The sequence below is a fragment of the Bradyrhizobium sp. CSS354 genome, assembly GCF_029051725.1.
GTDB lineage: Bacteria > Pseudomonadota > Alphaproteobacteria > Rhizobiales > Xanthobacteraceae > Bradyrhizobium.
The window spans coordinates 1-55,415 of the sequence record NZ_JAACFU010000008.1 but is presented as its reverse complement, the minus strand read 5'-3'; the positions used below and the strand labels follow the sequence as shown (position 1 = coordinate 55,415).

General features: G+C 64.7%; 53 protein-coding genes (1 of these 53 running past the window's edge). 29 read left to right on the top strand and 24 right to left on the bottom strand.

What is annotated here, in order from left to right; all coding sequences use genetic code 11:
- From glmS to GWG67_RS20510, 3 genes are all read left to right on the top strand, one after another.
- Positions 1–805, top strand: partial view of a glutamine--fructose-6-phosphate transaminase (isomerizing) gene (glmS, locus tag GWG67_RS20520; RefSeq protein ID WP_275171130.1) — the end only. Its footprint begins 1,022 nt before the window's first position; only the last 805 of its 1,827 coding nucleotides appear in the window; its start codon lies off the left edge, out of view; its stop codon occupies positions 803–805.
- Positions 806–893: 88 nt separating this feature from the next.
- Positions 894–1,664 carry a DUF502 domain-containing protein gene (locus GWG67_RS20515; protein ID WP_275171129.1) on the top strand — a complete coding sequence of 257 codons (771 nt, stop codon included), beginning with the start codon at positions 894–896 and terminating at the stop codon, positions 1,662–1,664.
- A 104-nt stretch (positions 1,665–1,768) separates the two neighbouring features.
- Entirely contained in the window at positions 1,769–2,626 is an 858-nt protein-coding gene (locus GWG67_RS20510; RefSeq protein ID WP_275171128.1) for an NAD(P)-dependent oxidoreductase, read from the top strand.
- Between the two features lie 28 nt (positions 2,627–2,654).
- On the opposite strand, the gene GWG67_RS20505 is transcribed toward GWG67_RS20510, so the two are convergent.
- Entirely contained in the window at positions 2,655–3,170 is a 516-nt protein-coding gene (locus GWG67_RS20505) for an AAA family ATPase (protein ID WP_275171127.1), read from the bottom strand.
- 247 nt (positions 3,171–3,417) lie between these two features.
- On the opposite strand from GWG67_RS20505, the gene panE reads away from it, so the two are divergent.
- Positions 3,418–4,347 carry a 2-dehydropantoate 2-reductase gene (gene panE, locus GWG67_RS20500; RefSeq protein WP_275171126.1) on the top strand — a complete coding sequence of 310 codons (930 nt, stop codon included), beginning with the start codon at positions 3,418–3,420 and terminating at the stop codon, positions 4,345–4,347.
- Here the strand turns inward: panE and recG are convergent.
- Positions 4,344–6,452 (bottom strand): ATP-dependent DNA helicase RecG, encoded by a 2,109-nt coding sequence (gene recG, locus GWG67_RS20495; protein ID WP_275171125.1) that lies wholly within the window; start codon positions 6,450–6,452, stop codon positions 4,344–4,346. The genes panE and recG overlap by 4 nt on opposite strands.
- 184 nt (positions 6,453–6,636) lie before the next feature.
- Here recG and GWG67_RS20490 point away from each other — a divergent pair, with 184 nt between their 5' ends.
- The gene (locus tag GWG67_RS20490; RefSeq protein WP_275171124.1) at positions 6,637–6,927 is read left to right on the top strand and encodes a succinate dehydrogenase assembly factor 2; all 291 of its coding nucleotides are present in this window, start codon (positions 6,637–6,639) and stop codon (positions 6,925–6,927) included.
- Positions 6,924–10,442: a transcription-repair coupling factor gene (gene mfd / locus GWG67_RS20485; protein WP_275171123.1), complete on the top strand. Its 3,519-nt coding sequence runs from the start codon at positions 6,924–6,926 to the stop codon at positions 10,440–10,442. Before GWG67_RS20490 ends, mfd begins: the two co-directional genes overlap by 4 nt.
- A 126-nt stretch (positions 10,443–10,568) precedes the next feature.
- Here mfd and GWG67_RS20480 read toward each other — a convergent pair whose 3' ends face one another.
- The 3 genes from GWG67_RS20480 to GWG67_RS20470 form a co-directional block, all read right to left on the bottom strand.
- The gene (locus GWG67_RS20480) at positions 10,569–11,795 is read right to left on the bottom strand and encodes a GGDEF domain-containing protein (protein ID WP_275171122.1); all 1,227 of its coding nucleotides are present in this window, start codon (positions 11,793–11,795) and stop codon (positions 10,569–10,571) included.
- An 85-nt stretch (positions 11,796–11,880) separates the two neighbouring features.
- Positions 11,881–13,383, bottom strand: a complete 1,503-nt coding sequence (locus GWG67_RS20475; protein WP_275171121.1) for a class I adenylate-forming enzyme family protein — start codon at positions 13,381–13,383, stop codon at positions 11,881–11,883.
- 4 nt (positions 13,384–13,387) lie between these two features.
- Positions 13,388–15,238: an extracellular solute-binding protein gene (locus tag GWG67_RS20470; protein WP_275171385.1), complete on the bottom strand. Its 1,851-nt coding sequence runs from the start codon at positions 15,236–15,238 to the stop codon at positions 13,388–13,390.
- Between the two features lie 262 nt (positions 15,239–15,500).
- Between GWG67_RS20470 and GWG67_RS20465 the strand changes: the two genes are divergently transcribed.
- Positions 15,501–16,310 (top strand): invasion associated locus B family protein, encoded by an 810-nt coding sequence (locus tag GWG67_RS20465; RefSeq protein ID WP_275171120.1) that lies wholly within the window; start codon positions 15,501–15,503, stop codon positions 16,308–16,310.
- A 77-nt stretch (positions 16,311–16,387) separates the two neighbouring features.
- On the opposite strand, the gene hspQ is transcribed toward GWG67_RS20465, so the two are convergent.
- Positions 16,388–16,720, bottom strand: a complete 333-nt coding sequence (hspQ, locus tag GWG67_RS20460; protein ID WP_027518019.1) for a heat shock protein HspQ — start codon at positions 16,718–16,720, stop codon at positions 16,388–16,390.
- A 106-nt stretch (positions 16,721–16,826) separates the two neighbouring features.
- Here hspQ and GWG67_RS20455 point away from each other — a divergent pair, with 106 nt between their 5' ends.
- Positions 16,827–17,780 (top strand): AEC family transporter, encoded by a 954-nt coding sequence (locus GWG67_RS20455; protein ID WP_275171119.1) that lies wholly within the window; start codon positions 16,827–16,829, stop codon positions 17,778–17,780.
- 6 nt (positions 17,781–17,786) lie between these two features.
- Here GWG67_RS20455 and GWG67_RS20450 read toward each other — a convergent pair whose 3' ends face one another.
- Entirely contained in the window at positions 17,787–18,971 is a 1,185-nt protein-coding gene (locus GWG67_RS20450; RefSeq protein ID WP_275171118.1) for a UbiH/UbiF family hydroxylase, read from the bottom strand.
- 87 nt (positions 18,972–19,058) lie between these two features.
- Between GWG67_RS20450 and pcsA the strand changes: the two genes are divergently transcribed.
- The 3 genes from pcsA (at position 19,059) to GWG67_RS20435 (ending at position 21,607) form a co-directional block, all read left to right on the top strand.
- Positions 19,059–19,826: a phosphatidylcholine synthase gene (gene pcsA / locus GWG67_RS20445; protein WP_275171117.1), complete on the top strand. Its 768-nt coding sequence runs from the start codon at positions 19,059–19,061 to the stop codon at positions 19,824–19,826.
- Positions 19,823–20,557 carry a TerC family protein gene (locus GWG67_RS20440; RefSeq protein ID WP_275171116.1) on the top strand — a complete coding sequence of 245 codons (735 nt, stop codon included), beginning with the start codon at positions 19,823–19,825 and terminating at the stop codon, positions 20,555–20,557. Before pcsA ends, GWG67_RS20440 begins: the two co-directional genes overlap by 4 nt.
- A gap of 75 nt (positions 20,558–20,632) precedes the next feature.
- Positions 20,633–21,607: a quinone oxidoreductase gene (locus GWG67_RS20435; RefSeq protein WP_247499072.1), complete on the top strand. Its 975-nt coding sequence runs from the start codon at positions 20,633–20,635 to the stop codon at positions 21,605–21,607.
- Positions 21,608–21,701: 94 nt separating this feature from the next.
- Here the strand turns inward: GWG67_RS20435 and GWG67_RS20430 are convergent, their stop codons facing one another.
- Entirely contained in the window at positions 21,702–22,898 is a 1,197-nt protein-coding gene (locus GWG67_RS20430; RefSeq protein WP_275171115.1) for an acetylornithine transaminase, read from the bottom strand.
- A 404-nt stretch (positions 22,899–23,302) separates the two neighbouring features.
- Here GWG67_RS20430 and GWG67_RS20425 point away from each other — a divergent pair, with 404 nt between their 5' ends.
- From GWG67_RS20425 to GWG67_RS20415, 3 genes are all read left to right on the top strand, one after another.
- Positions 23,303–24,250, top strand: coding sequence for a hypothetical protein (locus GWG67_RS20425; protein WP_275171384.1), 948 nt, complete (start codon positions 23,303–23,305; stop codon positions 24,248–24,250).
- 157 nt (positions 24,251–24,407) lie between these two features.
- Entirely contained in the window at positions 24,408–24,839 is a 432-nt protein-coding gene (locus tag GWG67_RS20420) for a MerR family transcriptional regulator (RefSeq protein WP_275171114.1), read from the top strand.
- Positions 24,772–25,215, top strand: a complete 444-nt coding sequence (locus tag GWG67_RS20415) for a carboxymuconolactone decarboxylase family protein (RefSeq protein WP_275171113.1) — start codon at positions 24,772–24,774, stop codon at positions 25,213–25,215. Before GWG67_RS20420 ends, GWG67_RS20415 begins: the two co-directional genes overlap by 68 nt.
- A 77-nt stretch (positions 25,216–25,292) precedes the next feature.
- Here the strand turns inward: GWG67_RS20415 and rimO are convergent, their stop codons facing one another.
- Positions 25,293–26,618 carry a 30S ribosomal protein S12 methylthiotransferase RimO gene (gene rimO, locus GWG67_RS20410; protein WP_275171112.1) on the bottom strand — a complete coding sequence of 442 codons (1,326 nt, stop codon included), beginning with the start codon at positions 26,616–26,618 and terminating at the stop codon, positions 25,293–25,295.
- Positions 26,619–26,729: 111 nt separating this feature from the next.
- Here rimO and GWG67_RS20405 point away from each other — a divergent pair, with 111 nt between their 5' ends.
- The 5 genes from GWG67_RS20405 (at position 26,730) to GWG67_RS20385 (ending at position 32,562) form a co-directional block, all read left to right on the top strand.
- The gene (locus GWG67_RS20405) at positions 26,730–27,320 is read left to right on the top strand and encodes an ANTAR domain-containing response regulator (RefSeq protein ID WP_106944809.1); all 591 of its coding nucleotides are present in this window, start codon (positions 26,730–26,732) and stop codon (positions 27,318–27,320) included.
- The gene (locus tag GWG67_RS20400; protein ID WP_275171111.1) at positions 27,317–28,480 is read left to right on the top strand and encodes a CmpA/NrtA family ABC transporter substrate-binding protein; all 1,164 of its coding nucleotides are present in this window, start codon (positions 27,317–27,319) and stop codon (positions 28,478–28,480) included. Before GWG67_RS20405 ends, GWG67_RS20400 begins: the two co-directional genes overlap by 4 nt.
- Before the next feature lie 331 nt (positions 28,481–28,811).
- Positions 28,812–30,593 (top strand): NirA family protein, encoded by a 1,782-nt coding sequence (locus tag GWG67_RS20395; protein ID WP_275171110.1) that lies wholly within the window; start codon positions 28,812–28,814, stop codon positions 30,591–30,593.
- A complete protein-coding gene (locus GWG67_RS20390) occupies positions 30,590–32,209 on the top strand; it encodes a sulfite reductase subunit alpha (protein WP_275171109.1) in 1,620 nt (539 codons plus the stop codon). The genes GWG67_RS20395 and GWG67_RS20390 overlap by 4 nt, the downstream gene beginning before the upstream one ends.
- 200 nt (positions 32,210–32,409) lie before the next feature.
- Entirely contained in the window at positions 32,410–32,562 is a 153-nt protein-coding gene (locus GWG67_RS20385) for a hypothetical protein (RefSeq protein ID WP_007590908.1), read from the top strand.
- Here the strand turns inward: GWG67_RS20385 and GWG67_RS20380 are convergent, their stop codons facing one another.
- Genes GWG67_RS20380 through pxpB form a run of 3 tightly spaced genes read right to left on the bottom strand, consistent with a single transcriptional unit; the run spans position 32,563 to position 35,131 of the window.
- Positions 32,563–33,333, bottom strand: coding sequence for a LamB/YcsF family protein (locus GWG67_RS20380; protein ID WP_275171108.1), 771 nt, complete (start codon positions 33,331–33,333; stop codon positions 32,563–32,565).
- A 32-nt stretch (positions 33,334–33,365) separates the two neighbouring features.
- On the bottom strand, positions 33,366–34,403 hold the full coding sequence (locus GWG67_RS20375; protein ID WP_275171107.1) for a biotin-dependent carboxyltransferase family protein: 1,038 nt from the start codon (positions 34,401–34,403) through the stop codon (positions 33,366–33,368).
- The gene (gene pxpB / locus GWG67_RS20370; RefSeq protein WP_275171106.1) at positions 34,400–35,131 is read right to left on the bottom strand and encodes a 5-oxoprolinase subunit PxpB; all 732 of its coding nucleotides are present in this window, start codon (positions 35,129–35,131) and stop codon (positions 34,400–34,402) included. The genes GWG67_RS20375 and pxpB overlap by 4 nt, the downstream gene beginning before the upstream one ends.
- A 247-nt stretch (positions 35,132–35,378) precedes the next feature.
- On the opposite strand from pxpB, the gene GWG67_RS20365 reads away from it, so the two are divergent.
- Positions 35,379–36,077 carry a ribonuclease activity regulator RraA gene (locus tag GWG67_RS20365; protein ID WP_007590912.1) on the top strand — a complete coding sequence of 233 codons (699 nt, stop codon included), beginning with the start codon at positions 35,379–35,381 and terminating at the stop codon, positions 36,075–36,077.
- 25 nt (positions 36,078–36,102) lie between these two features.
- Positions 36,103–36,507, top strand: coding sequence for a cupin domain-containing protein (locus GWG67_RS20360; RefSeq protein ID WP_106944817.1), 405 nt, complete (start codon positions 36,103–36,105; stop codon positions 36,505–36,507).
- Between the two features lie 144 nt (positions 36,508–36,651).
- Here GWG67_RS20360 and GWG67_RS20355 read toward each other — a convergent pair whose 3' ends face one another.
- The 3 genes from GWG67_RS20355 to GWG67_RS20345 form a co-directional block, all read right to left on the bottom strand.
- Positions 36,652–37,002, bottom strand: coding sequence for a hypothetical protein (locus GWG67_RS20355; protein WP_275171105.1), 351 nt, complete (start codon positions 37,000–37,002; stop codon positions 36,652–36,654).
- Positions 37,003–37,178: 176 nt separating this feature from the next.
- Positions 37,179–38,075, bottom strand: coding sequence for a DUF2147 domain-containing protein (locus GWG67_RS20350; protein ID WP_275171104.1), 897 nt, complete (start codon positions 38,073–38,075; stop codon positions 37,179–37,181).
- A 173-nt stretch (positions 38,076–38,248) separates the two neighbouring features.
- Positions 38,249–39,031: a transporter substrate-binding domain-containing protein gene (locus tag GWG67_RS20345; protein ID WP_275171103.1), complete on the bottom strand. Its 783-nt coding sequence runs from the start codon at positions 39,029–39,031 to the stop codon at positions 38,249–38,251.
- 138 nt (positions 39,032–39,169) lie between these two features.
- Here GWG67_RS20345 and GWG67_RS20340 point away from each other — a divergent pair, with 138 nt between their 5' ends.
- A complete protein-coding gene (locus GWG67_RS20340; RefSeq protein ID WP_275171383.1) occupies positions 39,170–39,667 on the top strand; it encodes a DUF1993 family protein in 498 nt (165 codons plus the stop codon).
- Positions 39,668–39,687: 20 nt separating this feature from the next.
- On the opposite strand, the gene GWG67_RS20335 is transcribed toward GWG67_RS20340, so the two are convergent.
- The 6 genes from GWG67_RS20335 to GWG67_RS20310 all read right to left on the bottom strand — a co-directional run bounded on the left by GWG67_RS20335 (position 39,688) and on the right by GWG67_RS20310 (position 45,825).
- On the bottom strand, positions 39,688–40,203 hold the full coding sequence (locus GWG67_RS20335) for a hypothetical protein (protein ID WP_275171102.1): 516 nt from the start codon (positions 40,201–40,203) through the stop codon (positions 39,688–39,690).
- Between the two features lie 167 nt (positions 40,204–40,370).
- A complete protein-coding gene (locus GWG67_RS20330) occupies positions 40,371–41,360 on the bottom strand; it encodes a hydroxyacid dehydrogenase (protein ID WP_275171101.1) in 990 nt (329 codons plus the stop codon).
- Positions 41,361–41,393: 33 nt separating this feature from the next.
- The gene (locus GWG67_RS20325) at positions 41,394–42,494 is read right to left on the bottom strand and encodes an ABC transporter ATP-binding protein (protein WP_275171100.1); all 1,101 of its coding nucleotides are present in this window, start codon (positions 42,492–42,494) and stop codon (positions 41,394–41,396) included.
- 6 nt (positions 42,495–42,500) lie between these two features.
- Positions 42,501–43,412, bottom strand: coding sequence for a carbohydrate ABC transporter permease (locus GWG67_RS20320; RefSeq protein ID WP_027517994.1), 912 nt, complete (start codon positions 43,410–43,412; stop codon positions 42,501–42,503).
- Entirely contained in the window at positions 43,412–44,350 is a 939-nt protein-coding gene (locus tag GWG67_RS20315; RefSeq protein ID WP_275171099.1) for a carbohydrate ABC transporter permease, read from the bottom strand. Before GWG67_RS20315 ends, GWG67_RS20320 begins: the two co-directional genes overlap by 1 nt.
- A 134-nt stretch (positions 44,351–44,484) precedes the next feature.
- On the bottom strand, positions 44,485–45,825 hold the full coding sequence (locus GWG67_RS20310) for an ABC transporter substrate-binding protein (RefSeq protein WP_275171098.1): 1,341 nt from the start codon (positions 45,823–45,825) through the stop codon (positions 44,485–44,487).
- Positions 45,826–46,306: 481 nt separating this feature from the next.
- On the opposite strand from GWG67_RS20310, the gene GWG67_RS20305 reads away from it, so the two are divergent.
- A complete protein-coding gene (locus tag GWG67_RS20305; protein ID WP_275171097.1) occupies positions 46,307–47,098 on the top strand; it encodes a Spy/CpxP family protein refolding chaperone in 792 nt (263 codons plus the stop codon).
- Positions 47,099–47,209: 111 nt separating this feature from the next.
- Positions 47,210–47,587 carry a response regulator gene (locus tag GWG67_RS20300; RefSeq protein ID WP_275171096.1) on the top strand — a complete coding sequence of 126 codons (378 nt, stop codon included), beginning with the start codon at positions 47,210–47,212 and terminating at the stop codon, positions 47,585–47,587.
- A 61-nt stretch (positions 47,588–47,648) separates the two neighbouring features.
- Here the strand turns inward: GWG67_RS20300 and GWG67_RS20295 are convergent, their stop codons facing one another.
- The 3 genes from GWG67_RS20295 to glk all read right to left on the bottom strand — a co-directional run bounded on the left by GWG67_RS20295 (position 47,649) and on the right by glk (position 49,267).
- Positions 47,649–47,804 (bottom strand): hypothetical protein, encoded by a 156-nt coding sequence (locus tag GWG67_RS20295; RefSeq protein WP_007590942.1) that lies wholly within the window; start codon positions 47,802–47,804, stop codon positions 47,649–47,651.
- Positions 47,805–47,947: 143 nt separating this feature from the next.
- Entirely contained in the window at positions 47,948–48,151 is a 204-nt protein-coding gene (locus GWG67_RS20290; protein WP_018457896.1) for a hypothetical protein, read from the bottom strand.
- 144 nt (positions 48,152–48,295) lie between these two features.
- Positions 48,296–49,267, bottom strand: coding sequence for a glucokinase (glk, locus tag GWG67_RS20285; protein ID WP_275171095.1), 972 nt, complete (start codon positions 49,265–49,267; stop codon positions 48,296–48,298).
- A 255-nt stretch (positions 49,268–49,522) separates the two neighbouring features.
- Between glk and pncA the strand changes: the two genes are divergently transcribed.
- From pncA to GWG67_RS20260, 5 genes are all read left to right on the top strand, one after another.
- Positions 49,523–50,161, top strand: a complete 639-nt coding sequence (pncA, locus tag GWG67_RS20280; protein WP_275171094.1) for a bifunctional nicotinamidase/pyrazinamidase — start codon at positions 49,523–49,525, stop codon at positions 50,159–50,161.
- 16 nt (positions 50,162–50,177) lie between these two features.
- Complete coding sequence (locus tag GWG67_RS20275; RefSeq protein WP_275171093.1) at positions 50,178–51,293, top strand: alpha/beta fold hydrolase; 1,116 nt, start codon at positions 50,178–50,180, stop codon at positions 51,291–51,293.
- 152 nt (positions 51,294–51,445) lie between these two features.
- Entirely contained in the window at positions 51,446–53,479 is a 2,034-nt protein-coding gene (locus GWG67_RS20270) for an NAD(+) synthase (protein WP_275171092.1), read from the top strand.
- A 14-nt stretch (positions 53,480–53,493) separates the two neighbouring features.
- Positions 53,494–53,880 carry a GrlR family regulatory protein gene (locus tag GWG67_RS20265; protein ID WP_275171091.1) on the top strand — a complete coding sequence of 129 codons (387 nt, stop codon included), beginning with the start codon at positions 53,494–53,496 and terminating at the stop codon, positions 53,878–53,880.
- A 107-nt stretch (positions 53,881–53,987) separates the two neighbouring features.
- A complete protein-coding gene (locus tag GWG67_RS20260; protein ID WP_275171090.1) occupies positions 53,988–55,265 on the top strand; it encodes a DUF1236 domain-containing protein in 1,278 nt (425 codons plus the stop codon).
- Positions 55,266–55,415: the final 150 nt, after the last annotated feature.

Here is a 55,415-nt window from a genome sequence, read left to right as displayed (position 1 = left end):
CGCCATCTTCATCTCGCAATCGGGCGAGACCGCCGACACCTTGGCTGCGCTGCGCTACGCCAAGGCCGAAGGCGTGCACACGGTGGCCGTCGTCAACGTGCCGACCTCGACGATCGCGCGCGAAAGCGAGACCGTGCTGCAAACGCTGGCCGGCCCGGAGATCGGCGTCGCCTCGACCAAGGCCTTCACCTGCCAGCTCATGGTGCTGGCAAATCTTGCGATCGCGGCCGGCAAGGCCCGCGGCGAACTGTCCGACGAGGACGAGACCAAGCTCGTCCACGGGCTCGTCGAGATCCCGCGTTTGATGTCGGATGCGCTCACCACCGAGGTCCAGATCGAGAAGCTCGCCCGCGAGATCGCCAAATCGCGTGACGTGCTCTATCTCGGCCGCGGCACCAGCTTCCCGCTCGCGCTCGAAGGCGCGTTGAAGCTGAAGGAGATCTCCTACATCCACGCCGAGGGCTATGCCGCCGGCGAGCTCAAGCACGGGCCGATCGCGCTGATCGACGAGACCATGCCGGTCGTCGTTATCGCGCCCTACGACCGTGTGTTCGAGAAGACCGTCTCCAACATGCAGGAGGTCGCCGCTCGCGGCGGCAAGATCATCCTGATGACCGATGCCAAAGGCGTGGCGGAGGCGACCGTCGAGTCCCTCGTCACCATCGTCATGCCTGATATGGCGGCAGCGTTCACGCCGATGGTCTATGCCGTCCCCGTTCAGCTGCTCGCCTATCATACGGCGGTGATCATGGGGACCGATGTCGACCAGCCGCGCAATCTCGCGAAATCCGTGACGGTGGAATAGGCAGAAGGGCCGGGCCGGAACGCTTCGTGGTCTTCCAAAACCTGCTAGAAGACCCTAGCTTGGACGAAGCGACCGACCTGGAACCCGAATGAACCCCCGTGACGACGCGCCTGCGCCTCTTGATCCCCTGCCGGAGCCGCATACCGGCCTGATGGGCCGCTTCCGCAATTATTTTCTCACCGGTCTCGTGGTGACGGGACCGGTCGCGGTCACCTTTTATCTGGTCTGGTGGTTCGTCACCTGGGTTGATGGCGTGGTGCGGCCGTTCGTGCCGCTGGCCTACCGACCCGAAACCTACATGCCGTACGTCATCCCCGGATGGGGACTGATCGTCGCATTCTTCACGCTGACTCTGGTCGGCTTCCTCGCGGCCAATCTCATCGGCCGAACGCTGGTCGATGTCGGCGAGACCTTCCTCGGCCGGATCCCGGCGGTGCGCGCCATCTACCGTGGCCTGAAGCAGGTGTTCGAGACGCTGTTCTCGGGCAAGGGCTCGAGCTTCCGCAAAGTCGGCCTGGTCGAGTTTCCCTCGCCGGGCATGTGGTCGATCGTGCTGATCTCGCAATCGCCGAACGAGGATGTCTCCCGCAGCCTGCCGGGTCAGGAGGAGCACGTCTCGGTGTTCCTGCCGTGCTCGCCGAACCCGACGACCGGCTTCTTCTTCTACGTGCCGAAGAGCAAGATCGTCGAGGTCGACATGAGCACCGAGGACGCCGCGACGTTGATCATGTCGGCCGGCGTGGTGCAGCCGGGCTCGGCGCCCGATTCGAAGAAGGCAGCGGCGCTGGCGGGCATGGCGAATGCCGCGCGTATTGCCAACGCCTCGGCGCTCCAGCCTCAGCCTGCGAAGGTGGAGTAGGGCCATTCCTCTGCGGGATGGCCGCCGATCACGCGGGCGTCCCGTCCTCTGCTAGTCTCCGGTTGAACCGAGCGCATTGCTCGGAATTCGATCTGGAGTGCACGATGTCCAAAACCATTGCGATCCTCGCGCCCGGTGCCATGGGCAGTGCGGTGGCCCAACGTCTCGGCGAGCACGGTGCGCGGGTGCTGACGTCGTTGAATGGGCGGAGCGAGGCGACGCGCAAACGCGCGGCGGATGCCGGCATGATCGGCGCCGAGGACGACGCGATCGCGGACGCCGACATCATCCTCTCGATCGTGCCGCCGGGCGAAGCCGTGGCGCTCGCCGAGCGGCTGGCGGGGCTGATCGTCCGGCGCGAGAAGAAGCCGGTCGTGGTCGATTGCAACGCCGTCAACGTCGATACCGTGATGAGGATCGAGGAGATCATCGGCTCGGCACAGGCGCCGTTCGTCGATGCCGGCATCATCGGGTTCCCGCCCCAGCCCGGCGGCAAGAGCCCGGCCTTCTACATGTCCGGCGAGCACGCCAAGGACGTCGCCGTGCTGAAGGATCTCGGGCTCGACGTGCGGATCGTCGAAGGGCCGGTCGGCGCCGCGTCCGCGCTAAAAATGTCCTACGCCGGTATCATCAAGGGCCTCGCCGGGATCGGCTCGGCGATGGTGGTCGCGGCAACGAAAGCGGGCGCGGCCGATGCGCTGCGCGACGAACTCGCACTCAGCCAGCCCGCGGTTCTGGCCCGGCTCGAAGTCGCGCTGCCGGACATGATCCCGAAAGCCTATCGCTGGGTGGCGGAGATGCGGGAGATTTCCGGCTTCCTCGGCCCCGATCATCCGGCCAGCCAAGTTTACGAAGGCTTCGCGCGCTGGTTCGAGCATCTCGCCGAGGACGCGAAAGGCGAGGCGGCGGATACCGACCTGATGAAGGCATTCGCCGCGCGTATCGCGCAGAAGAAATCCTGATCGTCCGGTCTCACGTCACGGCCGTCGATCATGTGCCGTGCACCGAATCCAGAAAACCCTGGATGTCCCGATCGCGTCTCAAGCGCACGACCGGGACGTCAGCACCGTACTGCACACGCTCGGCCTCGATCACAGGCGCGCGCTCGGTGTCGTAGCGCCACGCCTCGCGCATCAATTTCCAGTCGAACTGTTCGGGACACCCCTCCGGGAGGTCAGGCCGGGTCTTGTCGCGATCGAGGGCGGAGCGCAGGAGAATGCGCCACTGGCAGAGCCAGCGCGGGCGGTCGATGACGACCAGCGTATCGGCACGCGCGAGTGTGAGATCGAATGCGAGTCCCGAGAAGCTGCCGTCGACAACCCATTCGTCGCCCGCGATCGCATCGGTGACACGCGCCCGGAAGCTCGGTTTGTCGGATGGCTTCCATCCCGGCCGCCAGTAGAGCACGTCGAGATGCACCACGGGCAGCCCGAGCATTCGCCCGAGATTCCGGGAGAGGCTCGTCTTTCCGCTGCCCTGACAGCCAACGACGATGATCCGGCGCATGATGGGAAGATTTCACAAAGCCAGCCGCGACGAAAGGGGGAGTCTTAAGAGCCGGGCTTATCCGCATCGTCATTGCGAGCGAAGCGCAGCAATCCAGAGTCCCTCGGCGGAAAGATTCTGGATTGCTTCCGCCTTCGCTAAAGCTTCGGCGGACAAGTCGCTTCGCTCGCAATGACGGGGAGGAGACGACGCGTGGCCCATCTGTTATTGTTTCTGCGGAGGCAATTCCTCCGCAACGGGAGTTCGAATGAGAGTACTTGTGATCGGCGCGGGAGCGCTTGGAGGCTATTACGGATCGCGCCTGGTCCGAGCCGGCGGCGACGTGACCTTTCTGGTGCGGGCCGGGCGTGCGGAGCAATTGCGGCGGAATGGATTGCAGGTCGTGAGCCCGCACGGCGACTTTGCCGTACAGCCGAAGGTCATCCTGGCCAACGATCTCAAGGAAACGTTCGACGTCGTGCTCGTCGGGGTGAAATCCTACTCGCTCGACGATGCGATGGCTCAGTTTGCCCCGGCGGTTGGCGCCAACACGATGATTTTGCCGATCCTCAACGGGTTGAAACATGTCGACGCACTGACTGTGCGGTTCGGCGCCGCGCAGGTGCTCGGCGGGCTTGCGAACGTCAGTGCCGGGCTCGATGCGGATGGCCGTGTCGTTCAGTTCATGGCCAATCAGACCATCGTGTTCGGCGAGATCGAGGGTTCATTGAGCGAGCGTGTGCTGGCCCTGGAGACGCTGCTGCACGTGCCCGGTATCGACGTGCGCGCCAGCGAAGCGATCATGCAGGACATGTGGGAGAAATTCGTCCAGCTCTCGACGCTCGCCGGCATCACCTGCCTGATGCGTGCAAGCATCGGAGACATTCTGGCCGTGCCGAACGGCGAGCAATCCATCTTCCGACTGTTCGCCGAATGCTGCGCCGTCGCGACCGCCTCGGGTTTTGAGCCGCGAGCGCCTTTCATCGAGTTTGACCGAAAACTGTTCACGACTCCAGACTCTCCGCTCAAGGCCTCGATGCTGCGTGATATCGAGCGTGGCTCGATCACCGAGGCCGAGCATATCCTTGGCGATATGGCCAATCGCGCCCGTATGCTCGGCATCGACACGCCCCTGCTGGATCTCGCCCGGGCGCATGTGGCGGCCTACGAGATCGGGCGGCAGAGAGCGGTCAGCTAACCCGCCCCGATCAGCGGGATCGCTTCGTCCCGCTCATACAGATACAGCAGGCATCGCAGCGCCTCGCCGCGCTCGCCCTTGAGCTTCGGATCGTCCTTCAGGATGCGCAGCGCCTCGTCGCGGGCCTGGGTGATGAGCTGGCCGTGCACCTCCGAGCGGGCGATGCGGTAGCCGGGCAGGCCGCTCTGGCGCACGCCGAGCACATCGCCTTCGCCGCGCAGCTTCAGGTCTTCCTCGGCGATCCGAAAACCGTCGGTGGTCTCGCGGATCACCTTCAGCCGCGCCTTCGACATCTCGCCGAGCGGCTCGGAGTAGAGCAGCAGACAGGTCGAGGCCTCCGAGCCGCGCCCGATGCGGCCGCGCAATTGATGAAGCTGGGCGAGGCCAAAGCGTTCGGCGTTCTCGATCACCATGATGGTCGCCGCCGGCACGTCGACACCGACTTCGACCACGGTGGTCGCGACCAGCAGGCCGATCTCGTGGGCGGCGAACTGGCCCATGACGCGGTCCTTCTCGGTACCCTTCATCTGGCCGTGGACGAGGCCGACGCGGTCGCCGAAGCGCTTCTGCAGGCTTTCGAAGCGCTTGGTCGCATTGGTCAGGTGCTCGGTACCTTCGGCCTCGGATTCCTCGACCAGCGGGCAGATCCAGTAGACCAGCTTGCCAGATTCGACCGCGCGGCCGATGCTGTCGGTGACCTCGCCGAGACGGCTCATCGAGATGGTGCGGGTTTCGATCGGCTGGCGTCCGGCCGGCTTCTCCCTGAGCTCGCTGATGTCCATGTCGCCGAAATAGGTCAGCACCAGCGTGCGCGGGATCGGCGTTGCGCTCAGCACCAGCACGTCGACGGCCTCGCCCTTTGACGTCAGTGCCAGCCGCTCGCGCACGCCAAAACGATGCTGCTCGTCGACGACGGCGAGGGCGAGATCACTGAAGATCACGTCGTCCTGGATCAGCGCATGGGTGCCGACGAGCAGGTCGATCTCGCCGGCTTCGAGGTGTGCCAAGAGTTCCCGCCGCTCCTTGCCCTTTTCGCGGCCGGTGAGGATCGCGACCCGCATGCCCGCGCGCTCTGCGAGCGGCGCGATGGTCTTGATGTGCTGACGGGCCAAGATTTCGGTCGGCGCCATCAGGGCGGCCTGCTTGCCGACCTCGGTGACGGCAGCGGCGGCGAGCAGCGCGACCACGGTCTTGCCGGAGCCCACGTCGCCCTGGAGCAGACGCAACATGCGCACCGGCTGTTGCAGATCATTGGCAATGGCCGCCGCAGCATCGCGCTGGGAGATCGTGAGCGCGTAGGGCAGGGCGTCGATGATCTTGTTGCGGAGGTGCCCGTCGCCGGCGTTGCGCACACCGGCCGGGCGACGCAATTGGGCGCGGATCAAGGCAAGGGCCAGCTGGCCGGCGAGCAACTCGTCGAAGGCGAGCCGGGACCAGAACGGCTGGTCGGGCAGAATGTCGGTGAGCTCGACCGGCTGATGCACGCGGGTGAGCGCCTCGGCGATCGGCGGGAAGCCGCAGCGGCGCAGCACTTCCGGACTGATCCATTCCGGCAGCGCCGGCAGCTTTTGCAGCGCCTGCGCGACCGCGCGGCGCAGCGAGCCGAGTGCAAGGCCTTCGGTCAGGGGATAGACCGGATCGATGCCGGAGAGTTTTGAAATCGCCTCCTCGTCCAGCACCCGGTCGGGATGCACGATCTGTGGGATGCCGTCGTACATCTGGAGCGTGCCGGAGACGAAGCGCTTCTCGCCGATCGGCAGCAGCTTCTCGACATAGCCGGGCTTTGCGCGGAAGAACGTCAGCACGACGTCGCCGGTATCGTCGCTGGCGTAAACCAGATATGGCGCGCGCGCATTGCGTGGCGGGGGCGGGCGGTGGCGGTCGACGGTGACCTCCAGCGTCACCATGGTTCCCTGCACGGCATCGACGATCTGCGGCCGGGCGCGGCGGTCGATGACCTGGCTCGGCAGATGCAGCAACAGATCGACCAGCCGCGGCGTCTCATTGCGGCTGAGCAGATATTGCAGCAGCTTGTCCTGCTTCGGACCGACGCCGGAGAGGCTGGTCACGGGGGCAAACAGCGGATTGAGCAGGCTGGGGCGCATCAGGCGAACCTAGGATCGTTTTCGCTCGTCATGCCCGGCTTTATGCCCAGCATCCACGTGTTTTTTCGTGTCCCCGCGGCGGCAGCGGGCCATGACAAATCGAGGGCTGACAGGGCCCGCCCGAGTGGCTATATCACCCCGGCCCGGCACGTCCGGGCTTTTGGCGTTTGACTGGAATTGAGACATGACGGGAACGACACGATCGAGCAACGGGCTGGACGACCGCCGCAAGCGGCTTCTGTTCCGCTGCTGGCACCGCGGCACGCGCGAGATGGACCTGATCCTCGGCCGCTTCGCGGATGCCGAGATCGGCAATCTGTCCGATGACGAACTGACGCAGCTCGAGACCCTGCTCGAAGAGGCCGATCCCGACCTCTATGCCGCCATCACCGGCGACAAGGTGCTTCCCGCCGAAGTCATCGGCCCGCTGTTTGCGCGCATCAAGGCGTTTCCGATCGCGGACCGCGACGTATGAAGCAGGGGATGAAATCGCCGGCCGAGCTGCTCACGCCCGGCCGCGCGCTGACGCTTGCCAATGTCGCCGAGGGCGCCGAGGGCCTCGTCGTTTCCGATCTCGCGCGCGCCATCGCGGCGCGGCCGAAGAAGCCGGCTGTCAGCCTCGCGGTGATCTGCCGCGACGGGCCGCGGATGCAGCAGCTCGAACGTGCGCTGCAATTCTTCGCGCCCGATTTGCCCGTGCTGACTTTCCCCGCCTGGGACTGCCAGCCCTATGACCGCGTCTCGCCGCATGGTGGCGTTCTCGCCCAGCGCCTGACGACGCTGGCACGCCTGGCGTCACTGACCGGCAGCGACAAGCCCCTGATCGTGCTGACCACGGTGAACGCGGTCGTACAGCGCGTGCCGGCGCGCGAGCTCGTCGCGGCGCAGGCGCTGTCGGTCGCGCCGGGCAACGTCGTGCCGATGGACACCATCGTCGCCTGGCTCGAGCACAACGGCTACAACCGCTCCTCGACCGTGCGCGAGCCCGGCGAATACGCCGTGCGCGGCGGCATTCTGGACCTGTTTCCGGCCGGCCTGGAACAGCCGGTCCGCTTCGACTTCTTCGGCGACAGCCTGGAATCGATCCGCACATTCGATGCCGAGACTCAGCGCACGCTGCTCGATATGCGCGCGCTCGATCTCGTGCCGATCTCCGAATTCCAGCTCGTCACCGACACCATCCGCCGCTTCCGCATGGGCTATGTCGCCGAGTTCGGCGCGCCCGAGCGTGACGATGCGCTCTACGAGGCCGTCAGCGAGGGCCGCCGTCATCCCGGCATGGAACATTGGCTGCCGCTGTTCCAGGACCGGATGGACACGCTGTTCGACTATCTGCAAGGGGCAGCCGTCGCGATCGAGCCGCAGGCCGAGGATGCCATCCGCGAGCGCTTCAAGCAGATCCTCGATTATTATCAGGCGCGCCGCGACGCGATGGAGCATCCGGGCGGCGGCGCCATCTACAAGCCGCTGCCGCCTGACAGGCTCTATTTGACTGAGGAGGAATGGGGCAAGCGCGAGAGCGGGATGCCGCTGGTGCGGCTGACGCAGTTTTCGGTGCCTGCAGATGGTACCAGCGTGGTCGATGCCGGCGCACGCAAAGGCCGCGACTTCGCGCCGGAGCGCAACGATAGCAAGGTCAACGTCTTCGAAGCCGTCGTCGCACATGTGCATGGGCTGCTGACAAGCCGCAAGAAGGTGGTCATCGCGCTCTGGACGGAGGGCTCGCGCGACCGCATGACCTCGATGCTGCGCGATCACAAGCTCACCCCAGTGACCAGCGTCAACAGCTGGCGCACGGTGCAGGCCACCCCGCGCAACGAGACCATGCTGGCCGTGCTCGGCCTGGAAAGCGGTTTCGAGACCGACGAGATCGCTGTTATCAGCGAGCAGGACATCCTTGGCGATCGCCTGGTCCGGCCGCGCAAGGCGAACCGCAAGCTCGACAATTTCATCTCGGAGGTGACGAGCCTCGCCGCCGGCGACATCGTGGTCCACGTCGATCACGGTATCGGCCGCTTCATCGGCCTGCAGACGCTCGACGTCGCCGGCGCGCCCCATGACTGCCTCGAGCTGCATTATGCCGCCGAGACAAAACTGTTCCTGCCGGTCGAGAACATCGAGCTGCTGTCGCGCTATGGCTCCGACCAGACCACGGTCGAACTCGATCGTCTCGGTGGTTCGGGCTGGCAGACGCGCAAGGCCAAGCTCAAGAACCGCATCCGTGAGATCGCGGGCGAGCTGATCAAGATCGCTGCCGAGCGCCACCTGCACGAGGCGCCGAAGCTGCCGGTGCAGCCGGGCCTCTACGACGAGTTCTGCGCGCGCTTTCCTTATGACGAGACCGAGGACCAGCTTGGCGCGATCGAGTCCACGCTGAAGGATCTCGAGCTCGGCCGTCCCATGGACCGGCTGATCTGCGGCGACGTCGGCTTCGGCAAGACCGAGGTGGCCTTGCGCGCCGCCTTCGCCGTGGCGCTGGAAGGCAAGCAGGTCGCGGTCGTGGTGCCGACCACGCTGCTCGCCCGTCAGCACCACAAGACGTTCACCGACCGTTTCAAGGGTTTCCCGGTCCAGGTCGCGCAGGCCTCCCGCCTGGTCCCGGCCAAGCAGCTCAATCTGGTCAAGAAAGGGCTCACCGACGGCTCGGTCGACATCGTCGTCGGCACCCATGCGCTGCTCAGCAAGTCGATCAAGTTCAGGGATCTCGGCCTGCTGATCGTCGACGAGGAGCAGCATTTCGGCGTCACCCACAAGGAGCGGCTGAAGCAGCTCCGCGCCGAGGTTCACGTGCTGACGCTGTCGGCGACGCCGATCCCGCGTACGCTTCAATTGGCGCTCACCGGCGTGCGCGAGCTCTCGATCATCGCCTCGCCCCCCGTCGACCGCCTCGCGGTCCGTACCTTCGTCGCCCCGCACGACCCCTTGATGATCCGCGAGGCGCTGCTGCGCGAGCGCTATCGCGGCGGCCAGGCGTTCTACGTGGTGCCGCGCATCGACGACCTCGCCGAGGTCAAGGACTTCCTCGACAAGAACGTGCCGGAGATGAAGGTCGCGGTCGCGCACGGGCAGATGCCGCCCGCCGTGATCGAGGACATCATGACCGCGTTCTACGACGGCAAGTTCGACATCCTGCTGTCGACCACGATCGTGGAATCCGGCCTCGACATCCCCAATGCCAACACGCTGATCGTGCATCGCGCGGACATGTTCGGCCTCGCCCAGCTCTATCAGCTCCGCGGCCGCGTCGGCCGTTCCAAGCTGCGGGCCTATGCGCTGTTCACGCTGCCGGCGCAGCAGAAGATCACGGCGCAGGCCGAGCGCCGGCTCACCGTGCTGCAATCGCTGGAGACGCTGGGCGCGGGGTTCCAGCTCGCCTCGCACGACCTCGATATCCGCGGCGCCGGCAACATTCTGGGCGAGCAGCAGTCCGGCCATATCAAGGAGGTCGGCTTCGAACTCTACCAGTCGATGCTGGAGGAGGCGATCGTCAACCTCAAGGCCGGCGTGTCCGAGCCCGCCGCCGATCGCTGGTCGCCGACCATCACCATCGGCATGCCCGTGCTCATTCCGGAAGACTATGTCGGCGATCTCTCGGTGCGGCTGTCGCTCTACCGCCGGCTCGCCGACCTCGACAGCGAGGAGGAGATCGAGAATTTTGGCGCCGAGATGCGCGATCGTTTTGGTGTGCTGCCGGACGAGGTGCGCTATTTGTTCAAGGTCGCCGCGATCAAGGCGTTCTGCCGTCAGGCCAATGTCGGCAAGATCGATGCCGGCCCGAAGGGCGCCGTTATCGCCTTCCGCGACAATTCCTTTGCCCATCCCGATCGCCTGGTGAGCTTCATCCGCAGCCACGGCCAGGCCGCGAAGGTGCGGCCCGACATGAAGGTGGTGTTCCTGCAGGATTGGGAAACGCCGGAAGAGCGTCTGGCCGGCACCACCGAGATCATGCGCCAGCTGGCACAGCTCGCGCAGAGCAAGAAGGCGGCGTGAGGCTTCAGGTCTCACCACGTCATTGCGAGCGCAGCGAAGCAATCCAGACTGTTCCCCGCGGAAAGATTCTGGATTGCTTCGCTACGCTCGCAATGACGGTGTTTGTTGCAGCAGCTCGCGAGGTACCTACGACGCCGCGCGCGACGCGTCGGCCGACAGCCGTCCGAGCAGCGACCTTGCCGTATCCGACGGCGACAGCGAATCCACCGAGACGACGGGATCGCTGCGCATCTCGTGCTTGCCGTTCGAGGTGTGCCGCATCACCGCGGAGAGACGGCGGGCGATCATGTGCGCGGTGCGGAAGTCGGTCTCCGCGAACACGACGATGACAGAACCGTCCTTCTGCGCCGCGCCAAAATCCATCTGCCGCATCAGGCGGCTGAGAATGCGCGCGGCATCGAGCTGGGCGCGGGAATTGCCGGGGTCGAAGGCGAAGCGCGCGACCGAGAGGCCGCCGCCGCGGGCCAGCGTCTGCTCGACAGCCTTGGCAAAATCGCGCGCAAAAGCTTCCACCGTGAGCAGGCCACTGCGCGGGTCGAGCCAGCCGCCGGCATCGATCGAGCGCAGCGTGCGGCTCAGCTGAGCTTCCATCGCGTGCTGGCGGATCAGGGGCAGTGCGTTGGCGGCGACTTTCGCCGGCTCGCCCGGGATCAGTTCGAGATTGGGCAGGTCGTAGGTCTGCGTCAACTGATGCGCGGTGAGGATCACGGGCAGGCTGCGGAAGCGGGTGTCCTCGGCGAGCACCGTGAGGAAGGCATCGGTCACGCGGGCGGTAAAACCTTCGGCGAGCACGACGCCGTCGAGGTCGCGGGTGTTGAGATGCTTGGCCGCGGCCTCGATCGAGAGCGCTCCCACCACGCCGACGCGCTCGCCGAGCGCGACGGAAAGCGCAGGGTAAGCCGCGCCGCGGCCGATCAGAAGCACCGTAGCATCGCGTGCGGGATCGGCCTCCGGCAGTGCGACCTTCACCTCCGGCAGCCGGCGCAGCACCGTGGCGTGGAGCGTGCGAATGCGCAGCGCGGCGCGAAGCCGCGCGATCAGGCGTTCGGAATGGCCAGCGCGCGAGGAGGAGAAAGGCAGGGCGTTGTGCGGGAGCGCGCCCGCCGCATCCAGCGCCACGAAGGGGAGGTAGGGTGATTGCTCCGCGATCTTCCTGGCGAGCAACGCCAGATGCGGCTCGTGCCCGGCATGCATCGCGGCGAGAACCACGGCCGGCTGCACCTCTTCGACCGCGCGCACCGCGCCGGCCCAGCCGGTGTCGATCACGGGGAAGAATCGCGCCTCGTCCAGCGCCGCAATGAAGGCCGGCCGTTCGCCATTGGACACAAACAGGATCGGGCCAGCCTGGGACATCGAGAGACTCTGATCACGCGACAGGTGCCGCGCAATCTAGTCCGGCCGCCTTAATGCAGCGTCAATGGAACGGTCGAAACTTCGCTTAGACCGGCCCGGATCGATCGCGAAAAGCTTCGACCATCAGCGGGTTAAGCCCGAGTTCGCTGAGCGCCTCGCGGGCGCGGGCATTGTCCTGGGCGCGGCCCGCGAGCCGGTGACCGGAGAGCCGGTCGGGCAGCGCGGTCAGCAGCGCACCCTGGCCGAGCCGTCGCGCCCATTCCTGGAGGTCGTTGGAGAGGAAGCGGTAGCCGCCGACCGCCATGATCCCGGAGGGCGGCGCGGTGATGCAGATCGCGCCGCTGGGACGGTCGAGCCGCGCGGCATAGCCGGTATCGACATAGTCGCGTGGCGGCTGCGCGATCAGGGTGTCGCCGACCGGCGGCGGCGGGGCGTAGGCCGCGATCGGCACCATCGGGCCGCGCAGGCCGAGCGTGCCTTTCGGCGTCAGCAGAATCTCGCCGGCGATCGACGAACCCGACTGCTCGCGCGGCGCGCCGTGCGGTCCCGGCATCACCGGCACCGGCATGCCGTCTTCGCCACGCCGGGCGCCGAACAATCCGGCCTCGCCGAACAGATAGACGTCCGTGAACGGCGCGTGCGGCGCGATCCATGCCTCGCTCGCCGCCACCTGCTCGGGGGCGCGCCACAGGCCGATGACGTTGCGCAAGGTCGGCATCCGCGCCGCGAGATCGGAATCGCCGAGCCGCTGGGCAAATTGCGCCGGTGCGATCAGCACGTCGCATTCGTGCGCGTTGATCTGCTGCTCCAGCACGTCGTTCTCGAACGGATGATGCAGCGCCAGTGTGCCGCCGCACAGCAGCCACACCGCGAGCGAGGAGGCGAGCCCTGCGAACGACATCGGCGTGAACGCCGCCATCACGGTCGCGCCTTGCCTGATGTCGGCTTCCAGCGACATCGCGAGCCCACCGGCGATCAGGCTGAAATGCGGCCGTGGCACCGGACGAAAGCCTTCCGCGGTGACGTCGAAGGAGATCATCGCCGCCTTGCGGCCATCCTGAATCACGGCGCGCGCGGTGCCGGGCGGACGGGCCAAGACGTCGTCGAGCGAGGCCATGCCTTCGGGCAGGTCGGTGCCGAAGCCGCAGACATGGCGGATCGAGAAGGCTTCCGCGGCCGCATGCATTGCGAGGTCGGCATAGTTGACGCCGTCGACCTTGCTCATGGTGACGATGGCGCGCGCCGCGGTGCGGTTCAGAGCGGCGGTCAGTTCGGCATGGCGCCAGAGCAGCGGCAGCACGGCGACGACGAGTCCCGCGCGATGGGCGGCGAGGACGGTGAGTACGAACTCGACCGTATTCGGCAGCTGGATGGCGATGACGGAATTGGCCGGCAGGCCTGATTCGACGAAATACGCCGACAGCGCCTCGATGGCCGTGTCAGCCTCGGCATAGCTCATCCGCCGCGGCTGGTGCCCGGTCACGCGGAACTTGTTCAGCGGGTCGAGCAGAGCGGTCGCGTGCGGCTGCCGCATCAGCGTGCGCTGAAACAGCGTGTCGAGCGTCGGCGATACGGCTGGCTGGTTCACGGCGTCACTTTGCTTGATGAGCTTGCGGCTGCCCCTTCGACCACCAGGTCTCCGGCAAATAGCCTGACAGCGAGGTGGCCTCTGGCCGTTCTATCCGATTCCAGCGCGCGATCCATTGCTCGGATACGTTAAACAGGGGGATTGTGTAGAAACCGGAGATCAAGGCGCGATCGAGCGCCCGCACTGCGGATACGAAATCCGTATGTTCACGGGCTTCCAGCAGTGCGGCGATCATCGCATCGACCGCGGGATCCCGGGCCCCCATGTAATTGCGGGTGCCCGGATTATCGGCGGCAGCGCTCCCCCAGTAGAAATATTGCTCGTTGCCGGGCGACAGCGACTGGTCCCAACGGTTCTGGATCATGTCGAATTCGTAGGCGAGCCGGCGCTGGTCGAACTGCACGGGATCGACCGATCGGACGCTGGGCTCGATGCCGGCGCGCCTGAGGTCGCGCTGAAAGGCAAGCGCGACGCGTTCCTGGTCGCGGGTCGTGACCAGGATCTCGAAGGTGAAGGGCGCCTTGGTGGCGCGGTTGCGCAGCACGGTGCCGTCGAGATCGTAGCCGGCCTCCGACAACCACTTCAGAGCCGCGCGTAGAGTGGTACGGTCGCGCCCAGAACCGTCGGTCACCGGCAGGCGGTAGCTGCCGTCCAGTATGTCAGGCGGGATCTGCGCGGCGAACGGCTTGAGCAGCTCGCGCTCGCGCGCATCGGCGGGATGGCCATACGCTGACAGGTCCGAGCCGGCAAAATAGCCGGCGACGCGCGAGTAGAGGTTGAAGAAGTAGTTGCGGTTGACCAGCTCGAAATCGAACAGCAGCGTCAGCGCCTGGCGCACGCGGATGTCGGCGAAGATGGGACGCCTCGTGTTGAACACCAGAAATTCGGAAGGTTGCGGCACGCCCGGCTTGAAGGTGTCGCGGATCACATCGCCATTCTTCGCGGCGGGAAAGTCGTAGCCGTCGTGCCAGCGCAGCGGCTCGTGCTCGATGCGGAAATCATAGAGGCCGCGCTTGAAAGCTTCGAACTGGCCGTTGGCCTCGCGAAAATAGTCGAGCCTGATCTCGTCGAAATTGTAGAGCCCGCGATTGATAGGGAGGTCACGGCCCCAATAGTCGGGATTGCGGGTGAGCGTCACGCTGGCACCGGGCCTCACTGCGGTGACGCGATAGGGGCCGGAGCCGACCGGGCCCGTCAGCGTCGTCTCCTCGAACGTCGCGACGTCGACCGCATGTTTCGGCAGGATCGGCATCAGGCCGAGGATCAGCGGCAGTTCGCGGTCATTGGCGCCCGCAAGGTCGAAGCGGACGGTGAGGGGATCCGGCGCCTCGGCACTTGCGACTTTGCCGTAATATTGCCGGTGGTTGGGACGGCCGTGGTCGCGCAGTAACTGCCAGGAGAACAGCACGTCCTCGGCGCGGACCGGCTTGCCGTCGGAGAAGCGGGCGCGGGGATCGATGTGGAACGTGACAAAGCTGCGCTCGTCATCGGTCTCGACCGATCTGGCGAGCAGGCCGTAGAGCGTGAACGGCTCGTCATTGCCGCGCGCGAGCAGACTCTCGACCACGTAGTTCCGTACAGGCTGCACGGCCAGTCCCTTGACGATGAAGGGATTGAGGCTGTCGAACGTGCCGAGAACGCCCCAAGTCAGCCGGCCGCCTTTGGGGGCGTCAGGGTTGACGTAAGGCATGTGGTTGAAATCGGCAGGCATCGCCGGCTTGCCGTGCATGGCGATGGCGTGGGCTTCCTCGGCCCCCGCACCGCTTGCCGGAAGCCCCAAGGCGAAAGCCAGGACACAGAGGCGGACGCAAAGACCCACTGGGCGGCCCTCGAGAAGGCGCTGGAACATGAACATCTGCACACGTTGATTCGAGGACCGGGCGGGCCTGAATCCTATCACAGGGATTTTCCCCGGGGCCCACGCCGGCACGCGGCCAAAGACGGTTGTCGGCATTGATCTTTTCGTCGGCCACGTTAAGAAGGCACGCAATCGCGCAAGAGCGCCGAGCCCGTCACTTATCCGCCTCATTTGACGGGGAGAGAGCCGCGCCCAACGCGGCCAGGCTCGGTGCGTCGAAGCGGTTCGGGCACTTCCCGTTCAGAAAGGGTTTTCCGCAATGAATTTCCGTTACTTGGCCGCGTCCGTCCGGCCGCGCGGGCGACTTCTCGCCTTGTTGACGGCGACGGCGTTGGCCGTCCCGTTTGCCGCCGAGGCCCAGGCTCCCGCGCCAGCTCCGGGCGCGCCCGCGCCCAAGGCTGCCCCGAAGGCCGCTCCGAAGGCTGCCCCAAAAGCGCCGGCGCCGGCCGCTCAGGCACCCGCCCAGCCGGCTCCCGCCCAACAAGGAGCGCCGGCCCAGCAGGGTGCGGCCCAGCCGGCCGATCAGCAGATCCAGCTGATCTATGCCCCCTGGACCAAGTTCTGCCTCAAGGGCCAGGACGCCAATGCCAAGCAGGTCTGCTTCACCGGCAAGGACGGTCGTATCGAGTCAGGCCAGCCGGTCATCGCGGCCGTCATCATCGAGCCGGAAGGCGAGCCGAAGAAGATCCTGCGCGTGACGCTGCCGCTCGGCATGCAGTTGGTGCACGGTACCCGCATCATCGTGGACAACAATCCGCCGTTGCAGAGCCCTTATGTGATCTGTTTCCAGAACGGCTGCATGTCCGACTACGAGGCCACGCCCGAGTTCATCAACAACATGAAGAAGGGCCAGAACCTCGTTGTTCAGGCGATCAATGCGAACGGCGCACCGCTGACCTTGCCGCTGCCGCTCGCCGGCGAATTCCAGAAGGCCTATGATGGTCCGCCGACGGATCCGAAGGTGTTCGAGGAAACCCAGAAGAAGCTCCAGGAAGAGCTTCAGAAGAAGGCTGACGAGCAGCGCAAGAAGCTCGAGCAGCAGGGCACGCCGCCCGCCGGCCAGAAGTAATCGGGACCCGATCCCGACATGAAAAAGGCGCTCGGTTCGAGCGCCTTTTTTGCTGGCCAGTTGATGGCTGCGAAAATTCAGTTCAGCGACGGATTGCGCGGGCGGTAACCGCCGGTCTTGTCCTTGACGAAGATCTCGGCGACCTGGGAATGCCGGACCGGTTCGCCGGAATCGTCCGGCACGAGATTCTGTTCGGAGACGTAGGCGACGTATTCCGATTCCGCGTTCTCCGCGAGCAGGTGATAGAACGGCTGGTCCTTGTGAGGCCGCACCTCCTCGGGGATCGACAGCCACCACTCTTCGGTGTTGTTGAATTCCGGATCAATGTCGAAGATCACGCCCCGGAACGAGAAGATCCGGTGGCGCACGACCTGTCCGATCTGGAATTTGGCGGTCCGCGCTTTAATCATTCCCCGTCGATAGACCAGGATTGTGGCCGATGCTAGTGCCCTGATCTGGAATTAACCCGCGGTTGCGGGGCAGATAGCCCCCCAATGTTCAGAAAACACTTCATCAATGGTCGATATCCTCAATCTGGCTCTACCTTATTTCGGCTTGATCTTCGTTGGATTCGCCTGTGGCAAGGTCAAATCGCTGCCGGAATCGGGCCTGGCCTGGATGAACTTCTTCCTGCTCTATGTGTCGCTGCCGGCGCTGCTGTTTGCGATCATGTCGAAGACGCCGTTCTCCGAATTGAACAACCCGCCGTTCCTGGTCGCGACCACGCTGTCGACAGTTGCGGCGTTCACACTCGCGCTGGTCGTCGGCAAAGTTCTCGGCGGGCTGACGCTGCGCGAGGCGACGCTCGCCGGGCTCTCCGGCGGCTACGGCAATATCGGCTACATGGGACCGGGGCTGGCGCTCGCCGTGCTCGGGCCGAAGGCCTCGGCGCCGACCGCGCTGATCTTCTGCTGCGACAGCATCTTCCTGTTCACGATCGTGCCGCTGCTGATCGAGCTCTCCGACCGCGACCATCCCTCGATCGTGCATGCCTTCGGCGTGGTGCTGAAGCAGATCGTGCTCAATCCGCTGATCATGTCGGCCTGTTTTGGCGCGGCCTTCGCATCGCTGCATATCGAGATGCCCGTCGCGCTCGATCGCACCATCACCTTCCTCCAGAACGCAGCCGCCCCGACCGCGCTGTTCGTGCTCGGCGTGACCGTGGCGCTTCGTCCGTTCGATCGGGTCCCGTGGGAAGTGCCGGGCGTGATCGCGGTCAAGCTCCTGATCCACCCGCTCGCAGCGTTCGGCCTGATGCTTGCGTTCGGCCCGTTTGCGCAGCCCTGGGCCGCGACCGCCGTGCTGATGGCCTCGCTGCCGCCGGCCCTGAACGTGTTCGTCATCGCCCGGCAGAACGACGCCTGGATCGAGTCCGCCTCGGTCGCGGTGCTGCTCGGGACGTTTGCGTCCGTGGTCACGCTCACCACCGTGATGTGGGCGATCCAGACCGGCCGGCTGGCGTTTCCTTAAGCGGGCCTAGCGCCGCCAAGTCGGCGTCAGGCCTTCGCGCATAGCAAAGCGGCGGAGCGGGCCGATCGCACCGAGCAGGTGCATGCCGACCGCGCGGACCGGCTGGAGCGGCAGGAAATCGTTGAGCAGCGAGCGGTTGGCGATGTCGATCGCAAAGGTCCGGCTCAGGATGTCCGGGCGCCGGGCCCGGTCGTAACGCTTGAGCACGTCTGCTGCGCCAGGATCCTGAGCGGCCGCGATGGCATCGCCTGCAAGCCTCGCAATGTCGGCGGCATCGCGGAGGCCGAGATTGAGACCCTGGGCGCCGATCGGGGGAACCACATGGGCGGCTTCGCCGACCAGCGCGATGCGGTCGCGGCCGAAGGATTTTGGACGTTCGATCGCCAGCGGGAACAGATGGCGACCCGGCTCGACCGTCATGCGCCCGAGGATCGAATGGGACTGCTTCTCGATTGCCGCGGACAATTCCTCGTCGCTCAGGCCACGAAGCCGCTCGGCGTCCGCAGGCGCCGAGACCCAGACGACGCTGGAGCGATCGCCGGGCAGGGGCACGAACACGCAAGGGCCATGCGGCGTGTGGAACTCGGTCGAGACGTTGCGATGGGGCCGCGCGTGGCCGACGTTGAAGGTCAGCGCAGTCTGCGTCAGCTCGCGCCGCGTCACCGCGATGCCGGAGGCTTCGCGGCAAAGCGAATGCCGGCCGTCGGCGCCGACCACGAGGCGGGCCGAGAGAAATTGCGCAGCGGCCGTGCGGATCGCGACGTCATCGGCTTCGATGACGACAGTTTCGGCCTCGTCGTCGAAACGGACGAGACCGGGCAGTTCGGCCGCGCGCGCTTCCAGCGCCAGCATCAGCGAGCGGTTGTCGATGTTGTAGCCGAAGGCATCGAGGCCGATTTCGTGGCAGGAGAACCGGACCTCAGGCGCGCGGAAGAGCCGACCGGTGTCGTCGACGAGCCGCATGATTTCGAGCGCGGCCGCCTTGTCCTTGCAGCGCGGCCAGACGTCGAGGCTCTCCAGCAGATCGACGGAGGCACCGAGTAGCGCCGTGGTGCGATTGTCGGCATAGGGCACGCGACGCGCCACCAGCGCGGTCCGTGCGCCCGCCTGCGCCAATGCGATGGCCGCGCCAAGTCCCGCCGGTCCGCCGCCGATCACGGCGGCGTCAAAGAGTGTCGATGCATCTGTCATGGAACGACATTGGACACGCCCCGCGGCAAATTCAAGCCCAGTCATATTTCCCTGATTTTATGACGAATTGTGCGACCGGGCGCCGCAATGGCTTATGTGCAAATCGGTGTCGTTCTGATAGCAGAAGCCATGGACAGCCAAGAGGATTCCCTGAAGCCCAGGCCCGCGATCCGCGCCGCTGCCTTCTCGGTGCACATCTTCACCGCGTTCGGTGCGGCGATCGCGCTGCTGGCGATGCTTGAGGCCGTGCGCGAGCACTGGGCGGCGATGTTTCAATGGCTGGGCGTCGCCCTCATCATCGACGCGATCGACGGGCCGATTGCGCGCCGGCTCAACGTCAAGGACGTGCAGCCGAACTGGTCGGGCGACGTGCTCGATCTCGTGGTCGATTTCGTCACCTACGTCTTCGTGCCGGCCTATGCGATCGTGGCCAGCGGCCTGCTGCTGCCGGTCGCTGCTCCCTTGCTCGGCGTCGCCATTATCGTCACCAGCGCATTATATTTCGCCGATCTGCGCATGAAGGCGGACGACAATCATTTCCGCGGCTTTCCGGCGCTGTGGAATGCGGCGGCGTTCTATCTGTTCCTGCTGCACTGGCCGCCGCTGCTGTCGACGCTGCTGGTCGCAAGCCTGGTGGTGCTGACCTTCGTGCCCTTCCATGTGCTGCATCCGGTGCGCGTCGTGCGGCTGCGCTGGCTGACGATGACGCTGATTGCGATCTGGGCTCTGCTCTCCTTCTACACGCTGCAGATGGACTTTCGCGTCGGCACCGGCGTGACTGTCGCGCTCTGCGCGATCGCACTCTGGATCAGCTTCAGCGACGCATTGATACGGCTGACAAGATCCTTCGCATGATGCACCTGTTGACCAGCCCCGAAGCCTGGGCCGCGCTCCTCACCTTGACCGCGCTCGAAATCGTGCTCGGGATCGACAACGTCATTTTCCTGTCGGTGATCGTCTCGCGCATTCCCGAGAAGCAGGCGCACCGCGCCCGCCAGGTCGGCCTCGCGCTGGCGCTGATCTTCCGCATCATCCTGCTCAGCCTCCTGGTCTGGCTGATCGGCCTGACCGCCCCGGTGCTTTCGTTTTCGGGCTACGGCTTCTCGTGGCGCGACCTCATCCTGATCGGCGGCGGCCTGTTCCTGATCGCGAAGGCGACGCACGAGATCCACGGCGAGGTCGAAGCCGATGACGGCGAGGGCGACGCGAGGTCGCCTCGTAGCGCTTTCTTCTGGGTCATCGTCCAGATCGTGATCATCGACATCGTGTTCTCGCTGGACTCGATCATCACCGCGATCGGCATGGCGCAGGACATCGAGATCATGATCGCGGCCGTCGTGATCGCCTGCGTGATCATGTACATTTCGTCCGGACCGGTGTCGCGATTCGTCGCGGAGCATCCGACCACGAAAATGCTGGCGCTGGCCTTCCTGGTGCTGATCGGCGTGGCGCTGGTTGCGGACGGATTCCAATTCCACATCCCGCGCGGCTACATCTATTTCGCGATTGCGTTCTCGGCGGCGGTCGAGTTCTTCAACGTGCTGGCGAAACGCAACCGCAGGAACAGCCGCAAGCCGTCGGTCTAGACGTTCCAGCCGGCGTCGAGTTGACAAGGCGGGCGCGATGTCTTTCGCTGGCCCGCCAGAAGAGGAGGTCAGGTGATGACCAAAGCCGTCCGTGTGCACAAGGTCGGAGGCCCCGAAGCCCTGGTCTATGAGAGCGTCGATGTTCCGGCGCCCGGGCCCGGCGAGGTGCGCATCCGCCAGCATGCCGTCGGCCTGAACTTCATCGACGTCTATTACCGCACCGGCCTCTACAAGGCGCCGGGGCTGCCCTTCATCGCCGGCAACGAAGCCTCGGGCGAAGTCGTCGCGGTCGGGCCGGGCGTGACGAATTTCCATCCGGGCGACCGTGTCGCCTACTACCACAATCTCGGCGCCTATACCGGGGAGCGCAACATCCCCTGGGAGCGGCTGGTCAAGCTGCCCGACCACATCACCTACGAGCAGGGCGCCGTGCTGATGCTGAAGGGGCTGACGGTCTGGTATCTGCTGCACAAGACTTTCAAGGTCGAGCCGCATCATCGCGTGCTGATCCATGCCGCGGCGGGAGGCATCGGCTTGCTCGCCTGCCAATGGGCGAGGGCAATGGGCGCCCACGTCATCGGTACCGTCGGCTCGCGCGAGAAGGCTGCGCTTGCCGAGGCCAATGGCTGCGACCATGTCATCCTCTACAACGAGGAAGACTTCGTTGCGCGCGTCAAACAGATCAGCCGCAACGAGGGCTGCGACGTGGTCTATGACGGCGTCGGCAAGGCGACGTTCCCGGGCTCGCTGTCTTGCCTGAAGCCGCGCGGGATGTTCGTCTCCTTCGGCAATGCCTCAGGCCCGGTGCCGCCATTCTCGATCGCCGAACTCAACACTCACGGCTCGCTGTTTGCGACCCGGCCCAAGCTCAACGACTATATCGGTACGCGCAAGGAGCTGCTGGAAGGCGCCGACACGCTGTTCGCCGCCGTCATCAACGGCAAGCTGCACGTGCCGATCAACCATGCCTACGCGCTTAAGGACGCCGCCAAGGCGCATATCGATCTCGAAAGCCGCAAGACCACCGGCGCATCGATCTTGAAGCCGTAATTCACCGTCATTGCGAGCGAAGCGAAGCAATCCAGAATCTTTCCGTTGAGGCGGTCTGGATTGCTTCGTCGCTGCGCTCCTCGCAATGACGAGCTTACGCCACCCGCCGTGCCGCGCCGGCTCTGGTCAAGATCCCATCGAGACAATCGATCATCTCGGCGATCTCGGCCCGTGTGACGTTCAGCGCCGGCATAAAGCGCAACGTGTCGACCTGCGGCGCGTTGAGGAGCACGCCGGCCTCGAATGCCTGGGCGACGATGCCGGGTGCGATCGGCAGCTTGAGGTCGAGCGCGAGCAGGAGCCCGCGGCCACGCACTTCGCCGAGCCCGTGCCGCGCCGAGACCTTCTGCAATTCGCTTTCGAGCAGCAGGCCGGTTTCGGTCGCCGTCTTCAGGAACTCCGGCTTGCTGACTTCGTCGAGCACCGCGAGCCCCACCGCGCACATGATCGGGTTGCCGTTGAACGTGCCGCCCTGGTCGCCGTGCTCGAAGCAGGCGGCGCGTTCGGTCGCGAGCAACGCCGCGAGCGGCACGCCGCCACCGATGCCCTTGCCGAGCGTCATGATGTCGGGCGCGATGCCGGTGTGCTCGTAGTGGAAGAGCTTCCCGGTCCGGCCCATCCCGGTCTGGATCTCGTCGAAGATCAGGAGGAGGCCGTGCGCACCGGTGAGGGCGCGCAACTCCTGCAAGAACTGATCGGTCGCCGGCCATACGCCTGATTCACCCTGGATCGGCTCGAGCATCACGGCGACGGTGTTGTCGTTGATCAGCTTTTCGACCGACGCAATGTCGTTGAGCTTCGCCTTCTTGAAACCGGCGACCTTCGGCTCGAACAACGGCTCAAAGGCCTTCTTGCCTGAGGCCGACATCGTCGCCAGCGTGCGGCCGTGAAAGCCGCCCTCGAAGGTGATGATCTCGAACGCGCCACCTCGATGGATGCGGCCATATTTGCGCGCGAGCTTGATCGCGCCCTCGTTGGCTTCCGCACCGGAATTCGCGAAGAACACCTGGTCGAACGCGCTATTTGCGACAAGCTGCTCAGCGAGCTTCAGGCTGGGCTCGTTGTAAAAGGCCGGGCTCGGCGTCAGCAGCCGCTTGGCCTGCGCGGCAAGCGCGTCGGCGATCGCGGGCGGGGAGTGGCCGAGGCAGTTGACGGCCCAGCCCTGCACAAAATCGAGATAGCGCTTGCGGCTGTCGTCCCAGAGGTAGGAGCCGGCGCCGCGGACGAACACGGTCTTGGGCCGGGCGGTGATGTCCATCAACGCGGCATACGGATGGGTGGCGTTGGTCATGTCGAACTCCTCTGGAGGTGGGTGGAAAGGCCGCGGGAAAAGCAAAAAGGCCGCACCTTGCGGGTGCGGCCTTTTCGAGAACGGGGCTGAACTTAGTGGTTCAGCGGCGTCGTCGGACATGGCGCACCCTCTCATCGTCGCGGAAGCGACGGCGGAGCATTTCGGTGCGCTGATGGGTCCGAGCGTTGATCATGGGGCGCGGCAATACATGCGAATGGCACGGCTTGTCAAGCGGGCGCTTTACAGGCCACACGCGCAGCGTGCATGGGGTAGGTGAAAGATGCGCCCCTGGAAACCATTACGTCCCTAGCGCGTTTGTGATCACAGCACGCGAATTGGTTCGAACCGAACGCATGACGGTTCGGACCAAGAGGGGCGGGACCAACCAGATTGTTTTTAAAGCCTTGTCCGACACGCCTTATCCGATCGACCTCGACAGCATTCGCGGCGCGTTTCCGCCGGGCATCGAGGCGCCGTCGCTGTTGCTGGACTTCGCCGGATGGCTGAACGGGCGCCCCTGGGGCAGCGTCGGCTGCTTCTCGCTGCAGGGCCAGTTTTCCGATCAGGCGCCGATTGTCGACGGCAGTCCCTTGCGCGACCGGTTTTCGCTGTTCATGCGGCTGCCGGATGGCTCGGCTGTTGGCGGCTGGTATGGCGCGGGTCTCGACCGCGACAATCCGCCGATCGTGGGGCTTGGGTCCGAGGGCGATTACGAGCTGCTGGCGCCAAGCCTCGATGGCCTGCTCGCAAAACTGACGTCGCAACAATTCGACAATGCTTGGAGCGATCTGAAGCCGCACGACGAAGTCGAATGTCAGACGGTCGAGCTCGCGCAATGGCTCACCGGGCGGCTGAGCGGGGAGATGGTGGCGCCCGATGACGATCCGTCGGAGCTGCCCGACTTTCGCGGCTTCATGGAAAAATGGAGCCGGGATCGCGAAGACTACTGGGCCAATCATCGCTTGATGGCCGAACTCGGCTGGCGCCTCGCCGCGCATCTGCCGAAGGGCAAGAAGCCCTGGGACAGGACGAGCTTCGAGATCGCGATCGTCGGCAGGCAATACCAGGCGCGCGTCCTGACGCGCGGGCCGCAGGCGTTCGAGGAAGCCGCCTCGATCGAATCCCTGCTGCGCGATCTGCGCGAGGAGATGCGCCGCGCGCAGCCCGAGCTCGGGCTGTGGTACGCGATGAAATTCGGCCTCTATGCCGACGGCCGCGTCATGCCGAACTTCGAATACGATCTGCGCCCGAGCATCGGCGGCGAGCCTGCGCTGCTCTCGGAGGCGCAAGCTGATCTTGCCTGCGCGCCGCGGCCGGAGCGCTGGGTGCCGAAATGGCTAGCGGGATCCTGAAGCTCGGAATCCCGCGATGCTGCCGCCCAGCTCGCGCACCGAAATGTTCCGCTGCCGCGCTATCACGACGTTGCGGGAACGGCACCTTCGATCCCCCTTGACTTAGAGCGCGCTCGAAGGGGTATCTGTACGTGCGTCAGTACGAGAACGGGCACACATGAAGATCGGCGACCTCGCAAAACGGACCGGCCTGTCGACGCACACGCTGCGCTATTATGAGCGCATCGGGCTGCTGCCATACGCTGACCGGGATCGCTCCGGCCAGCGTGACTTTGACGCATCGATCCTCAGATGGATCGAATTCCTCGGTCGGCTCAAGACCACGGGAATGTCGATCCGGGACATGTTGCGTTACGCGGCGCTTCGTGACGAAGGCGACGCTACCGGCACAAGCCGGCGGCAGATGCTGGAAGTCCACCGCGAACAGGTGCGCACGCAGATCGCCGAACTCCAGGAATGCCTGCTCGTCCTTGATACCAAGATCGCCGGCTATGCCAGCGACGAACAGAGGACGAAGGAAAATGACGCACGCCCAAACACAAGACGCAAGCCGGTTCGATCGCGGCCAGCGGGCCCTGTCACGCATTGACGGCAGCGCCGGCGAAAAGGTCGTCGCTTCACTCGCCGACATCGCTCCGGATTTCGCACGATACGTGATCGAGTTTCCGTTCGGCGACATTTACTGCCGCCCCGGCCTCGGCCTGCGCGATCGAGAGATCGCCACGATCGCCGCGCTGACGGCGCTCGGAAATGCCGCGCCTCAGCTCAAGGTGCATATCGAGGCGGGTCTGAACGTCGGGCTGTCTCGCGACGAGATCGTGGAGATCATCATGCAGATGGCCGTCTATGCGGGCTTCCCGGCGGCGCTGAACGGGCTGTTCGCAGCTAAGGAAGTGTTCGCCGCGCGTGACGAACAGCAGGCGTCGGGAGAAGCGAACGGCGAGCGTGATGCTGCCGTAGCTTAGCGATGACCCGCTCCCTTTCCCGCTTGCGGGAGAGGGAGCAGCGAGTTCGTGGCTGCAACGGCCGCGTCAGCGGAAGATCAGAATCCCGCGACGCTGCCGTGCAGGTCGTATTGATCGGCGCGTTCGATCTTCGCGGTGACGATCTCGCCAACGCGCAAGGGGCGGCGGCTCGACAGGTAGACGGCGCCGTCGATCTCCGGCGCATCGGCCTTGGATCGGCCCTTTGAGACGGTCGGGCCGACCTCGTCGATGATGATCTGCTGGCGCGTGCCGACTTTGCGCTTCAGCCTGCGTGCGGAAATCTTCTGCTGGCGCGCCATCAGCGCATTGTAGCGCTCCTGCTTGATCTCTTCCGGCACGGGGTTCTCGATCGCGTTCGCGGTCGCGCCGGCGACCGGCTCGTATTTGAAGCAGCCGAGCCGATCGATCTCGGCTTCGTCCAGCCAGTCGAGCAGATAGGCGAAATCGGCATCCGTCTCGCCGGGGAAGCCGACGATGAAGGTCGAGCGCAAAGCGAGATCGGGACATTGCTCGCGCCACCGCTTGATCCGCGCCAGTGTCTTGTCCTGCGCCGCCGGGCGCTTCATCGCCTTCAGCACCTCGGGGCTCGCGTGCTGGAACGGGATGTCGAGATAGGGCAGCACCTTGCCCTCGTTCATCAGCGCGATGACCTCGTCGACATGCGGGTAGGGGTAGACATATTGCAAGCGGACCCAGGCGCCCAATTCGCCGAGCTCGCGCGCGAGGTCGATGAATTTGGCCCGGACCTGGCGATCCTTCCACGGGCTCTCGGCGTATTTGAGATCGACGCCGTAGGCCGAGGTGTCCTGCGAGATCACCAGCAGCTCCTTGACGCCGGCGCCGACCAGGCGTTCGGCCTCGCGCAGCACATCGTTGGCCGGTCGCGAGACGAGGTCGCCACGCAGCTTCGGAATGATGCAGAAGGTGCAGCGGTTGTTGCAGCCCTCGGAGATTTTCAAATAGGCGTAGTGGCGCGGTGTTAGCTTGATGCCCTGCGGCGGCACCAGATCGAGATGCGGATTGTGGGCGGGCGGCAGCGCGCGATGCACGGCGTCCAGCACGCTCTCATATTGCTGCGGGCCGCTGATGGAGAGCACGCCGGGATAGGCCTGCTCGATCTGCTCGGGTTCCGCGCCCATGCAGCCGGTCACGATCACCTTGCCATTCTCGGCCATGGCCTCGCCGATCGCCGAGAGCGATTCCTGCTTGGCGCTGTCGAGGAAGCCGCAGGTGTTGACGATGACGATGTCGGCGCCGTCATGCTTGCGGGCGAGCTCGTAACCCTCGGCGCGCAGGCGCGTGATGATGCGCTCGGAATCCACCAAAGCCTTGGGGCACCCGAGCGACACGAAGCTGACCTTCGGCGCAGCCGTCTGATCCATATCCAAATCTGCCTGATTGACAGGGTTGAGCTAGTCCCAATTGCCCATAATTACAACCCTTTGCAGGGCCTGAGGGCATGCTATGGATGAATCACTGGTGGTGAGTGAGCAATGAGCGCCGAACAGTCGCCCAAAATCGTGATCGTCGACGAAAGCCCGATCCGGGCTGCGATCCTCGAGGAAGGGTTGCGGGAGGCCGGATTCACGCAGATCGTCCATATCAGCGAGATGCAAAGCCTGCTCGCCCGTATTTATGCGGTCGACCCTGACATCATCCTGATCGATCTTGAAAACCCCAGCCGCGACGTGCTGGAAGCGATGTTCCAGGTCAGCCGCGCCGTGCGGCGCCCGATCGCGATGTTCGTCGATCAGAGCGATTCATCCTCGATCCAGGCCTCGGTCGAGGCGGGGGTTTCCGCCTATATCGTTGACGGGCTGAGGAAGGAGCGCATCAAGCCGATCCTCGACCTCTGCGTGTCGCGCTTCAATGCCTTCGCAAAACTCCAGGAGGAGCTGGAGCGCACCAAGTCGCAGCTCGAGGATCGCAAGGTCATCGAGAAGGCCAAGGGCATCCTGATGAAGGTGAAGGGCCTGACCGAGGACGAGGCCTATGTGCTGCTGCGCTCTACCGCGATGCGCGAGAAGAAGAAAATCGGCGAGATCGCCCAGTCGATCATCACCGCGTCGGAGATGCTGAAATGACCGTTCCCCTCCGCATCGGGTTCATTCCGCTGGTCGATGCCGCAGCGCTGATCGTTGCCGTCGACAAGGGATTTGCCACGGCCGAAGGGCTCGAGGTCGAACTGGTCCGCGAGGTCTCCTGGTCCAACGTCCGCGACAAGCTCAATATCGGCTTGTTCGACGCCGCGCATCTGCTCGCGCCCGTCGCGATTGCGTCCTCGCTCGGGCTCGGTCATGTCAAGGTGCCGATCGCGGCGCCCTTCAATCTCGGCATCAACGGCAATGCGATCACGGTCTCGCCGGCGCTTCATGCCGCGCTGATGGAGGAGATCGATGGCGACCGCTTCGATCCGCTCGCAACGGCAAAAGCGTTGGCGCGCGTGGTCGCCAAGCGGCGCAAAGCGGGGGCCGATCCGTTGACCTTCGGCATGACCTTCCCGTTCTCGACCCACAATTACCAATTGCGGTTCTGGATGGCGGCGGCCGGCGTCGATCCCGACGAGGACGTGCGGCTGGTGGTGCTGCCGCCGCCCTATATGGTGGACAGTCTCGCCAATGGTCATGTCGATGCGTTCTGCGTCGGCGCGCCCTGGAATTCGATCGCGGTCGATCTCGGGATCGGCCACATCCTGCATTTCGTCTCCGACATCCTGGCCCATGCGGCGGAGAAGGTGCTCGCGCTCCGCCAGGTCTGGGCCGACAAGAATCCGGACGTGGTGGCCAGCCTGGTGCGCGCGGCGGTGAAAGCCGCGGAGTTCATCGAGCACCCGGAAAACCGGGCCGAAGCGGCGCGGATCCTGGCGCAGCCGGAGCGGATCGGCGTCGATGCCGAAGTCATCCAGCGCACCCTCACGGGACGCCTCAAGATTTCGCCGGACGGCACCGTTCGCGAGAGCGGCAGCTACCTTCTGGTGGGACGCGAGGAAGCAGGGCGCCCCGATCCGGTCCAGGCCGCCTGGCTCTATGCGCAGATGGTGCGCTGGGGGCAGACGACGCTGACGCCCGACGGCGTCAAGACGGCCATGGCCGTGTTCAGGCCCGATCTCTATGACGGCGTCCTCGGCCGCCAGCCCCCCGCCCAGGCCCCCGCGGCATTCGGCGCATTCGCCGGCCCCGCCTTCGATCCCGCCAATATTCGGGGTCATCTTGAGGCCTTCGAGGTAGGCCGCTGGAAGGTGTGATTCGGGCCTGCATCGTTTTTGAGCGCTGGGGATCCGCGTCTAAATTTTAGGCCGACTGCTCGAATTTCGTAAGAGCTCCAGAGCCCTGAGTTCCCTTTTGTGCTCTTAGCTGCTTGATACCACACACATTTTCATTTCATCAAAGCTGGCACGCAAATTGAATGTTGCAGTGCGGCCAGCCTGTCACAGATGCCTGCTGCGCCAGTCCCCAGCAACGAAGCTGATCGGACCGTTGGGTGCGCAGCCGGCTCTCGAGCCAGCCGAGCTCCTCGCGGGTCGTGCACTTTCCGTCGATACCACCCAGGTGGCCGCAGGAGCTTCGTTACTGACCATGAAAATCGACACCGTCTCAGTCGACTTTACCGACGACCAGAAACGCTACCTCGAAGGCTTCACGACCGGTCTGCAGATCAGTCGCGTCGGTCGCGGTCTTGGCGGCGGCGCCGGCAAGGCGAACGCCGAGCCGACCGGTCCCGATGCCGTGCACATCAAGGCGCAGGACAAGTTCATCGCCGCGGGCAAGAAGCTCGCCGACCAGGAGAAGGTCAAGCGCGACGAGCATCCCTTCGATGCCTATCCGCGTCTCCGCCAGCAGGCGCTCGACAATACGCCGCCGAGTCCGGCGGACAATTTCCGCTGGCGCTATTACGGCATCTTCTACGTCGCGCCGACGCAGGACTCCTACATGTGCCGTCTGCGCATTCCGAACGGCATCATGAAGCACTGGCAGCTGGCCGGCCTTGCCGATCTTGCCGATGAAACGTGCGGGCCCTACAGCCACGTCACGACGCGCGCCAATCTGCAGCTTCGCGAGATCCCGCCGAAGAACGCCGTGAAGCTGATCGAAGGCATTCAGGACTTAGGCCTGTGCTCGCGCGGCTCCGGCGCCGACAACATCCGCAACGTGACGGGAACGCCGACGGCGGGCATCGACCCGCAGGAGCTGATCGACACGCGGCCTTATGCGCGCGAGTGGCACTACCACATCCTGAACGATCGCTCGCTGTATGGCTTGCCGCGCAAGTTCAACGTCGCCTTCGACGGCGCCGGCAGGATCGCCGTGCTCGAGGAGACCAATGATATCGCCTTCACGGCATATGAGGTGCAGGACGGCTTCGGCGTCGAGCCCGGGATCTGGTTCCGCCTCGGCCTCGGTGGCATCACCGGCCACAAGGACTTTGCCAAATATTCCGGCATCGTCGTCAAGCCTGAAGACGCCACCGCCGTTGCCGACGCCATCGTGCGCGTGTTCATCGAGCACGGCGACCGCACCAACCGCAACAAGGCGCGGCTGAAATACGTGCTCGACGCCATGGGCCATGACGGCTTTCTCAAGATCGTCGAGGAACGGTTGAAGACACCATTCACGCGCGTGCCGGAAGAGGCGTTTGCGCCGCGGCCGGCCGCGGACCGCATGGCGCATATCGGCGTGCACAAGCAGAAGCAGGACGGCTTGAACTGGATCGGCGTGTCGCTGACGCTCGGCAAGATCAGCAGCGATCAAATGCGGGGCCTCGCCAAGGTGGCGCGGGACCTCGGCGACGGCGAGATCCGTCTGACCGTCTGGCAGAACCTGCTGATATCAGGGGTGCGCGACGAGAATGTCGAGCTTGCCATCGCGGCGATCAAGCAGATCGGGCTTGCGGTCGAGGCTTCGCACATCCGCGCCGGCCTGATCGCGTGCACCGGCAATGCCGGTTGCCGCTTCGCCGCCTCCAACACCAAGCGCCACGCCGCCGAGATCGGCGACTGGTGCGAGCCGCGCGTCGAGATGGACAAGCCGGTCAACATCCACGTCACCGGCTGCCACCATTCCTGTGCCCAGCATTACATCAGCGACATCGGCCTGATCGGGGCGCGCGTGCCTGTCAACGAGGAGGACACGGTGGAGGGCTATCATCTCTTCACCGGCGGCGGGTTCGGTCCTGACGCCGACGTCGGGCAGGAGGTCTATCACGACCTCAAGGCCGAGGACGCGCCGAAGACAGTCGAAGGACTGCTCAAGGCCTATATCGCCCATCGCTCGTCTTCCGACGAAACCTTCCTGTCCTTTGCGCGCCGCCACGACGGCGAGACGCTGCGCAAGCTTGCCGATGCCGAGGTGTCTTCATGAACCAGATCAGCCCTCCGCCGAAACTCGACATCATTCCCACGAGCGCCCCGTTCTCCGACGCCCAGCGCTCCTGGCTGAACGGCTTCTTTGCCGGGCTGCTGTCGCCTGACGCGGCCGCGCCGCTGTCGGCCGAGCAGGGCGCCGCGGTCATGCAAGCCGGTGATGGTGACGACGGTGAAGCGCCTTGGCACGACCAGACCATGCCGATCGCCGATCGGATGAAGCTCGCCGAAGGCCGTCCCGTGCGGCGCAAGATGATGGCGGCGATGGCGCAGCAGGATTGCGGGCAGTGCGGCTACAATTGCCACGACTATTCGGAGGCGATCGCGAGCCGCAGTGAAGCGCGGCTCAACCTCTGCGTCCCCGGCGGCAAGGAAACCGCGCGGATGCTGAAGTCGCTGCACGAAGAGCTGGACAAGGCGCCGGCGGCCAAGGCTGGCGACAAGGCGTCCGACAAGGTCGACGCGGTGGCGGCCCCCGCCGTGACCGTGACGATCGCCGAGCCCGGCCGCTCGCGCGACAATCCTGTTGCGGCGACCTTCCTGTCGCGCCGTCTTCTCAACAAGGGAAAGTCGGAGAAGGAAACCTATCACGTCGAGTTCGATCTTTCCGAGAGCAAGCTCGACTATGTCGTCGGTGACAGTTTTGGCGTGTTCGCCCGCAACGAGCTCGGCCTCGTCGACCAGGTCATCGCGTTGCTCGGTGCCTCCCACACGACGAAGGTCAACGGCAAGACGCTGCGTGAGGTGCTGATCGACGACGTTTCGCTCTCGCCGGCGCCCGACACGCTGTTCGAACTGCTCTCCTTCATCACCGGCGGCGCGCAGCGCGAGAGGGCACGGGCACTGGCGCAGGGCGAGGATCCCGATGGCGACGCCGCCGCGCTCGACGTCATGGCTGCGCTGCAGAAGTTTTCGGGTACGCGGCCGCATCCTGAAGCCTTCGTCGAGGCGCTTGAGCCGCTGCAGCCGCGGCTCTATTCGATCTCGTCCTCGCACAATGCGACGCCTGGGAAGCTTTCGCTGACGGTCGATTCCGTGCGCTACGTGATCGGCAAACGCAAGCGCATCGGCGTCGCCTCGACCTTCCTCGGCGAGCGCATCGCCGAGGGCGAGAAGCTCAAGGTCTATGTGCAGAAGGCGCACAATTTCGGCCTGCCGCAGGATCCGAAGACGCCGATCATCATGATCGGCCCCGGCACCGGCATTGCGCCGTTCCGTGCCTTCCTGTTCGACCGCAAGGCGACCGGTGCGCCCGGCAAGAACTGGCTGTTCTTCGGCCACCAGCGCAGCGATTGCGACTTCTTCTACCAGGAGGAGCTCAACGCGATGAAGACCTCGGGCCTGCTCACGCGCATGTCGCTGGCCTGGTCGCGCGACGGCGAGAAGAAGTTCTACGTGCAGGACCGCATGCGCGAGGTCGGCCGCGAGCTATGGACGTGGCTTGCCGAGGGGGCGCATCTCTACATCTGCGGCGATGCCAAGCGCATGGCCAAGGACGTCGAGCGCGCGCTGGTCGATATCGTCGCCCAGTTCGGGGCGCGTTCGACCGACGAAGCCGTCAGTTTTGTCGCCGAGCTCAAGAAGACGGGCCGCTTCCAGGCTGACGTCTACTAGCTGTCATCCCACCGTCATCCGAGCCGGTTCCAACTGGCTCGGATTTGAACGAATAAGATTCTCGGAACCTGCGGGCGGGTAGAATTTGCTCCTGCGATGCGGGGTTTTCAGAGAACCCGCATCGCTATTTCCGCGGGTCTCTTGCCCGCCACCCCGGTTGATCCCTCATAATCCCGCATATGGGGCGTTGGAGATCGACCATGCGCGAACTATCGGCGGAAGCCCGGCTGCACTTCTACGCGCGTTCGCTCTCGCGGCGGACCGGGGCGAGCGTGCATCATGCCGCGATGTACAGCGCCTTCGCGGTTATCGCCGCGATCGTGTTCGGCACGCTGTCGGTGCACCCGTTCTGATCACGCCCCGCGCTTGAACGGCGCGACCTCGATCCCTGCATCCTTCAAGGCCTGCCGCAAACCGCGCGCGATGTCGACGGCGCCCGGCGTATCACCGTGGATGCACACCGTGTCGGTGCGCATCTTGATGACCTTGCCCGTGACCGAGACCACCGCGCCGTCCTGTACCATACGCACCACGCGGTCGGCGATCGCCTTGGCGTCGTGCAGCACCGCACCCGGCTTCTTGCGCGAGACGAGATTGCCATCGTCCTCATAGGCGCGGTCGGCGAACACCTCGTGCACCATCGGCAGATTGGCGGCTTCGCCGGCCTTCACCAGCTTCGAATTGGCGAGCACGACGAAGATCAGGCTGGGGTCGACCGCCTTGATGCCGGCGGCGATCGCCTTCGCCGTCATGTCATCCTCGCAGGCGACGTTGGAGAGCGCGCCATGCGCCTTCACATGCGTGACCTTGTGGCCCGCCGCGGTCGCGATCGCCTGCAGGGCGCCGATCTGGTAGGCGACGAGGTTCTCGATCTCGGAGGCTTTCAGGCCCGCGATCGGATGGCGGCCGAAGCCGTGCAGGTCGCGATAGCCAGGATGCGCGCCGACCGAGACGCCGCGCGCCTTCGCCAGCTCGACAGTCCGGCGCATGATATCGGGATCGCCGGCGTGGAAGCCGCAAGCGACGTTGACCGAGCTCGCCAGGTCGATCATGGCGGCATCGTTGCCCATCTCCCACGCGCCAAAACCTTCGCCGAGATCGCAATTGAGATCGATCGTCTTCATGGGGTGCTCTCCGTCTCTGGTCGTCTTGTCGTTTACGGCTCGGCTGCAACCTGCCAGGTCCCGGCGTCGATGGCACTGACAGCATAGCCCGCGACGTTGGCATCGCTGAGCGCTTCGATGTTGAGCGCGACGGTGTCGGCGGAGCGCAGGCGATCGGGCAGGTTGCGGATCAGCTGCGCGAATTTTCTCGCCTCGTCCTGCGCCTCAGCCATGCTGACCGCCTTGAAGCGGAACGCGGTTCCTGCCGAGGTTTGCGCGAGACGGCCGACATCGGCCGTGATCACGGTCGCGATCTTCGGGTAGCCGCCGGAGGTGCCGCGATCCATCATCAGCGCGATCGGCGCGCCGTTGCCGGGCACCTGGATGCTGCCGTTGACCGTGCCGTCGGAGACGATGTTGTGGCCATGCAGATGCTTGATCGCAGGGCCCTCAAGCCTGTAGCCCATGCGATCGGAGGTCGCCGAGATCTTCCACTCGCTGTCGAGGAACAGCGCCTTGTTGGCGTCGTCGAACTCGTCGTCCTGCGGTCCCAGCAGGACGCGGATCGGACCGCTCGATGGCTTCGGCAGTTCGATGCGCAGGTCCGGTGCACCGCTTGCGGCATCGACGGTGAATTCGTCGCCGGCCTGCAGCGGGCGCGGGTAGGGGCTGCCGAGACCGGCACGGGCGTTGACCGCAAGGCTGCCGAACACCGGCTCGCCCTTGATCCCGCTTTCGATCGCCAGATAAGTGAACGCCCCGCCGCGAGCAAAACCCAGCGTCAGCGTCTCGCCGTCCTTCAGCGTCACCGATGTGTCCATGGCGACCGGGCTGCCGGAGATGTCCGCATTGCGCGGCGCGCCTGAAATCGCGACGCGCACGGCACCGTCGCGCGCGGCGAACGAGGCGCCGAACGGGCCGACCTCGACAACGGCTGCGAACGGTTCGTTGCCGACAAGCGTGTTCGCTGCCGCGAGCGACAGGCGGTCCATCGCGCCGCTGACCGTCAGGCCATAGCGCTGCGCTCCATGGCGTCCGCCGTCCTGGACCGTGCTTGCAGGCCCGATGCTGGCGATCACGAGCCGGCTCATGCGACCACCTGCTCGGCAATGATCTCGCCGGCTTCGGCGGCGCGGTCCTGTTCCTCGAACGTCTTGTGGTCGACGGCGAAAAACGTCACGCGATCGCCGGGTTCGGTGAGGAAGGTCGGATTGCGGTGGAGCTGATAGGTCCGCACCGGCGTGCGGCCGAGCAGGTGCCAGCCGCTCGGCGCTGCCAGGCACTGGATTCCGGCCTGGATGCCGCCGATCGAGATCGTGCCGGCAGGCGTCAACAGCCGCGGATTCTGCCGCCGCGACATCTGCAGGGATTTGTCGAGCCCGCTGAGATAGGACCACCCCGGCGTGAAGCCGATCATGGCGACCTTATAGTCGCCGGCGACATGGCGCGCGACGATGTCGTCGGGCGTGGTGTTCAGCGCCTTCGCGACGTCCTCGAGGTCGATGCCATGCTCGCCGCCATAGGCGACGGGAATGCGCCAGCGGCGCGCTTTGGTCGCCGGCGGCAGCGGCTGGCTGGCGAGCGCGAGCAGCTTTTCGCCAAGGGCATCGAAGCCGATCTTGCCGGGATCGTAATGCACCAGCAGCGAGCGATAAGTCGGCACGGACTCGGTGAGGCCATCGATCGGGCTTGCTGCGAGCGCCTTGTCGAGCGCCAGCACGCGCTGGTTGGCGTCGTCGTCGATGGTACGGCTGAACTCGACCGTGACGGCGCTGTCGCCACTGGGCAGAAGGCGGGGCGGGGGAAGCGTCGCGGACATGGGCTGTCGAAATCGGGCTTCTGGAGATACGCGGGCTCGGCCTTGAGCTCCGCTTGTTCCTGCTTCGCGTAAATGGGCCCGCAAGTCCAATAAATTAATGCAGGGGGAGACGATAAAGCCTTGTTATCGCGACGCATAACAGCGCTGCGGCCCTGCATGATTGGTATCCTCTAGGCCCTTGACGCAAGGCCCGCACCCCGCAAGATGCGCGCGTTCTTTCCCGCCCATCCGGAGCTCGTCTGTTTCCATGTCGCTGTCCCCCGAAGCCCGCAAGACCCTCGCCGGCATCACCACTGCCACCATCACCACGGTCCTGCTGAAGAAGGGCCTGCGCAACATCTGGATGCGCGGCGCGCGTCCGCTGCGCCCGGGTCTGCCGCGCTTGGTGGGACCGGCCTTCACGCTGCGCTTCGTGCCGGCGCGCGAGGATCTGGCGACGCCGGAATCCTGGTCGTCGCCGATCTCGACCCGCACCGCGATCGAGGCGATGCCGGAGGGCTGCATCGCCGTGGTCGACGCCATGGGCATTACCGACGCCGGCATCTTCGGCGACATCCTGTGCGCGCGCATGATGAAGCGCGGCGTCACCGCACTCGTCACCGACGGTGTCGTGCGTGACGTCGAGGGCGTGCTCGGCACCAACCTGCCGGTCTGGTGCGACGGCTATGCCGCGCCGCCGTCAGTCGCCGGTCTGACCTTCGTCGGCTGGGGCGAGCCGATCGGTTGCGGCGGCGTTGCGGTGTTCCCGAACGACATCGTGGTCGCCGACCAGGACGGCTGCGTGCTGATCCCGCAGGCGATGCTCGAACACGTGCTCAATGAGGGTGTCGAGCAGGAGCGGATGGAAGCCTGGATCGTCAACGAGGTGAACAATGGCGCGGTGCTCCCGGGCCTCTATCCCATGAACGCCGAGACCAAGGCGCGCTACGCCGCAAGCAAGAAGTAACCGGGAAAGAAGTGAGGTAAATCCAATGGAGATCACTGTTGCAGGCACGCGGCCGACCCGTCGTGCGCCCGGGGAACACTTCACCGGCACGGTCTGGCAGGACCCCGTCATCATGGCGCCCGCGCCGGCGCGGCTGAACTGCTCGCGCGTCTCGTTCGAGCCGGGCGCGCGCACCAACTGGCATCACCATCCGCTCGGGCAGACGCTCTATGTGATTTCGGGGGTCGGGCGGGTCCAGACCAAGGGCGGGCCCGTCATCGAAATCCGTCCCGGCGACACCGTCTGGATTCCACCGGGCGAGCTGCACTGGCACGGCGGGTCGCCAACCAACGGCATGACCCACATCGCCATGCAGGAAGCGCTCGACGGCGTGTTCTCGACCTGGTTGGAGCCGGTGACCGACGCGGAGTATGGGGCGGCGGTCGGCTAGCGTCTCGTGTTCCGGACCAGACGCGTCGCCGCAAGGCGATGCGGCGCCCATCCGGGGCCCCGAGATTTGAGACCCACGAAGAACGCTGGGTCCCGGCTCTGCGGAGCGGCATTGCACGCTGCACCGCGTCCGGGACAACAGCACTTACATCCGCTCCGCCGTCCACGTGCCCTTGCACATGCTGCCGCGCCACGTGCCGGAGCCGGAGGTGCCGCTGAGCCGGCCGAAGCCGACGGCACGCTTGATGCCGGTGCTCAAGGTGACGTTGATGCTGCCCGCGTCCGCGACGCGGCCTGATGCCGTCACCATTGCGCTGCTCGAGGCGATCTGACCGTTGTTGATACCGATCGCGACGGTCGAGCCGTTACCGCAGGTCTCGCTCGACGACGAAATACGGACATTCCATGCGCCGTCGAAAGTGCTGGCGCTTGCCTGCGCGGCCGGCAACGCGATGACGATGATGGTGGCGAAGAGAGCCTTACGAAATCCGTTCATGACACGCCCCTAGGGTTGATCATGCGGGCATCGTGACATCGACGCGGAACCGGCGATGTGAGGGCTATCACGCGCGCGACGGGCTCTGTGATTTCGCGCACGTCGCCGATTTGGCGGGCGAAAGCGAAGGGCCCGCATTGCGGGCCCTTTGTCTCGGTCAGAGTGTCACCACGAAGTCAGTTCACCCGCGTCCAGGTCTGGCCGCCGCAGAACATGCCGCCGAAGGCGCAGCCCTGCACGCGCAGGCGATCGGTGCCCTTCAGCGCGATGGTTGAATCGTAGGTCGAGCCGGAGTTGGGATCGAGGATCCGGCCGGACCACTTCTGGTCCTTGTTCTGGTCCTTGCCGGGCTTCATGTTGATCAGAACCTGCTCGCCATTCTGGTTCGATTTCGAATCGACCGAGTAGCCGCAGAGATTGCTGCCGCATTGCTCGATCCGGACCTTGCCTTCCTTCTCCTCAGTGAGCCAGACGCCGAGCGGTGAATTGAGATCGCGCGTGGGCGCGGTTGCGGGAGCCGGCGGCGCGACGGCAGCCGACTGAACGGGGGCAGGCGCAGGCGCCGGGACGGGGGGCGGAGCCGGAGGCGCGGCTGCGACCGTCGGAGCAGGTGGTGGAGGCGGTGCGGGCGGTACTGCGGCCACCGTCGGGGCAGCAATTGGGGCCGGCTGAGGCGGCGGCACCAGCGCGTCTCCGGCCGGAGCATTGTTAGCCGTGGTGGCCGGAGGCGCCGGCGGGGCAGGAGGCGCGACGGCCACGGGAGCTTGGACAGGGGCCTGCTCGGCCGCCGGCGGCGCCGTGACAGGTGCCGGGGCCGGCGCCGGATTGGCGGGCACCTGCGGGTCAGCCTTGGCTTGTTGCGGTGCCTGCGGGTCCGCTTTTGGAGCCCCCTTGGCATCGTTCTTGGTTTTCTTCGCTTTGCCCTGGCCGGTGTTGTCGTAGACGCCGGGGATTTGCACCGTGCCGCGGTCGGGATCGATGCGGATGGTACGCCCGCCATAGTCGAAGGTGTACTGCGCCTGCGCAGCGGTGCTCGCCAGAAGGAATGCGGCCGTGGCCAACAGCTTCCTCATTTCGCGTCTCCTGAAACAGGTGGTCCCCGGACCGACGCTTACGCCCCGGTTCGATCGCAAAAAGTGATCTAGATCACTGTCACCGTATGAGTCGTGGTCCGGCGGTTTCGGGTTCAATAACACCGCAGCCGGTCCAAAGTTTGGCCGGGGCAAGCGACAGGAGGACGCGGTCCCTAATCGAACCAGGCGGCGTAGATCTTCTTGTAGCTGCCGTCCTGCATGGAAATGTGCAGCCATTGGTCGACGAACGCCTTCAGCGCCATGTCGCGCTGGAGCCAATAGGCCTTCTCGGAGAAGTCGAACGGCTTGTCGGGGTGCACCGCGCAGAGCACGCCTTGATGCTGCTTCTGCTGGTAGCGCGTCTCGGAGGCGTCCGTCATCATCAGGTCGGCATTACCCTTGGCGATCTCGTCGAAGATCACGGTATTGTCCGGGAAGACGGTGATGTCGGCTTCCTTGATGTTGGCACGCGCGAAGCGCTCGTTGGTGCCGCCGGGATTGACGATCACGCGGGTGCCCTTCTTGTCGATGTCGGTGATGCTCTGGTATTTGCCGACATCGGCACAGCGCGCGATCGGCGTCTTGCCCTCGCGCATGATCGGCGTGGAGAAGAAACCCTTCTTCTGCCGGTCGAGCGTGACCGAGACGCCGCCCATGGCGATGTCGAACTGGTCGGCCTCGAAATCCTTCATCAGCTTCGGCCATGCCGTCGGCACGAATTCAACCTTGACGCCGAGCGCCTTGCCGAGCGCCTCCGCCATGTCGACGTCGAAGCCCTTGAATTGCTGCGTCGTCTTGTCGAGATAGGTGAAGGGCTTGTAGTCGCCGGTCATGCCGACGCGCAAAGTGCCGCGATTGACGATCTCGTCGAGGCGGGACGGCGTCGCCTGCTGTCCGTGCGCCGAAAGGTTTGCCAGCAGGACCACGGCCAAAGTCGCCAAAATTCGACTGGTCATTCGAACGATCATCTCTTTTCCACCCATCCCCGAGCTGTCATTGTGCAGCTCTCGATGCCTGTCTTGAGCCTTGGATTTAGACCAGATGCCCGTCGCTGGCGAGGCGGAATTGAAGGGAATTCTGAAGTGACGATCTCGATGCATGACGCCTCGGTCGGCGTCTTCGTGCCGTATCTGCACAATCTGTCCGCACTGCTCGACAAGGGCGTAGCCTATGCCGAAGCCCGGAAGTTCAATCCGGCCGTCCTGCTCGGCATGCGCATTGCGCCCGACATGTACGATCTGGCGCAACAGATCGGCGAGGCCTGCCGCCATGCCACGGTCGCCGCGGCCTTGCTGGCCGACCGCGAGCCGGTGATGCTGCCGATGCTGGAGCACGACATGGCCGGACTCCAGGCCCGCATCGCGACGTCAATCGAGTTCATCGAAGGCCTGCCGCGCGCGGAGATCAATGCTGCGGCGGAACGGAATGTCTTCTTCAGGCTGAAGAACGGGACCGAGTTGCCCTTCACCGGGCGGACGCTGCTGCTGACCTTCAGCGTCCCGCAGTTCTTCTTTCACGTCACGACAGCCTACGACCTGTTGCGGCACGCAGGCGTCGAGCTCGTGAAGAAGGATTACCTTGGGCGACGATAGGCCGAACCGGCGAAAGCGCGCTAGGCTTCGCCCTTGCGCTCGTAATCGGCGAGCGAGCTGCGGCCGGCGATCTCGCTGCGCAGCTCTTCGAAGCGCCGATGTGCCTCGTCCTCGTGCGCGTCGACGAAATGCACTGCGGCTTCGCCGGTCATCGGGCCGCTGACCACGGGCACGGACTGCTCGCCGATGGTCTCGTGGACGTAGAACTGGCCGTCATCGCCGCGATGGACTGTCCATTTCAGACGGATCGCCACCATCGGCCCGGGCCCGACCTTGCTGTAGCCGTCGGCATCGGTGTGCTCCGGCACCAGCGGCTGCTCCTCGACGACCGGATGCTCATCGACCATCGGGTGCTCGTCGACTAACGGGTGCTCGTCGGCGACCCCGTGCTCACCAGCAACCACCATTTCGGTCACGGTCACGGTTTCGGTCTCGCGCACGGTCTCGGTCTCGCGCACGACGAGGACGGGTTCAGGGTGCTCCAGGATGCTGGCGATGGTCGCCAACGCGTGGTCGGTCGGGTCGATCTCTGACAAGGGTCCATCCTCCAGCTCGACGCGGCCGGCAAGTCTGTCCCATTGCCGCCGCGGCCGGACCTATTATGCGGGTTTGATTAAGGCTGAGTGAGGGCTCGATCTGCACCAAAATGGGACTCATTCTGGCGTTCCGAAGGCGGGGGGCGGCCGGGCCGCCCTGGAAATACTCAGCCCAGGACATCCTGATTGATGATGTTCTGCCGGATGGGATCGCCGTCCAGCACACTCAGAATGTTTCGCGCGGTCTGCTCGCTCATCCGGCTCACCGCCTCGACCGTGACGCCCGCAACATGCGGGGCCATGATGACGTTGGGCAGCGCGAACAGCGCGTTGCTGACCGGCGGCGGCTCGACCTCGAACACGTCGATGCCGGCACCGGCGAGCTTGCCCGAGACCAGTGCGTCGTACAGCGCCGCCTCCTTCACGATGCCGCCGCGCGCGGTGTTGATGAGGTAGGATTTCGGCTTCATCCGTCCGATCCGCGCCGCGTCGAACAGGCCGACAGTCTCCGGCGTCTTCGGGCAGTGGATGGTGACGAAATCGGCGTGTGGCAGCGCGGCATCGAGATCGGCGACCGGCTCGCAGCCTGCCGCCTTGATCTCTGCGACTCCCTTGTAGGGATCATAGACCTGCACATTCATGTCCATCGCCAGGCAGCGCTTGGCGGTGCGGGTGCCGATGCGGCCGAAGCCGATGATGAGGACGGTCTTGCCGTAGAGATCGAACGGCAGCATGCCGAGGCGGTCGGCCCATTTGCCGTCCTTGACGCAGGCGTGCATCTCCTGCGCGCGTTTGGCCAGTGTCAGCATCATGAACAGCGCCTGCTCGGCGACGGAGGGCGAGTTCGCGCTGCCCGCGACCATCAGCGGCACCTTGCGGCGGGAGAGGGCGGGAACGTCGACGGCGTCGTAGCCGACGCCGATCCGGGTCACCACCTTCATATCCTTTGAGGCTTCGAGCTCGGTCTCGCCGAAAGCGGTGGCGCCGAGCGCCACGCCATGGACCGGCGCGTGGCTCTTCAGCAAGGCCTCGAAATCCCTAGCGGAGATCAGGTTCGGAAACTCGATGAGCTCGATGTCATCTCGCTGGGTGAGGAGGGCGCGCGCCCCTTGCGACAAAGTTTGCGTGACAAAGATTTTCTTCTTGTTGGTCGACATCGTCCCTACCTGCGCGAGTTTCCTGCCCGGTCGTCACAATACGACGCCGGTCGCCTCGTTTAGCAGGTGCATATTGTTGAGGTCCATCGCCAAACGCATGGGGCCGCCGTCCTTGGCGCCCGCATTGGGATCGACACGGCCGCAAATTGGCGTGCCTTCCAGGCCGAAATAGACCAGCGTCTCCATTCCCATGGGCTCGGTGACATCAAGCACGGTGTCGAAGGTCTCGACACCCGGCTCCAGATGCGCATGCGATTCCGTGAGATGTTCGGGACGGATGCCGAGCAACAGGTTTTCGGCTCGGGGCAGCGCGCTGTAACGGGCGGCGCGGGCCGGCGGCAACGGGAACGAGATGCGGTCCGTCAGGCGGATGTTGAGCTTGCCGCCGACGTCCTCGAGCCGGCACGGAATGAAGTTCATCGCCGGCGAGCCGATGAAGCCCGCGACGAAGCGCGTCGCCGGCTTGTGGTAGAGCTCGTTCGGGGTGCCGATCTGCTCGATGCGACCCTTGTTCATCACCACCACGCGATCCGCCAGCGTCATCGCCTCGACCTGGTCGTGGGTGACGTAGACCGTCGTGGTACGCACCTTCTGGTGCACCTTCTTGATCTCGATCCGCATCTGCACGCGCAGCTTGGCGTCGAGATTGGACAGCGGCTCGTCGAACAGGAAGACTTTTGGGTTGCGCACGATCGCCCGCCCCATGGCGACGCGCTGGCGCTGACCGCCGGAGAGCTGCTTCGGCTTGCGGTCGATCAGGTCGGTGATGTCGAGGAGGCGGGCGGCCTCGGTCACCCGCGCCTTGATCTCGGCTTTGGGATAGTGCTTGAGCCGCAACCCGAACGACATGTTCTCCGCGACGGTCATGTGCGGATAGAGCGCGTAGTTCTGAAACACCATCGCAATGTCGCGGTCCTTCGGCGGCACGTCGTTGACGACGTCCCCGCCGATCATGATGTCGCCGTCGGTGATGTCCTCGAGTCCCGCGATCATCCGCAACGTCGTCGACTTGCCGCAGCCGGAGGGGCCGACGAGCACGATGAACTCATGGTCGGAGATGTCGAGATCGATGCCACGCACCGCCTCGACCTCATCGTAACGCTTGACGACCTTCCGCAACGCAACTTCAGCCATAAGACATCAACCCTTTGTCGCGCCGGCGGTCAGGCCGGCAATGTAATAGTCCATCAGGAAAGCGTAGATGATCAGCGGCGGAGCCGCGCCCAGCAGCGCGCCGGTCATGATCTGACCCCAATTGAAGACGTCGCCCTTGATCAGCGTGGTGGTGATGCCGACCGGCAGCACGAGCTGGTCGATGGATGTCGTGAACACCAGGGGATAGAGGAACTGCGCCCAGGACACGGTGAAGGCAAAGATGGTCGCCGCGATCAGGCCGGGCAGTGCGACGGGGATGAAAATCCGCGTCAGGGTTTGAAGCCATGAGGCGCCGTCGATGAGAGCCGCCTCGTCCAGCTCCTTCGGGATCGAGGCGAAATAACCGATCATGATCCAGGTGCAGAACGGCACGGTCAGCGTCGGATAGATGAACAGCAGCACGTACCATCGGTTGAGGAGCGTGATGCCGGTGATGTCCTGGACCGCTGCGAGCATCTTGAACAGCGGAATGAACAACAGGCTGTCCGGGACCAGGTAGGTCAGAAAGACACCGGTCGCGAGCGTCGTCGAGCCCCAGAACTTCATCCTTGCCAGCGCGAAGGCCGCAGGAATGCTGATCAACATGGTGACGCACACAACGACGATGGAGACGACCGCCGAATTCCAGAAGAAGCGCAAAAACTGGTTCGAGGTCAACAGCTCGACGTAGTTCGCCAGGGTGGGATGAAATACCCACCAGGGATTGGTGGCCGCCGAAATCTCCGCGCTGCTCTTGAGGGAGGTGATCAGCATGTAGATTGGCGGGACGAGCGAAAAAATCGCGAACAGCACCAGGAAGAAGTAGGACCAGCGCAGAGCCCATGTCCGATCCCGGCTCATGCTCCGGTACTTGACCTTGCGCGTGGGACCGCCCTTGTCGATTGCAAGCGTGCTCATCAGGCTTCGTTCCCACGTTTGTTGACATCGCGCAGGATGAAGATCGCCGCGACTGCGAGGATCGGTACCATGAACAGCGAGACGCATGCGCCGAGCGGAATATCGCTGCTCTGGATTCCGACCTGGAAGGCCCAGGTGGCGAACAGATGCGTCGAATCCAACGGGCCACCCGAGGTCAGGATGCGCACGATGTCGAAATTGGCGAAGGTGACGATCAACGAGAACAGCGTCGTGATGGCGATGATGTTGCGCATCATCGGCAGGGTGATGTGCCAGATCTTCTGCCACCAATTGGCGCCGTCGATGGCGGCAGCCTCGTAGAGCTGGTCTGGCACCGATTTAAGCGCGGCCAGATACATGATCATGAAGAACGGAGCGCCGTACCAGACGTTGACGAGAATGACGGAGAAACGGGCCCAGAAGGTGTCGCCAAGCCAAGGGATGGGGCCGACACCGAAGAACGACAGCGTGTAGTTGAAGGCGCTGTAGGAGGGATCGAACAGCCACAACCAGGCCAGGGTGCTCATCGCCGGCGGGATCACCCAGGGCACCAGCAGCATGCCGCGCCACTTGCGTTGGCCCTTGGCCGGAAGGTTGTGGACGAAATGAGCGACAATGAAGCCCATCAGCGCTTTGAAGAACACTGCGGTGAGGGCGAAGATGCAGGATTGCCTCACCACCATCCAGAAGGTGTCGCGCTTGAACAGGAAGGTGAAATTGCTCAAGCCGACGAACTTCTGCATCGACTTGTTCAGCGTGGCGAGATGCATCGAGTAGAAGGCAGGATAGAGCACGAACAGCGCGATCAGGAGAATCAGCGGCAGCGTCAGGAAGAACGCCATCGTCGACTTCCGCCGGAGTGCATTTTTGAGGCTCGCCCGTTTGCGCGGGCTCGCGGCACGGACGGAGCGAGCTTGCTGAACGACGACATCGGCCATGGTCAGACTTTCTTACGGGACGTTAGAAAGGGAAGCCGCCCGCATCGGTCGGCATCCCTTGGAAGGCGATGGAAAGGGTGAATCCCGGACGGCTCACGCGCGAACGCGTGAACCGCCACGGCACATGCCCGGCATCAGCTCCGCATGAAGCCTTCGCACTCGCCCTCGGCCCAGGCGAGCGCCTGCTCGATGGTCTCGCCCCGTGCGTAACGCAGCACCAGTTTGGTCAGCGTCGCCTGGGAGTAGATCTGCTGTGCGATTTTCGGCGGCGCCGGCGAGGCCGCGATCGACATCGTCTGGCGGCCATGTGGGTCGGGATAGCTATAGAGCGTGCCCTTCGGCGGCCCTTCCTCAGCCCACGTCTTCAGCTTCGTCATGTTCGCGAAAGCCGGGAGATCGTAGCCGCCGCTCGCCGCGACGAACTTTTCGATCGATGACGGTTGCGACAGATGGGTCAGCAGGCTCTTGGCGGCTTCCTTGTTCTTGCCGAACGCCCAGACGCCCCAGAAATACGGCAGGAAGGGTGCAAAACGGCCCTTCGGACCGGCCGGCATGCCGTGCGTCCAGCATTGCTCGGCGACTTGTGGTGCGTCGCGTTTGGCGACGGCCCATGAGCTCGGCGGATTCAGGATCAGTGCACCGCGGCCTGAGATCAGCCATTTGTTGTTGGACGCATCATCCCAGGAGGCCGCATCCGCCGGAAGCACCGCGATCAATTTCTTGTAGAATTCGAGAGCCTGACGCACGGCGTCAGTCTTTACGGTGATGTCGCCCTTGGCGTTGACGAGCTCGGCGCCGAACGACTGGAAGATCGCGCCAGCGGTATCGACGCTGTCGGTGGTCTCGCCGAGTCCGATCCCGAACGGGACGCCGGCCTTGTTGCAGGCTTCGGCGGCCTTGAGAAAGGCGTCCATCGTCCAATTCTCGTCCTTGGGCACGCCACCGGCCGGATACATCTCCTGAACGTCGATGCCGGCATGCTTCTTCATCAGGTCGATGCGCGAGCAGGGGCCCTTGATCTGGCTGCCGACGGTGGCAGGGACGGCAAGCCATTTGCCGCCGGCCTGGCCGAGATATTTCGTCGTGCCGTTCACCTCGCCGTTCTGCTTGATGATCGGCTCCATGATGTCGCTGACCGGCTCGAGCTGGTCCGCATAGGCGTGCGGCCACCAGGTCGGCATCTGGAGAATGTCGTGACCGGATTTCGCCTGCGCCTCGGCGGCGACGGTCAGTTCGAGCTTCTTGTTGTTGCTGGTGATGTAGTCGATGGAGATCTCGACCTTCTCCTTCGCCGCCCATTCGTTGACGAGATCGGTGGAGGCCTTGTTGGCGCCCGGCACCCAGTGGTCCCAGAAGCCGATCGAGAGCTTGCCGGCGGCGTAGGCGCCCCGGACATAGGGCGCCGTGATCAGCGCCGCGGAGGACATTGCAGTGGCAGCCACAAATTGACGTCGCGTCAGTGTCTTGCGTGACATCTCGTTTCCTCGCTTGGGTGTTTTATTGTTCTGGCGTTTCCTCTGAACTCTTCCGAGTTCTACTTTTGATTTTCTTTTTGAAAGTTTCTTGTTCGACGTTTCTTATTGATGCCGTCGGCTTCGAAGGCAAATTGGTAGCGCGATCAGATCATGATTGATGGCGTCTGTCGAGAAAGCCGAACGGCTTGCGCCTAGAACTAACGTTGTGTCCGGGAACGCGGCAGTGCGCTCGATGGTGTGCGCGGGCCATGAACCACGGTCGGCCGTTTTGCGACGCACACTTTGCGCCGTCCGCCCGGGCGATACATGCGCAAATACGCCGCAGTTTCGAATAAGCCTGCATAAGCGCCTCGCGCCAAACACTTTTCGGGCGTGGATAGCATTTGCTGCGGCTAGACCTCGAAGCGGTGAAAACGATAGAGTTGCGACTGGCGAGGGGTTCTCACCCCCAACAGCCCGACAAATCGAGATGGAGACCAGAATGATCAACCCGGCGCCTCCCGCGCGGCTTAACCTGCGACGATGGTTCGCGCTGGGGTCCGTTCTCGTGATGTTGCTCGGCGCAGCCGCGGTGGCGAACGCTCAAGGCCTGGTCAAAGGGGTTCAGGAAGGAGCGGCGGCGGGGAACAAGGCGGCAGGTCCTGTCGGCGGCGTGCTCGGCGGCGCGATCGGCGGTGTGGTCGGTGTCTTCACCGGCGTGCTCGGCGTTGGCAATAATGGCAATCAGGCGCCTGCCGCCAAAGATCCGAGCAAGGACTCGAGCAAGGACGCCGCCAAGGACGCCAAGCAGGGTGCCGGCAAGGACAAGGACGCCAAGAGTGCCAAGTCAGGCAAGGGCGCCAAGGCGAGCAAGGAGGCGAAGAACGCGCCGCAGGACAAGGATGTCACCGTCCTCACCCAGACCGGCGCGCCGCAATTGACCGCCGACCAGATCGTCACCAACAGCGACTCTTACATTGAGCGGATCAAGACCGAACTGAACCTCACGCCCGACCAGGAGAAGCACTGGTACGGCTTCTCGAGCGCCATGCACTACCTCGGGCATAACGGTGCCGAGCGGCTCAACCTGCGGGTTGCGCGCGCCAAGCGGGATCCGCCGGACGACATCGTCGAGCAGATGCGCAACGAGGCCCAATTCCTCATCGACCGCGCTGCCGACCAACGCAATGTCGCCGACGCCGCCGAGCCCCTCTATTCGAGCCTCGATGACAAGCAGAAGCAGGTCTTCGTACAGGAGATGGTGCGGCTCAGCCACGAACGAGGACTGGATTGATCAAGTTGAATCGGATCGGGCGCGTTTGAATTAACGGCCCCCGCCACGAAGTCGTGAATCCTCTTCGCGATTCGGTTATGATTAGCTTCGGAAGCTGATTGCGGGGTTGATATGGCGGACGGACTCTCCGTTTTCCTGGTCGAAGACGAGACGTTGATCCGGATGATGATGGCGGACATGGTGGAGGAACTCGGCCACCACGTCGCCGCGGAAGCGGACAATGTCCGGGACGCCAGTGCTTTCGCCATGACCGCGCAGTACGATCTTGCGATCCTCGACATCAATCTCAAGGGCCTCTACGTCGATCCGGTCGCCGACCTGATCGAGCGCCGCGGCAAGCCGTTTCTGTTCGCGACGGGCTACGGTCCGGAGCTGCTGCCATCCTTGCTTCGGCGCCGGCCGATCCTGCGCAAGCCGATTTCGATCGATCAGCTCAAGGCGATGATCGATTCGATGTTCCCGGAAGCGGTAGCGAAGACGCCGCACTGAGACCAAAACAAAAAATGGCCGCCCGTCACGGCGGCCATTCGCGACGGAATTCGTCGCGGTCTCACATCAGGCCGGCGCCGAGATCGATGCCGCGCGCCATCAGGCCGAACGAGGCGACCAGGCCCGTGCAGCAAAACAGCAAGATGGTCTTGAACGAAGAGTCGGCCAAACGCGTTTCGATGGTGGCCGGCATCGCGGCGATCGAAATCATGCTCATGTTCATTCCCCCCTTTGTTGCCCCTGAATTGGATCAGGTAAGGGAACTCCTACAGCAAAAAGTTTGACGCGAGCTTTCGATGGATCGTTAACGAAATCGCAATCGATCCCGCATTTTCAGGCACTGGAGCGCGATCACTCGTTTCAGTGGCGCCCGTTCTTCAGCACCGTAGCGATGGTGTGGGCTGTCATGGCGGCGCGGTCCGACGCGCGCTGGGCGGCGAGGCGGTCGCGCGCCTTTTCCTCGATCAAGAGCTCGATCAGCGCCAGCCGCTTGCCCTCGTCGTCCGCCTCGAGCAGCAGGCGGTGATAGCGGTGATAGTCGAAACCCAAATCCTGCTTACGCATGTCACGCCCCCGCAACTACGCCACACACAAGCCAGGATTGTTTCTCATCCGAGACGTGCGCGCAAGCATGATCCCGCTTCGGGCGCGCGTGCTCGTTAATCAGCTGTGGATTACTGGAACTCGCGCGAACGGAGACGCGCGCCGTTAAGGCTGGTTGTGCTCCGCAAACATCGTCAGGCCGAGGAAACTCGCATCAGGTTTCGTGACGAGCCTGGTCGGGATGTTGCGCAGATAATCCTGGAAGCGTCCTTTGGCTTCGAAGCGCGCCCGGAATGCGGAGGCCGCAAGGAACTCGGGAAAGCGCGGCACGATTCCGCCGGCGATATACACGCCGCCGCGGGCACCGAAGGTCACCGCGAGATTGCCCGCGACCGAGCCGAGGATGGCGCAAAACATCTCCAGCGTCGCGCGGCAGAGCTCGCAACTGCCCTCCAACGCCGCCTTCGTAATGGCGGCGGCATCGCGATGCGGCACCTGAGCGCCTTCCACCTCGGCCAGCGCCTCGTAGAGGCTTTGCAGGCCGGAACCGGACAACGCGCCACGCTCGATGGAGACGTGGCCGAGCCGTCCGCGCATGCACGCGATCACGCGTTCCTCGCGCTCGTCCTCCGCCGGCAAGGTGGCGTGGCCGGCCTCGGTGACGACGGCCAGACGTGAGCCGTGGCGCTCGACCAGGCAGGAAACGCCAAAGCCAGTTCCAGGGCCAACCACCAGCAACGGCTCTCCGGGAAGGCCATCTCGTCCGCCGAGCGGGATCAGGTCGGCGGGCTGCAGGGCGGGGAGGGACCAGGCCACCACTTCGAAATCGTTGAGAACATGGACGCTGTCGAAGCCGAGGGCCGGCTGGAGCTCGTTGCCGTCGATGACCCACGGGCTGTTGGTCATGACGCAGCGGTTGTTGGTCACCGGGCCCGCGACGGCCAGCACGGCCCTTGGGGGCGGTTTGCCGTCGGAGTGACGCGCGAGAACATCGGCAATGGCTTCCCGGACGGTCGGAAAGTCTGCCACTTTGACGTAGTCGATCGGTCCGGTCTGGTTGCCCTGACTGAGCGCGAAGCGCGCATTAGTGCCGCCGATATCGGCGAGAAGAATCTGTCCTGTCTTGCCGATGGTCATGTGCATATGGCTGCCGCAGCCCTTTTGGCTGCGGGAACCGCTTCCTCCACTCTATCCGATCGCAAGATGCGAACGGCTTATCAGAATCCGTCCCCGGGTGGATCTAGTCAACACGCATGAGCCCAAACCGTTGCATCCCGGGACCGACGGGGAGCATTTGCGCAGATGGCCGCACCTGCGGGTGGTTGCGAAGCAGCGCGGGAAGATCGACACTGGAGACGTGCGTTCGGCGCCGGTCGCGCGGGATGGCCTGTAATGGACCTTGCGATGAAGATTTCCGACCGGGACGTGTTGCTGGTCATCGACGTGCAGAACGATTTTTGCACGGGCGGGGCGCTCGCGGTGCCCGGCGGCGAGAAAGTCGTCCCCGCCGTCAATCGGATCGCCCAAAAATTCGCCAATGTGGTGCTGACCCAGGACTGGCATCCCCGCGATCATGTCTCTTTTGCCCCGAACCATGCGGGCAAACAGCCGTTCCAGACCATCGTGCTTGACTATGGCGTCCAGGTGCTCTGGCCGAGCCATTGCGTCCAAGGCACGGCGGGCGCTGAATTTCACCGCGATCTCGACGCCGCTCGCGCAAGTCTGGTGGTGCGGAAGGGGTTTCGGCGCGGCATCGATTCCTATTCGGCGCTGTTCGAGAACGACAGGAAGACGCCGACCGGCCTGCTCGGATATTTGCGCGAACGCGAGCTGAAAACGGTCTTCGTGGCCGGCCTCGCGTTCGACTACTGCGTCCGCTTCTCGGCGGAGGATGCGCGCAAGGCGGGGTTCGAGGTCGCCGTCATCGAGGACGCCTGCCGCGGCATCGATCTCGACGGCTCGGTGGCCGCGACCCATCAGAGTTTTCGGGAGCGCGGTATTTCGCTCGTCAGCTTCGAGGCCTTCCTGTGAGCGCCGTGAGATAGCCATGGCGGAGAAGACCGGAAAACAGCAGCGCGCACCGGGCCCGGTCCCGGATGACCCGCTGCTGTGGCCGTTCGCAGCGGCTCGGCTTGCCATGGACGCCTGCTTCGGATGGCTCGAGCGCGGCTCGCCGGAGCCGACCGATAGCAGCCTGCCGTGGACCACGCCCAACTCCGTCGCGCTGGAGCTTGCGACCATGCGCCTGCGCGATTGCACGCGGATGGGGTCCGGCCAGCCGGCGCTGGTCTGCGCGCCCTATGCGCTGCACCGGGCCCTGATCGCCGACTTCGCCCCCGGCCACAGCGTGGTGCAATCCCTGCAAAATGGCGGCATCGACCGGGTCTATCTTACCGACTGGCGCTCGGCCGCACCCGACATGCGCTATCTCTCGATCGACAGCTATCTCGGCGATCTCAACGTCGCCATCGACGAGATCGGCGCGCCGGTCGATCTCGTCGGCCTGTGCCAGGGTGGCTGGCTGTCGATGCTCTATGCGGCGCGCTTTCCCGCGAAGGTGAGGCGGCTGGTGCTAGCAGGCGCGCCCGTCGACCTCTCGATCGACTCCAGGCTGTCGCAGCTCGCCCGCAACGCGCCGGAGATGGTTTACGACCAGCTCGTCGCGCGCGGGGGCGGCAATGTCAGCGGCGAGGAGATGCTGCGTGTCTGGTCGAAGGCGCCTAGCCGCAACGATATCGCGACGGCGCTGCAGAGCGACCTCTCCGGCGAGGAGGGTGCGGCGCTGCTGGCACGGTTCGAGCGCTGGAACGCCGAGCCTCTCAATCTGCCCGGCACCTATTATCTCGAGATCGTCAATTGGATTTTCCGGGAGAACCGGATCGCGCGCGGCCAGTTCACGGCACTCGGCCGCGTGATTGATCTGAAGGACGTCAAGGCGCCGGTCTTTCTTTTGGCCGGGCTCGATGACGACGTCGTGCCGGCTGCGCAGGCGCTCGCCACCGCCGGCTTGCTCGGCACCCCACCGGCCTTCATTGCGGCGACCTCCGAGCCCACCAACCATCTTGGCCTGTTCATGGGCGCGCGGACCCACGCCCATGCCTGGCTCCGGATCGCCGAGTGGCTGCGCGACGACTTGCCCGGCGCGCTGGCGCGCAGAGCCTGACACTGCCCCCCAAAGGGTCGCGGCGCCGGGCAGCGAAGCTGCAAATCCGTTATGCATGCCGTTGAATGGCCTGCACGGGGCCATGTCGATGGGTTAAATGGAGTCCAGAGCTGGCGGAGGCCGGTCGCGACGAGACAAAGGGACTGTGCTCGATGAGTTTCCACTCGATCTATGCCCACGGATTTGCGCGCGTGGCGGCCTGCGTCACCACCTCTTATGTGGCTGATCCCACGGCAAACGCGGCTGCGGTTCTGGCGGCGGCGAAGGACTGCCACGCGCAGTCGGTGGCGGTTGCCGTGTTTCCCGAGCTGTGCCTGTGCGGCTATGCGATCGAAGATCTGGTGAAGCAGGATCCGCTGCTCGATGCTGTCGAGCGCGGGCTTGTGGCCATCGTTGAGGCATCCTCGTCCTTGATGACCGTTTTGATCGTTGGCGCGCCGCTGCGCTTCGGCAATCGGATCTACAATTGCGCGGTCGTCATCCATCGCGGCAAAGTCCTCGGCGTCGTACCCAAGAGCTACCTGCCGACCTATCGCGAATTCTATGAGGGACGGCATTTCGCCTCCGGCGCCGGCATCGTCGGAGAGATGGTCGCCTTTGGCGGGCTGCATGCCCCGTTCGGCGTCGACCTCCTGTTTGCGGCCGAGGACGTTCCGGGCCTGACCATCGGCGTCGAGATCTGCGAGGACATGTGGATCCCGGTGACGCCAGCCTCCGAGCTCGCGCTCGCGGGCGCGAGCGTGCTGATCAATCTCTCGGGCAGCCCGATCACGATCGGCCGCGCCCGCTCGCGCGCGCTCTTGTGCCAATCGACCTCGGCGCGCTGTCTCGCAGCCTACGTCTATTCCGCGGCCGGGGCAGGGGAATCGACCACCGATCTTGCCTGGGACGGCCAGACCTCGATCTACGAATACGGCGTGCTGCTGGCCGAGGGCGAGCGGTTCCGGCAGGGCGGCCAGATCACGCTGGCTGATGTCGATCTGGACCTGCTCAGGCAGGAACGCGCGCTGATGGGAACGTTCGACGACAATCGCCGGCAGCGCGAGGGTTTCTTCCGGAAAGTCGGCTTCGCCCTGAAGCCGCCGGCCGCCGATATCGGCTTCCTGCGCAAGGTCGAGCGCTTTCCATTCGTGCCAAGCGACGAGAGCCTGCTCGAGCAGGACTGCTATGAGGCCTACAACATTCAGGTCGCGGGCCTCGTCCAGCGCATGCGCGCGACCGGCACCAAGCGCGTCGTCATCGGCGTATCGGGCGGGCTCGATTCCACCCACGCCCTGATCGTCGCCGCCAAGGCGGTCGATTTGCTCGGCCTGCCGCGCGAGAACATTCTCGCCTACACCATGCCGGGCTTTGCCACCGGCAGCGAGAGCAAGACCAATGCGCTGGCGCTGATGACGGCGTTGCAGACGAGTTGGCAGGAGCTCGACATTCGCACCACAGCGACGCAGATGCTCAAGGACATCGGCCATCCCTTCGGCAAGGGCGAGAAGGTCTACGACGTCACATTCGAAAACGTGCAGGCGGGCCTGCGCACGGACTATCTGTTCCGGCTTGCCAACCATCATGGCGGCATCGTCATCGGAACCGGCGATCTCTCCGAGCTCGCGCTGGGCTGGTGCACTTACGGCGTCGGCGACCAGATGGCGCACTATAACGTCAACGCCGGGGTGCCGAAGACGCTGATCCAGCATCTGATCCGCTGGGTGATTGCCTCCAAGCAGTTCAGCGACGACGTCAATCGGACGCTTGGCTCGATCCTGGTTGCTGAAATCTCGCCTGAACTGGTTCCGGTCGAGCCCGGCGAGAAGCCGCAAAGCACGGAAGCCTCCGTCGGTCCCTACGAGCTTCAGGATTTCAACCTGTTCTACACGCTCCGGTTCGGCATGCGGCCGTCCAAGATCGCGTTCATGGCGTTGCAGGCCTGGAAGGACGTTGCCGAGGGCGAATGGCCGCCGGCATTTCCGGCCGATAGGCGCAAGGCCTATGATCTCAAGGAGATCCGCCGCTGGCTGGAGGTGTTCCTGCGCCGCTTCTTCGCTTTCAGCCAGTTCAAGCGCTCGGCGATGCCGAACGGCCCCAAGGTTTCGGCCGGCGGCTCATTGTCGCCGCGCGGCGACTGGCGCGCGCCGTCAGATTCGAGCGCGGCGGCGTGGCTTGAAGATCTCGAACGGAATGTGCCGGTTTGAACGGGAGATGAGCGATGTCGGCCGGCGATGGGCCCGAGCAGGGCGGCAACCCAAGGAAGGTCCTCAACGGCCTTTACATCTTTGAGATTGAGATGCGCGACGGCAAGCGCGGCCAGGCCAAAGGCGTCGTCGTGCTCTGCGATGGCCGCATCATGGGCGGCGACAGCTATTTCTATTACACCGGCAGCTACACCTTCCGGAACGGGAAATGGCGCGGCGACATGACCGTCAATCAGCACACCGAGGCGGTTGGCAAGCCGCTCGCGTTCGGTGGCAGGGAAGTGACCTGCGGCTTTTCAGGCGACTATTCCGCCGACGGCGCCGAAGTCGAAGGCATGGCGCTGGTTGGCAAGACCAGCGTGACCTTCACGGCGCGGCTCACGCTGAAGGACCCGATGTGAAACCCGCCTGAGATGTGACCGCGTGATCGGCCCTCGTTCCTGATCAGGAACCTTCGCACCCGCAGAACGTTCGCGTCTGTTGTTGCGAATTTCCGAGGAGAGGGACCATGCGCAAACACTTGATGTTATCGACCGCAGCTATCGGACTGATGCTTGCTTCCGGCATCGCCTACGCCCAGGCGCCCGGTGAGCGTAGAGACGAGCCGAGACGGACCGAGGAGCCGGCGAAAGGCGCTGCGCCGCAGCGCGGCGGCGCCCAAGAGCACGTTCAAGAGCGTGTTCAAGAGCGCGCGCAGGGCGCCCAGGAGAGATCGCAGGGCGCCGGCCGGGAGGAGAAGGGCGGCGCTGCCAGGCAGGACGCGAGTGACGACAAGCGCCAGCCGGCCAGTTCTGCCGAGCGCAACCAGCCGAAGTCGAAAGATCAGGCCCAGGAATCCCGCGAGCCTTCGCGCGATCGCAACCGCGACGCCGAGAACACCAAGCCGGGACGCGACAGCAAGAGCAGCGCCGAGACGAAGCAGGATAAGTCCGCGCCGCAGAAATCAACGGCGGAGTCCGAGAAGTCCAAGTCCGGCTCGGCTGGCCAGCAGAACGAGCGCCCGGGCACGGCGGCCAACCAGAACGAGCGCAACCAGACCCAGCCGCCGCGCAATGCGGCCGAGCAGCAACCGCCGGCGCAGCAGAACAACCGACCGGCCACCGCGACCGACACAAACCGGACGGCCCCGACCAACAATGCGCAGACCGCGCCTGCCACCTCGGGCACGCAGACCAATCAAGCCAATCAGACGACCCAGACCAACACGCAGGTCAATCAGCAGACCCAGGTGACGTCCGAGAAGCAGGTGCGGATCTCCGAAACGGTGAGCCGCGCACGCCTGGCGGAGCCGGAGCGTAATCTGAACATCTCGATCCGGGTCGGCGAGACCATTCCCTCGCGCGTGCGCCTTCACAGGCTTCCGCCCGAGATCGTCGCGATCGAGCCCGAGTATCGAGACTACGAGTATTTCTCAACCGGTGACGACGTCATCATCGTGGAGCCGCGGACCCATCGCATCGTCAGCCAGGTGCCTCGCGATCCGTCGCGAGCCCGCGCCCAAATGAGCGGGGGCACCTCATCAAGCATGGCGGCCGCCGGGGGCAGTGCCGGGGGCAGTAATGTGAACTGCCAGATCATGCGGCGTGATGCGTCGGGCAACGTCGCCCAGGCAGAACCCTCGACCGTAGGCTCGACCGCGCGGACTGATTCCCTGAGCGTGACTGTCCAGATGCCCGGCGGCGGCTCGTCCGCGCCGATCACCCTCGGTGCTCCCGCGGGTAACATCGTGGTGGCGACGCAAGGGCAGGGCGACTGCACGGTGACGATCGAGCCGCAGACGCGTTAAGAAACGCCCACAAAACGACTTCGCGCCGCACGGCTGATCAAGCCGGCGGCGCGAAATCACGTTCAATCTTGAAAGTCCCGAGGTCCGGAGTGCCTAGGAGTCCGGACCTCGTAACCTTGCCCCAGCCTTTGATCCCCCCGCCCCATGTGG

What these genes read in the sequence shown, in the direction of transcription:
- GWG67_RS20470 (WP_275171385.1), bottom strand. Translation starts at nt 15,238, where the DNA reads ATGTTCATGTTCCAGCGCCTTCTCGAGGGCCGCCCAGTGGGTCTTTGC.
- glk (WP_275171095.1), bottom strand. Translation starts at nt 49,267, where the DNA reads ATGACCATCGGCAAGACAGGACAGATTCTTCTCGCCGATATCGGCGGC.
- GWG67_RS20305 (WP_275171097.1), top strand. Translation starts at nt 46,307, where the DNA reads ATGATCAACCCGGCGCCTCCCGCGCGGCTTAACCTGCGACGATGGTTC.
- pcsA (WP_275171117.1), top strand. Translation starts at nt 19,059, where the DNA reads ATGGCTTATGTGCAAATCGGTGTCGTTCTGATAGCAGAAGCCATGGAC.
- rimO (WP_275171112.1), bottom strand. Translation starts at nt 26,618, where the DNA reads ATGGATCAGACGGCTGCGCCGAAGGTCAGCTTCGTGTCGCTCGGGTGC.
- GWG67_RS20465 (WP_275171120.1), top strand. Translation starts at nt 15,501, where the DNA reads ATGAATTTCCGTTACTTGGCCGCGTCCGTCCGGCCGCGCGGGCGACTT.
- mfd (WP_275171123.1), top strand. Translation starts at nt 6,924, where the DNA reads ATGAAGCAGGGGATGAAATCGCCGGCCGAGCTGCTCACGCCCGGCCGC.
- GWG67_RS20355 (WP_275171105.1), bottom strand. Translation starts at nt 37,002, where the DNA reads ATGAACGGATTTCGTAAGGCTCTCTTCGCCACCATCATCGTCATCGCG.
- GWG67_RS20415 (WP_275171113.1), top strand. Translation starts at nt 24,772, where the DNA reads ATGACGCACGCCCAAACACAAGACGCAAGCCGGTTCGATCGCGGCCAG.
- GWG67_RS20455 (WP_275171119.1), top strand. Translation starts at nt 16,827, where the DNA reads ATGGTCGATATCCTCAATCTGGCTCTACCTTATTTCGGCTTGATCTTC.
- GWG67_RS20380 (WP_275171108.1), bottom strand. Translation starts at nt 33,333, where the DNA reads ATGAAGACGATCGATCTCAATTGCGATCTCGGCGAAGGTTTTGGCGCG.
- GWG67_RS20405 (WP_106944809.1), top strand. Translation starts at nt 26,730, where the DNA reads ATGAGCGCCGAACAGTCGCCCAAAATCGTGATCGTCGACGAAAGCCCG.
- GWG67_RS20375 (WP_275171107.1), bottom strand. Translation starts at nt 34,403, where the DNA reads ATGAGCCGGCTCGTGATCGCCAGCATCGGGCCTGCAAGCACGGTCCAG.
- GWG67_RS20315 (WP_275171099.1), bottom strand. Translation starts at nt 44,350, where the DNA reads ATGGCCGATGTCGTCGTTCAGCAAGCTCGCTCCGTCCGTGCCGCGAGC.
- GWG67_RS20505 (WP_275171127.1), bottom strand. Translation starts at nt 3,170, where the DNA reads ATGCGCCGGATCATCGTCGTTGGCTGTCAGGGCAGCGGAAAGACGAGC.
- GWG67_RS20360 (WP_106944817.1), top strand. Translation starts at nt 36,103, where the DNA reads ATGGAGATCACTGTTGCAGGCACGCGGCCGACCCGTCGTGCGCCCGGG.
- GWG67_RS20330 (WP_275171101.1), bottom strand. Translation starts at nt 41,360, where the DNA reads ATGTCGACCAACAAGAAGAAAATCTTTGTCACGCAAACTTTGTCGCAA.
- hspQ (WP_027518019.1), bottom strand. Translation starts at nt 16,720, where the DNA reads ATGATTAAAGCGCGGACCGCCAAATTCCAGATCGGACAGGTCGTGCGC.
- panE (WP_275171126.1), top strand. Translation starts at nt 3,418, where the DNA reads ATGAGAGTACTTGTGATCGGCGCGGGAGCGCTTGGAGGCTATTACGGA.
- GWG67_RS20270 (WP_275171092.1), top strand. Translation starts at nt 51,446, where the DNA reads ATGAGTTTCCACTCGATCTATGCCCACGGATTTGCGCGCGTGGCGGCC.
- GWG67_RS20430 (WP_275171115.1), bottom strand. Translation starts at nt 22,898, where the DNA reads ATGACCAACGCCACCCATCCGTATGCCGCGTTGATGGACATCACCGCC.
- recG (WP_275171125.1), bottom strand. Translation starts at nt 6,452, where the DNA reads ATGCGCCCCAGCCTGCTCAATCCGCTGTTTGCCCCCGTGACCAGCCTC.
- GWG67_RS20265 (WP_275171091.1), top strand. Translation starts at nt 53,494, where the DNA reads ATGTCGGCCGGCGATGGGCCCGAGCAGGGCGGCAACCCAAGGAAGGTC.
- GWG67_RS20320 (WP_027517994.1), bottom strand. Translation starts at nt 43,412, where the DNA reads ATGAGCACGCTTGCAATCGACAAGGGCGGTCCCACGCGCAAGGTCAAG.
- GWG67_RS20365 (WP_007590912.1), top strand. Translation starts at nt 35,379, where the DNA reads ATGTCGCTGTCCCCCGAAGCCCGCAAGACCCTCGCCGGCATCACCACT.
- GWG67_RS20260 (WP_275171090.1), top strand. Translation starts at nt 53,988, where the DNA reads ATGCGCAAACACTTGATGTTATCGACCGCAGCTATCGGACTGATGCTT.
- GWG67_RS20490 (WP_275171124.1), top strand. Translation starts at nt 6,637, where the DNA reads ATGACGGGAACGACACGATCGAGCAACGGGCTGGACGACCGCCGCAAG.
- GWG67_RS20390 (WP_275171109.1), top strand. Translation starts at nt 30,590, where the DNA reads ATGAACCAGATCAGCCCTCCGCCGAAACTCGACATCATTCCCACGAGC.
- GWG67_RS20435 (WP_247499072.1), top strand. Translation starts at nt 20,633, where the DNA reads ATGACCAAAGCCGTCCGTGTGCACAAGGTCGGAGGCCCCGAAGCCCTG.
- GWG67_RS20515 (WP_275171129.1), top strand. Translation starts at nt 894, where the DNA reads ATGAACCCCCGTGACGACGCGCCTGCGCCTCTTGATCCCCTGCCGGAG.
- GWG67_RS20345 (WP_275171103.1), bottom strand. Translation starts at nt 39,031, where the DNA reads ATGACCAGTCGAATTTTGGCGACTTTGGCCGTGGTCCTGCTGGCAAAC.
- GWG67_RS20510 (WP_275171128.1), top strand. Translation starts at nt 1,769, where the DNA reads ATGTCCAAAACCATTGCGATCCTCGCGCCCGGTGCCATGGGCAGTGCG.
- GWG67_RS20295 (WP_007590942.1), bottom strand. Translation starts at nt 47,804, where the DNA reads ATGAGCATGATTTCGATCGCCGCGATGCCGGCCACCATCGAAACGCGT.
- GWG67_RS20440 (WP_275171116.1), top strand. Translation starts at nt 19,823, where the DNA reads ATGATGCACCTGTTGACCAGCCCCGAAGCCTGGGCCGCGCTCCTCACC.
- GWG67_RS20395 (WP_275171110.1), top strand. Translation starts at nt 28,812, where the DNA reads ATGAAAATCGACACCGTCTCAGTCGACTTTACCGACGACCAGAAACGC.
- GWG67_RS20450 (WP_275171118.1), bottom strand. Translation starts at nt 18,971, where the DNA reads ATGACAGATGCATCGACACTCTTTGACGCCGCCGTGATCGGCGGCGGA.
- GWG67_RS20385 (WP_007590908.1), top strand. Translation starts at nt 32,410, where the DNA reads ATGCGCGAACTATCGGCGGAAGCCCGGCTGCACTTCTACGCGCGTTCG.
- pncA (WP_275171094.1), top strand. Translation starts at nt 49,523, where the DNA reads ATGGACCTTGCGATGAAGATTTCCGACCGGGACGTGTTGCTGGTCATC.
- GWG67_RS20400 (WP_275171111.1), top strand. Translation starts at nt 27,317, where the DNA reads ATGACCGTTCCCCTCCGCATCGGGTTCATTCCGCTGGTCGATGCCGCA.
- GWG67_RS20480 (WP_275171122.1), bottom strand. Translation starts at nt 11,795, where the DNA reads ATGTCCCAGGCTGGCCCGATCCTGTTTGTGTCCAATGGCGAACGGCCG.
- GWG67_RS20290 (WP_018457896.1), bottom strand. Translation starts at nt 48,151, where the DNA reads ATGCGTAAGCAGGATTTGGGTTTCGACTATCACCGCTATCACCGCCTG.
- GWG67_RS20340 (WP_275171383.1), top strand. Translation starts at nt 39,170, where the DNA reads ATGCATGACGCCTCGGTCGGCGTCTTCGTGCCGTATCTGCACAATCTG.
- GWG67_RS20350 (WP_275171104.1), bottom strand. Translation starts at nt 38,075, where the DNA reads ATGAGGAAGCTGTTGGCCACGGCCGCATTCCTTCTGGCGAGCACCGCT.
- GWG67_RS20420 (WP_275171114.1), top strand. Translation starts at nt 24,408, where the DNA reads ATGAAGATCGGCGACCTCGCAAAACGGACCGGCCTGTCGACGCACACG.
- GWG67_RS20325 (WP_275171100.1), bottom strand. Translation starts at nt 42,494, where the DNA reads ATGGCTGAAGTTGCGTTGCGGAAGGTCGTCAAGCGTTACGATGAGGTC.
- GWG67_RS20300 (WP_275171096.1), top strand. Translation starts at nt 47,210, where the DNA reads ATGGCGGACGGACTCTCCGTTTTCCTGGTCGAAGACGAGACGTTGATC.
- GWG67_RS20275 (WP_275171093.1), top strand. Translation starts at nt 50,178, where the DNA reads ATGGCGGAGAAGACCGGAAAACAGCAGCGCGCACCGGGCCCGGTCCCG.
- pxpB (WP_275171106.1), bottom strand. Translation starts at nt 35,131, where the DNA reads ATGTCCGCGACGCTTCCCCCGCCCCGCCTTCTGCCCAGTGGCGACAGC.
- GWG67_RS20310 (WP_275171098.1), bottom strand. Translation starts at nt 45,825, where the DNA reads ATGTCACGCAAGACACTGACGCGACGTCAATTTGTGGCTGCCACTGCA.